This is a genomic window from Streptococcus sp. 2022WUSS037, assembly GCF_044427225.1.
Lineage (GTDB): Bacteria > Bacillota > Bacilli > Lactobacillales > Streptococcaceae > Streptococcus.
The window spans coordinates 210,222-267,892 of sequence record NZ_JAOTGJ010000001.1; the positions used below are offsets into that span (position 1 = coordinate 210,222).

General features: G+C 42.2%; 50 protein-coding genes, 1 tRNA gene, 1 other RNA gene and 2 pseudogenes (1 of these 54 only partly in view). 14 read left to right on the top strand and 40 right to left on the bottom strand.

The genetic code is table 11. The annotated features are described in order from the left end of the window. From ODU55_RS01010 to ODU55_RS01020, 3 genes and pseudogenes are all read left to right on the top strand, one after another. Nucleotides 1-176, top strand: a pseudogene (locus ODU55_RS01010) (replication-associated recombination protein A); the annotation flags it as partial. A 71-nt stretch (nt 177-247) separates the two neighbouring features. Further along, nucleotides 248-441: non-coding RNA, 6S RNA (ssrS, locus tag ODU55_RS01015), on the top strand. Nucleotides 442-448: 7 nt separating this feature from the next. Continuing rightward, a tRNA-Lys gene (locus ODU55_RS01020) sits at nt 449-521 on the top strand. A gap of 327 nt (nt 522-848) precedes the next feature. Here ODU55_RS01020 and ODU55_RS01025 read toward each other — a convergent pair. From ODU55_RS01025 to argR, 13 genes are all read right to left on the bottom strand, one after another. After that, nucleotides 849-1,772 (bottom strand): hypothetical protein, encoded by a 924-nt coding sequence (locus ODU55_RS01025; protein ID WP_398581585.1) that lies wholly within the window; start codon nt 1,770-1,772, stop codon nt 849-851. A gap of 149 nt (nt 1,773-1,921) precedes the next feature. After that, entirely contained in the window at nt 1,922-3,154 is a 1,233-nt protein-coding gene (locus ODU55_RS01030; protein ID WP_398581586.1) for a hypothetical protein, read from the bottom strand. Nucleotides 3,155-3,156: 2 nt separating this feature from the next. After that, on the bottom strand, nt 3,157-4,059 hold the full coding sequence (locus ODU55_RS01035; RefSeq protein WP_398581587.1) for an ABC transporter ATP-binding protein: 903 nt from the start codon (nt 4,057-4,059) through the stop codon (nt 3,157-3,159). A gap of 166 nt (nt 4,060-4,225) precedes the next feature. After that, nucleotides 4,226-4,798 carry an anaerobic ribonucleoside-triphosphate reductase activating protein gene (nrdG, locus tag ODU55_RS01040; protein ID WP_398581588.1) on the bottom strand — a complete coding sequence of 191 codons (573 nt, stop codon included), beginning with the start codon at nt 4,796-4,798 and terminating at the stop codon, nt 4,226-4,228. A 15-nt stretch (nt 4,799-4,813) separates the two neighbouring features. After that, on the bottom strand, nt 4,814-5,305 hold the full coding sequence (locus ODU55_RS01045; protein ID WP_398581589.1) for a GNAT family N-acetyltransferase: 492 nt from the start codon (nt 5,303-5,305) through the stop codon (nt 4,814-4,816). 21 nt (nt 5,306-5,326) lie between these two features. Next, nucleotides 5,327-5,461 carry a hypothetical protein gene (locus ODU55_RS01050; protein WP_014638808.1) on the bottom strand — a complete coding sequence of 45 codons (135 nt, stop codon included), beginning with the start codon at nt 5,459-5,461 and terminating at the stop codon, nt 5,327-5,329. A 102-nt stretch (nt 5,462-5,563) separates the two neighbouring features. After that, nucleotides 5,564-7,735 carry an anaerobic ribonucleoside-triphosphate reductase gene (nrdD, locus tag ODU55_RS01055; RefSeq protein WP_398581590.1) on the bottom strand — a complete coding sequence of 724 codons (2,172 nt, stop codon included), beginning with the start codon at nt 7,733-7,735 and terminating at the stop codon, nt 5,564-5,566. Between the two features lie 143 nt (nt 7,736-7,878). Continuing rightward, a complete protein-coding gene (locus ODU55_RS01060; RefSeq protein WP_029188822.1) occupies nt 7,879-8,052 on the bottom strand; it encodes a hypothetical protein in 174 nt (57 codons plus the stop codon). A 33-nt stretch (nt 8,053-8,085) separates the two neighbouring features. Further along, nucleotides 8,086-8,526 carry a DUF3021 domain-containing protein gene (locus ODU55_RS01065; protein ID WP_398581591.1) on the bottom strand — a complete coding sequence of 147 codons (441 nt, stop codon included), beginning with the start codon at nt 8,524-8,526 and terminating at the stop codon, nt 8,086-8,088. Further along, nucleotides 8,523-8,966, bottom strand: a complete 444-nt coding sequence (locus ODU55_RS01070) for a LytTR family DNA-binding domain-containing protein (protein ID WP_398581592.1) — start codon at nt 8,964-8,966, stop codon at nt 8,523-8,525. Before ODU55_RS01070 ends, ODU55_RS01065 begins: the two co-directional genes overlap by 4 nt. A gap of 173 nt (nt 8,967-9,139) precedes the next feature. Next, a complete protein-coding gene (locus ODU55_RS01075) occupies nt 9,140-9,535 on the bottom strand; it encodes a hypothetical protein (protein ID WP_222309200.1) in 396 nt (131 codons plus the stop codon). A gap of 143 nt (nt 9,536-9,678) precedes the next feature. Further along, nucleotides 9,679-12,219 (bottom strand): DNA mismatch repair protein MutS, encoded by a 2,541-nt coding sequence (gene mutS / locus ODU55_RS01080; RefSeq protein WP_398581593.1) that lies wholly within the window; start codon nt 12,217-12,219, stop codon nt 9,679-9,681. Between the two features lie 14 nt (nt 12,220-12,233). Further along, a complete protein-coding gene (argR, locus tag ODU55_RS01085; protein ID WP_029186008.1) occupies nt 12,234-12,674 on the bottom strand; it encodes an arginine repressor in 441 nt (146 codons plus the stop codon). A 106-nt stretch (nt 12,675-12,780) separates the two neighbouring features. Between argR and argS the strand changes: the two genes are divergently transcribed. Together argS and ODU55_RS01095 are read left to right on the top strand one after the other, a co-directional pair. Next, a complete protein-coding gene (gene argS / locus ODU55_RS01090) occupies nt 12,781-14,469 on the top strand; it encodes an arginine--tRNA ligase (RefSeq protein WP_398581594.1) in 1,689 nt (562 codons plus the stop codon). A gap of 508 nt (nt 14,470-14,977) precedes the next feature. Continuing rightward, entirely contained in the window at nt 14,978-16,387 is a 1,410-nt protein-coding gene (locus ODU55_RS01095) for an SH3 domain-containing protein (RefSeq protein WP_398581595.1), read from the top strand. Between the two features lie 48 nt (nt 16,388-16,435). Here the strand turns inward: ODU55_RS01095 and ODU55_RS01100 are convergent, their stop codons facing one another. Next, nucleotides 16,436-16,957, bottom strand: coding sequence for an MFS transporter (locus ODU55_RS01100; protein WP_398581596.1), 522 nt, complete (start codon nt 16,955-16,957; stop codon nt 16,436-16,438). A 127-nt stretch (nt 16,958-17,084) separates the two neighbouring features. On the opposite strand from ODU55_RS01100, the gene ODU55_RS01105 reads away from it, so the two are divergent. Further along, a complete protein-coding gene (locus tag ODU55_RS01105) occupies nt 17,085-17,279 on the top strand; it encodes a hypothetical protein (protein ID WP_100881828.1) in 195 nt (64 codons plus the stop codon). Between the two features lie 39 nt (nt 17,280-17,318). On the opposite strand, the gene ODU55_RS01110 is transcribed toward ODU55_RS01105, so the two are convergent. From ODU55_RS01110 to malQ, 6 genes are all read right to left on the bottom strand, one after another. After that, nucleotides 17,319-17,618 (bottom strand): hypothetical protein, encoded by a 300-nt coding sequence (locus tag ODU55_RS01110; RefSeq protein WP_398581597.1) that lies wholly within the window; start codon nt 17,616-17,618, stop codon nt 17,319-17,321. After that, the gene (locus tag ODU55_RS01115; RefSeq protein WP_024376021.1) at nt 17,611-18,252 is read right to left on the bottom strand and encodes an ABC transporter ATP-binding protein; all 642 of its coding nucleotides are present in this window, start codon (nt 18,250-18,252) and stop codon (nt 17,611-17,613) included. The genes ODU55_RS01110 and ODU55_RS01115 overlap by 8 nt, the downstream gene beginning before the upstream one ends. A 1-nt stretch (nt 18,253) precedes the next feature. Beyond that, nucleotides 18,254-20,284 carry a bacteriocin-associated integral membrane family protein gene (locus ODU55_RS01120; protein ID WP_398581598.1) on the bottom strand — a complete coding sequence of 677 codons (2,031 nt, stop codon included), beginning with the start codon at nt 20,282-20,284 and terminating at the stop codon, nt 18,254-18,256. 60 nt (nt 20,285-20,344) lie between these two features. Then, nucleotides 20,345-20,638 carry a lactococcin 972 family bacteriocin gene (locus ODU55_RS01125; protein WP_105114197.1) on the bottom strand — a complete coding sequence of 98 codons (294 nt, stop codon included), beginning with the start codon at nt 20,636-20,638 and terminating at the stop codon, nt 20,345-20,347. A gap of 548 nt (nt 20,639-21,186) precedes the next feature. Then, nucleotides 21,187-22,098 (bottom strand): helix-turn-helix domain-containing protein, encoded by a 912-nt coding sequence (locus tag ODU55_RS01130; RefSeq protein WP_398581599.1) that lies wholly within the window; start codon nt 22,096-22,098, stop codon nt 21,187-21,189. An 80-nt stretch (nt 22,099-22,178) separates the two neighbouring features. Further along, a complete protein-coding gene (gene malQ, locus ODU55_RS01135) occupies nt 22,179-23,717 on the bottom strand; it encodes a 4-alpha-glucanotransferase (protein ID WP_398581600.1) in 1,539 nt (512 codons plus the stop codon). 302 nt (nt 23,718-24,019) lie between these two features. Here malQ and ODU55_RS01140 point away from each other — a divergent pair, with 302 nt between their 5' ends. The 6 genes from ODU55_RS01140 to pulA all read left to right on the top strand — a co-directional run bounded on the left by ODU55_RS01140 (nt 24,020) and on the right by pulA (nt 31,435). Then, a complete protein-coding gene (locus ODU55_RS01140) occupies nt 24,020-25,279 on the top strand; it encodes an extracellular solute-binding protein (protein WP_398581601.1) in 1,260 nt (419 codons plus the stop codon). A gap of 106 nt (nt 25,280-25,385) precedes the next feature. Further along, a complete protein-coding gene (locus ODU55_RS01145) occupies nt 25,386-26,681 on the top strand; it encodes a sugar ABC transporter permease (protein ID WP_024376014.1) in 1,296 nt (431 codons plus the stop codon). 1 nt (nt 26,682) lies between these two features. Continuing rightward, nucleotides 26,683-27,525 (top strand): sugar ABC transporter permease, encoded by an 843-nt coding sequence (locus ODU55_RS01150; RefSeq protein ID WP_024407722.1) that lies wholly within the window; start codon nt 26,683-26,685, stop codon nt 27,523-27,525. A 131-nt stretch (nt 27,526-27,656) separates the two neighbouring features. Further along, nucleotides 27,657-28,367, top strand: coding sequence for an integral membrane protein (locus tag ODU55_RS01155; protein WP_015445375.1), 711 nt, complete (start codon nt 27,657-27,659; stop codon nt 28,365-28,367). A gap of 9 nt (nt 28,368-28,376) precedes the next feature. Next, nucleotides 28,377-29,360 carry a LacI family DNA-binding transcriptional regulator gene (locus ODU55_RS01160; protein WP_398581602.1) on the top strand — a complete coding sequence of 328 codons (984 nt, stop codon included), beginning with the start codon at nt 28,377-28,379 and terminating at the stop codon, nt 29,358-29,360. A 23-nt stretch (nt 29,361-29,383) separates the two neighbouring features. Further along, nucleotides 29,384-31,435: a type I pullulanase gene (pulA, locus tag ODU55_RS01165; protein ID WP_398581603.1), complete on the top strand. Its 2,052-nt coding sequence runs from the start codon at nt 29,384-29,386 to the stop codon at nt 31,433-31,435. Nucleotides 31,436-31,586: 151 nt separating this feature from the next. On the opposite strand, the gene nrdI is transcribed toward pulA, so the two are convergent. The 9 genes and pseudogenes from nrdI to ODU55_RS01210 all read right to left on the bottom strand — a co-directional run bounded on the left by nrdI (nt 31,587) and on the right by ODU55_RS01210 (nt 43,607). Next, complete coding sequence (nrdI, locus tag ODU55_RS01170) at nt 31,587-32,039, bottom strand: class Ib ribonucleoside-diphosphate reductase assembly flavoprotein NrdI (protein ID WP_029996979.1); 453 nt, start codon at nt 32,037-32,039, stop codon at nt 31,587-31,589. Nucleotides 32,040-32,115: 76 nt separating this feature from the next. Then, on the bottom strand, nt 32,116-33,054 hold the full coding sequence (locus ODU55_RS01175) for a YitT family protein (protein ID WP_398581604.1): 939 nt from the start codon (nt 33,052-33,054) through the stop codon (nt 32,116-32,118). Next, nucleotides 33,041-34,792: an aspartate--tRNA ligase gene (gene aspS / locus ODU55_RS01180; protein ID WP_398581605.1), complete on the bottom strand. Its 1,752-nt coding sequence runs from the start codon at nt 34,790-34,792 to the stop codon at nt 33,041-33,043. Before aspS ends, ODU55_RS01175 begins: the two co-directional genes overlap by 14 nt. Before the next feature lie 232 nt (nt 34,793-35,024). Beyond that, nucleotides 35,025-35,399 (bottom strand): annotated as a pseudogene (locus ODU55_RS01185) (GNAT family N-acetyltransferase); the annotation flags it as partial. A gap of 192 nt (nt 35,400-35,591) precedes the next feature. Then, nucleotides 35,592-36,503, bottom strand: coding sequence for an aldo/keto reductase family oxidoreductase (locus ODU55_RS01190; RefSeq protein ID WP_398581606.1), 912 nt, complete (start codon nt 36,501-36,503; stop codon nt 35,592-35,594). Between the two features lie 67 nt (nt 36,504-36,570). Beyond that, nucleotides 36,571-37,584, bottom strand: a complete 1,014-nt coding sequence (locus tag ODU55_RS01195; RefSeq protein WP_398581607.1) for a glycosyltransferase family 2 protein — start codon at nt 37,582-37,584, stop codon at nt 36,571-36,573. Nucleotides 37,585-37,628: 44 nt separating this feature from the next. Beyond that, entirely contained in the window at nt 37,629-40,028 is a 2,400-nt protein-coding gene (locus ODU55_RS01200; RefSeq protein WP_398581634.1) for a glycoside hydrolase family 3 C-terminal domain-containing protein, read from the bottom strand. Nucleotides 40,029-40,177: 149 nt separating this feature from the next. Next, a complete protein-coding gene (locus ODU55_RS01205; RefSeq protein WP_024404308.1) occupies nt 40,178-40,657 on the bottom strand; it encodes a GtrA family protein in 480 nt (159 codons plus the stop codon). A 37-nt stretch (nt 40,658-40,694) separates the two neighbouring features. Next, nucleotides 40,695-43,607: a glycoside hydrolase family 3 C-terminal domain-containing protein gene (locus ODU55_RS01210; protein ID WP_398581608.1), complete on the bottom strand. Its 2,913-nt coding sequence runs from the start codon at nt 43,605-43,607 to the stop codon at nt 40,695-40,697. Nucleotides 43,608-43,847: 240 nt separating this feature from the next. On the opposite strand from ODU55_RS01210, the gene ODU55_RS01215 reads away from it, so the two are divergent. Together ODU55_RS01215 and ODU55_RS01220 are read left to right on the top strand one after the other, a co-directional pair. Beyond that, nucleotides 43,848-44,561 (top strand): LytR/AlgR family response regulator transcription factor, encoded by a 714-nt coding sequence (locus tag ODU55_RS01215; RefSeq protein WP_398581609.1) that lies wholly within the window; start codon nt 43,848-43,850, stop codon nt 44,559-44,561. Next, nucleotides 44,558-45,865, top strand: a complete 1,308-nt coding sequence (locus tag ODU55_RS01220; RefSeq protein ID WP_398581610.1) for a GHKL domain-containing protein — start codon at nt 44,558-44,560, stop codon at nt 45,863-45,865. Before ODU55_RS01215 ends, ODU55_RS01220 begins: the two co-directional genes overlap by 4 nt. 179 nt (nt 45,866-46,044) lie before the next feature. On the opposite strand, the gene ODU55_RS01225 is transcribed toward ODU55_RS01220, so the two are convergent. The 11 genes from ODU55_RS01225 to mnmG all read right to left on the bottom strand — a co-directional run. Further along, entirely contained in the window at nt 46,045-47,391 is a 1,347-nt protein-coding gene (locus ODU55_RS01225) for a metallophosphoesterase (protein WP_398581611.1), read from the bottom strand. 82 nt (nt 47,392-47,473) lie between these two features. Continuing rightward, nucleotides 47,474-48,988: a flavocytochrome c gene (locus ODU55_RS01230; RefSeq protein ID WP_398581612.1), complete on the bottom strand. Its 1,515-nt coding sequence runs from the start codon at nt 48,986-48,988 to the stop codon at nt 47,474-47,476. A gap of 134 nt (nt 48,989-49,122) precedes the next feature. Beyond that, nucleotides 49,123-49,572 (bottom strand): thioredoxin, encoded by a 450-nt coding sequence (locus tag ODU55_RS01235; RefSeq protein ID WP_398581613.1) that lies wholly within the window; start codon nt 49,570-49,572, stop codon nt 49,123-49,125. A gap of 65 nt (nt 49,573-49,637) precedes the next feature. Then, nucleotides 49,638-50,249: a 30S ribosomal protein S4 gene (rpsD, locus tag ODU55_RS01240; protein ID WP_002938227.1), complete on the bottom strand. Its 612-nt coding sequence runs from the start codon at nt 50,247-50,249 to the stop codon at nt 49,638-49,640. A gap of 311 nt (nt 50,250-50,560) precedes the next feature. Further along, nucleotides 50,561-51,124: a TlpA family protein disulfide reductase gene (locus tag ODU55_RS01245; protein WP_398581614.1), complete on the bottom strand. Its 564-nt coding sequence runs from the start codon at nt 51,122-51,124 to the stop codon at nt 50,561-50,563. An 18-nt stretch (nt 51,125-51,142) separates the two neighbouring features. Further along, complete coding sequence (locus tag ODU55_RS01250) at nt 51,143-51,838, bottom strand: cytochrome c biogenesis CcdA family protein (protein ID WP_398581615.1); 696 nt, start codon at nt 51,836-51,838, stop codon at nt 51,143-51,145. A gap of 139 nt (nt 51,839-51,977) precedes the next feature. Beyond that, nucleotides 51,978-52,229 carry a Veg family protein gene (locus ODU55_RS01255; RefSeq protein WP_002938218.1) on the bottom strand — a complete coding sequence of 84 codons (252 nt, stop codon included), beginning with the start codon at nt 52,227-52,229 and terminating at the stop codon, nt 51,978-51,980. Between the two features lie 3 nt (nt 52,230-52,232). Beyond that, entirely contained in the window at nt 52,233-53,588 is a 1,356-nt protein-coding gene (dnaB, locus tag ODU55_RS01260) for a replicative DNA helicase (protein WP_029998154.1), read from the bottom strand. Nucleotides 53,589-53,622: 34 nt separating this feature from the next. Beyond that, the gene (rplI, locus tag ODU55_RS01265; RefSeq protein WP_398581616.1) at nt 53,623-54,075 is read right to left on the bottom strand and encodes a 50S ribosomal protein L9; all 453 of its coding nucleotides are present in this window, start codon (nt 54,073-54,075) and stop codon (nt 53,623-53,625) included. Nucleotides 54,076-54,085: 10 nt separating this feature from the next. Further along, nucleotides 54,086-56,047 carry a DHH family phosphoesterase gene (locus tag ODU55_RS01270; RefSeq protein WP_024407743.1) on the bottom strand — a complete coding sequence of 654 codons (1,962 nt, stop codon included), beginning with the start codon at nt 56,045-56,047 and terminating at the stop codon, nt 54,086-54,088. 106 nt (nt 56,048-56,153) lie between these two features. Continuing rightward, nucleotides 56,154-57,671: the 3' portion of a tRNA uridine-5-carboxymethylaminomethyl(34) synthesis enzyme MnmG gene (gene mnmG / locus ODU55_RS01275; RefSeq protein WP_105142877.1), read on the bottom strand. The gene runs 399 nt beyond the window's last position; 1,518 of the gene's 1,917 nt are visible here — the last part of the coding sequence; the start codon falls outside the window, past its right edge — the gene reads right to left on this strand; its stop codon occupies nt 56,154-56,156.

A 57,671-nucleotide genomic window follows, 5' to 3' on the forward strand; every position in this document is an offset into this window, starting at 1 on the left:
TTGGCTACCAGTATCCGCATGCCTATCCTGAAAAATGGGTGGACCAACAATACCTGCCCGATAAGTTACTGAATGCGGACTACTTCACCGCCAACGACACCGGCAAATACGAGCGTGCCTTGGGCATGACCCAAGAAAAAATCAGGCATCTAAAACAAAACAAGAAAAAAAGTTGATAACGTTTTCATTTTTTGCCGATTTTCTCTTGATTTTTTTAAAAAATGTGGTAATATTAAATCATAAATAAGAACTGCTGTGGTATACGAATTCATACCTATGTGTTGACCGACTATTTTTGTATTACTAGGGAGACAAAGATCTTTTGGCAGTATGCAGGCTGGTACACCCAGAAGCAACTAAGTCAAAAACACGTCACCCACCTGCTTCTAGCGTGCGGGATCAATACAATCTTTGAATAACCGGTACCAATACAGCATTTTTATTTTGCCCTTCCTTAGCTCAGCTGGCAGAGCAGCGGACTCTTAATCCGTGGGTCGTAGGTTCGATCCCTACAGGGAGGATTGGTTGATATGAGGAAAGTCTTGATTTATCAAGGCTTTTTCTCGTTTTTTGAGTGAATTTGATCTACTTTTGTTCTACATTTGGTCAAAAAATACCAGCTGCCCAGGCAAAGAGGACAACTGGTTATTATTGTTTGCTTTTAACTCCAACTATCTGGGAGATCGCTGGAGGTTAGAAACAGTGCAGTCAAAGTACTCCCGCTAGAATAGCCTAGACGCTATATCGTCATTTAGTTTTTCTTTTATTACTTCGTTAACTCGCCTTGCCTAACTCCAGTTATGCCTGCGGCTCGTTGCCTAGTACTAAAAGTAAACTAAAAGACTATACTAGTTTGGAAAGAAGAATGACCTAACCGACAAATATTCTCTCCCTATAAGCAAAACAAGAGTCGTTATCAAAAGAATTACAAGGCTTAGCCACATATTTGTATCCGACTGTAAAATCGGCAAGGGAAACATGTGGAACAAGGGTGACCAAAAGTGTTTATTCCATATGGACAGTAGTGAAATAGCATAAATTAGAATGGTAGTCACCGTACTATCTTTCATCCACCCGATTAAATAATCTTGTAAAATATAAATCAATAAACAAGATAGAAATAGAAATAAGAGATAGGTGATAGAAAGTTCAGCCATGGACAATAATACTTGTCCTTCGGTCCTCATTTGATAGACGGGATAGGTAAACAGATTGGTCTTAGCTATGAAAATGGAGTACAGCCCAGCATACAAAAAAATTAAGGATGTCGGAAATAGATAAAACAATACGATTGTGTAGGGGAGTTCTATAAGAACTTCTCTTTTTCTCGTGACAGGAAGAATTTCCAACAAAGTATAATGAGCATATTTTCTCTGAAAATAGGAGCCAGTCAATAAAGTAAAAATCAGCAGACTGCCCCCATAACCCAAAAAGATCAAGAGTTTTTCAAAGAAGGGACCATAGAGTTTATAAATTGTATAATCTTGATGACGCTTAACAAGAAATTGCACCACCATAAATTCTTGCTCTACATATTTCTTATCTGGCAAATATTCTTGATAATATTCTGGAAATAGTTGTTCATACTCCTCCAGTAATGTCAGGCGCTCTTCAAAGATTGGGACTAATTTTTCAACCGAATCATTTGAAACATATACCATATCTTCTTGAGCATAATTTTGAAAAATACGGTTGGTTTGTTCTCTTATTTCTTCCTTTCTTTCAGCAGTCAGCTCCGTGTCGCTTTTATAAATGGTCACTAAACTATCCATTACTTTGAATTGGCGATCAACTAAGTCTCGAGGACTTGGACTTGGGAAAAAAAGACTATAGCCTACAAATAGCAAAAATAAGAAGCCGATTGATAACATTGCCTTTAAAATAAAATTTTTTGAACACAAGAAATTCCAATCTATCTTTGTTATCCCCATATTCTCCCTCTTTCCTGTCGAAACCTTTCCCTTACAAGAACACTAAGATACATCATTGTAAATAGAACTAGCGTCCAAAGAGATAGAACAATCCATCCTTTTTCAACCGAAAAATCTCCTCTATAGAAAAAATAATCTTTCACACCATGTAAGATTGGACCAAAACTAATGTAATAACTAGGGAGAAGATCTTGCCCCCAAAAGTTTATCTGCAAAAAACGCAAAAGTGGTTCTAAAAATAGGACAAGTCCACTTAGACAGACCGTCAGGGGCTTGTTGGAGAAAATCTTATTGCAAGAAGCCAAACATGTAATCAGAAAAAAATTGATTAAAAGGAAAAATAGAACTGCTTTTCCATAAAACTCCATTGAAGAAATCTGCACTTCTTCTTGCCCCACGAAGGTCAAAATGCCCAGCGTCCAATCGCCAGCTCCAAACCTGCTACTGATAGCAAAAAGTATGATGGCTAGCAAGAAGATTTCAAAACCGCTGATCAGCAACCAGTAACTAATGATTTTATCCAATAAATACTTCAAGTGACTAATCGGTTTTACTTCCAAGAGGCTCTCATGTTGCTTATCATCTAAAAAAATGGAACTTGAAAACAAAAGTGTCAGCAGGAAAAATAGGGGCAGATACAAAACCTCAGGGCCTGCGTGACCCAACCAGCGATAAAATTGCCCTCTGGCAGTAATACCAACAAGTTCATTGATTGTAACCTCCTTGGTAGAAGCTAGCATTCCTTCGAAAATGGCCACTCTTTGCCTAGCAAAATTGATGTTTAAAGTAGCTCGTTTAATATCATCAAAGGCCATATTTGTTCCATAATGAAGTGCAGGAAATTGACTTTCCGTTATATTGTAGCCTCTCACCTTCTGGAGGGAGAAAAGTAATTTCCAGCTATTGACTGCTTCTTGTAGATAACTGACATACTGTCCCTTTGCAAAATACTCTGCCTTTTGTACCACCATACTATCTAACTGGAATTCTCTTGCATGTTTTTCTTGCAAGGACGCATCATAGGTCGTTTTCATCCACTCTATATCTTCTTGCGCATATTCACTCTGTCTAGCTACATCTTCAGCATACTGAATCGACTGATGTTCCAAAGAGCTAAAAAGGAACAAAATCAACATTGGCAAGCAGAGAAGCATTCCGATAGCCTGCATCTTCAATAAACGATTGTTGATGATGAGCAGGAATTGTGTTTTCAAAGTCCGCACCACTAGTCTCCCTCCTCCTCGGTCCCATATAATTCCTTATATATGAGATAACTACCTTTTCGACCGACCTTTATCTCTCTCACATCATCTAGGTTGCGACTTGCCCAATCCAAAAAATCAGAAAGACTTTCCCCCAGCTCATCCAGTTGAATAGTGGCTTGACATTCCTCATTATTCACACAAGTAAAGTGTGGCTTTAAGGCTAAAAATTCCTGCACTGCATTTTTAGATGAAAAGGAAAGCAATACGGTTTCCAAAGCCTGCTCCTGGGGGTGGTAGACAACTGAAAAATGACCATCCTTGATAAAGTAAATACTGTCAGCAATACTGTCTAAATTATCTAACAAGTGAGAAGCAATAAGCATGGTCTTTCCCTGGGCCCGCAAGTCTTTCAATAAACTTGAAATCATTTCTACATTGTCTGGGTCCAAACCATTCATGACTTCATCTAAGAGCATGTAGCTAGCCTGAGTCACTACTACCAAAGCAAAACACAAGCGCTGACGCATTCCCAATGAATAGGTCCCAACTTTTTTATGAATATAGGTCCCCATATTTAAGACCGTCACTATTTCTTGTGGATAAGTGACATCTACTCCCCACATGGCAGCGTAAAATTCCAAGTGCTGTAAGCCAGTCAGTTCGTCGTACAAATCTGCCTGGTCAGGCATTTTTACAATTTGTTGACGCATATATTGCTTGTCCTTTTGATAGCTCTTTCCATGATAGTTCACCTCTATCCCTGATCCAGTAATATGCCCAGAAATAATTCGAACCAAGGTTGACTTCCCTGTCCCGTTAGGTGCAACTAGACCGATGATTTTCGAGGACGGGACTTCCATATGAATATCTTTGAAAATGAGCTTTTTACCGTAAGAAAACTGGTCAATTTTCACCACTAACATAGATTGCCTCACTTTCTCAATACAATATATTTTGAATATTATTATAATCTTTTTTTGCAAGAAGGCAAGTAAAAAGAGGCAACTGCCTCCCTAGAACTATGCTTTTATTTACCTTAATTTTGCTACTCACTCCAAGTATCTGGGAAATAAATGAAATGAATACCCATCATTTCTCCAACCTCTCCCAAATAACTACCTGTCCTTGTTTGAGCGACCTCTGCACATCAATGATGCGTTGGTTGGAAGAGCCTCTAAATTGCAACATGAGGTTGCGTTTGTTTTTGTCATAGCGGCCGTCTACGAGAATGTCCAAATGGTTGAGCAGTTCTAGCTTGTCTGGCGTTTCCTGCATCAATTCTTCCCATGTGTAACCTGTCCAGGACCAAATGTCCTTGTCTGGCAATTCCTCCCGAACTCGCTTGACGAGTGGGAGGACCGTACCTGTATTAAGAAAGGGCTCGCCACCCAAGAGGGTCAGGCCCTGTACATAGGGCTGGGCCAAGTCTGCTAAGATGCGGTCTTCCAGCTCCTTGGTGTAGGGAATGCCGGCCTTGAAGGACCAGGTGGCCACGTTGTAGCAACCAGGACAGTGAAAGAGGCAGCCGCTGACATAGAGGGAGCACCGCACGCCTTCGCCGTCCACAAAATTAAAGGCCTTGTAGTCCATAATCCGTCCCTGACTGAGTTCCTCACTCTTCCACTCGCCTGGTTTGGGATTGTTCCAGGTCTGCTCCGTCATAGCTGCCTCCTTCTCTTAGCCAATCCAGTAACGTTCTACTCCTTCGCGGACGTCTTCTAGGCTACCGCCACAAGCCACAATCGTGCGGCGACTGGCTTGATTGTCTGTCGAGCAAGTCACAAGGACTTTAGAAATGTTTTTGGTTGCAGCTTCCTGCAAACCAAGTCGCAGTTGTTCCTTGGCATAGCCCTTGCCACGCTCGGACGGTCGAATGGAATAGCCAATATGACCGCCTTTATTGAGCAGGAAATCGTTGAGACGTAGGCGTAGACTGAGAAAACCAAGGGCTCGACCTGTTTGGTCAAACGACACATATTGAATGGAAGGGACAAAACCGTCTGGCAGGTTTAGGCCTGCTTCATAATCTTGGTTTCGCAAAATCCAGTCCGCAAAATCCACATCTTTGGAAATAAAGCCTCCGTCCATAGCAGAGCCTGCTGCTTCAAACTCGGCCAACATATCCAAAATCGTTTCCTTATCCGCCACAGTTGGTCTTCTTAGTTCCATACTCTCGTCTCTCAATCCATACTATTTTTTCTTATTCTTTGCTTGCTTGAGCAATTCCTGCACACGCGCCTTCTTGTCCTGTTTCACATTGGAATTCTTCTCATGATAACGTGCCACCAAGGCCTTGCCCTTGTCGTCTAATTGGTATTTTCCCATTGTTTTCTCCTTTTGAAAAATAGCAGAGCTATTAAGTGTTTCCCCCTATTATAACAAACTTCCGTAGTTCCTCAAAACCACGGAAGCCTTCATGTCCATTCTTTATAAACTAGACCCATTCATGTGTTTGACACGCGCCGAAATCTCCTTGTGGCGACCCTTGACCATGGGTCTGGCTTGCGGATTGCCTAGGTAACCACAGGTCCGCTTGACAACGTCAACTGTTTTGGGGTCGCTATTGCTACAGTTTGGGCACTTGAAACCACGCTCCGTAGGCTCAAAATCACCCTCAAAATCACAGGCGTAGCAATGGTCAATCGGAGTATTGGTCCCCAAATAGCCCACACGGTCATAGGCATAGTCCCAAACAGCCTCCAAGGCCTTTGGATTTTGTTGCAAGACAGGATATTCACAGTAGTGGATAAAGCCACCGCTAGCACCTGCCTCCACATAGACCTTTTCAAAGTCCAGTTTTTCAAAAGGAGTCGGATTTTTCCGTACATCGTAGTGGAAGGAATTAGTGTAATACTGCTTGTCGGTGATGTTTTCAACCAGACCAAACTTCTCCGTATCCAAGCGGCAGAAACGATCCGTCAGGCTTTCAGATGGTGTCGAATAAACTGAGAAATGATAACCATATTCATCCGACCAATCTTCAACCAAGGCTTTCATTTTCTTGATAATATCCACCGTGAAATCTTTTGCCTCTGGGTTGGTCTCCCATTCGCCACCGTAAAATACTGTTGCGACTTCATACAAACCAATGTACCCCAAAGATACGGTTGCTCGACGATTTTTAAAGACTTCATCTACTGCGTCTGTCTTAGCCAAGCGTTTGCCGAATGCCCCATACTGATAGAGAATTGGAGCATTGGCCGGGGTTGCCTCCTTCACTCGTTCCACACGATAGACCAGAGCATCCTTGGCAATGGCCATGCGTTCTGCAAAGATTTCCCAAAACTTATCCTTATCTCCTGCAGACTCCATGGCAATCCGTGGCAAATTGACGGTTACGACACCTAGGTTCATCCGCCCAGATGTCACATCCTGGCCATTTTCATCCTTCCAACCTTGTAGGAAAGAACGGCAGCCCATTGGCACCTTGAAGGAACCTGTCAACTCAACAATCTTGTCATAAGAAAGCATATCTGGATACATACGCTTGGTTGCACATTCAATCGCCAATTGCTTGATGTCATAGTTTGGAGAATCTGGCTCCAAGTTCAAGCCACGCTTAACTGTGAAAATCAGCTTTGGAAAAATAGCTGTCCGACCTTCCCGTCCCAGACCCTTGATACGAATGTTGAGAATGGCCTTTTGAATTTCCCGTTCAAACCAGGAAGTTCCCAAACCAAAGCCCAGCGAAGTAAACGGCGTTTGCCCGTTGGACGTAAAGAGGGTGTTGATTTCATACTCCAAAGACTGCATAGCGTCATAAATGTCTTTTTGCGTTTTAGCACGCGCATATTCTTCTTGCTTGTCTGCTAACACCCAATCCTTGGCGTCTTTCAAATGCTTTTGGTAGTTAAGTTCCGCATAGGGCGCCAAAACTTCATCGATACGGTCAGCTGAGCAACCACCATATTGACTAGAAGCCACATTAGCAATGATTTGTGAAATCTGAGCCGTAGCTGTTTGAATTGATTTTGGACTTTCTACATCGGCATTTCCTATCTTGAAGCCCTGTGCCAACATCCCTTTGAAATCAATCAAACAACAGTTGGTCATAGGAGTATAAGGACTGTAATCTAAGTCGTGGTAATGAATGTCACCTTTTTGGTGGGCATTGGCCACATGAGCTGGCAATAATTTGAGACCGATAGACTTTCCGACAATACCTGCTGTCAGGTCCCGTTGCGTATTGAACACATCCGCGTCCTTATTGGCATTTTCATTGACCACAGACTGGTCCTTGCTCAACAGCTTATGAATTTCAAAATTAATATCGGTAGCCTGATGACGGCGAAAATCACGGCGTGTTCGGTATTGAATATAAAGCTCCGCCAAGTCATATAAATGAGCCTTTAACAATTCCTGTTCAACGACCGTTTGAATTTCGTAAATTTGAACATCTTTCTCAAATCGGCGACCAATTTCAGCCAAAACAGCTTCTAATACAATTTTTAAACCTGCCTCTGAAACAGGATGTTCTAATTCTTGGTTTGCCCGCCGAAGAGCAGAAAAAATCTTATCCTGGTCAAAGGATACTGTCCGTCCATCACGTTTCAAAACCAATAATTCTATACTCGGTAAGACATTTTCTTGCACATTCATCTGACAAACCTCCAAAATTCTTCACTTCTATTAGTGTAGCACTTCACAAAACAAAAATCAATATCTTGTGTAAAAAAATATAAAAATTTAAAATTTACACTAGATATAGTTTTTATTTCTGAAAAGCAAATGAAAACAAGAGCCTATTCTGACTCTTGTTTTCTAGTCCATAAGAAGTACAAATTGATGACACAGGCCACTAAAATCACAGCAGGCCAAAGCAAGTTGATGACAGGAATTCTGCCAACATTCACCGCAAGAAAGAGGATATTCCACACCACTCCCAAGCTATAAACAATCGTCAAAATAATTTTCATAAAACACTCCAACAAAATGATAGTGCTATTATACTACAAACGACCATTGATGTCCTTTATCTGCCGCTCCATTTTCCGATAATTTAGGAAAAAGAGAGAAGCGTAAATCAAGACAAAGATAAACCAGAAAAAGAGAAGAGCCCCAAGTTTCACGGGAAACCAACCAGCCAAAATACCCAGCGGTGTGAAGCCTAAAGCTGTGATGCAAAAATGCGTTGCTATCATTCGTAGAAGGCTCCAGTCCTGTTCAAAAATCGTGTCTGCCAGCTGGAATAAGATACCGATTGCCGCCCAAATAACTACACAAATCATCATGACGGTTACTTGATTAAAGTTGCTCAGGTAGTAAGCCCCCATGGGTGAAAAGGGATTGAGAGGGAGATAGATTCCTTGCCCGAAAACAGCTGATGCGATAATGGAGACAATAGTTCCGATGGCAATGCCTAAACTGGCTGATAAGATGTATTTTTTCATAGTCCTAACCTTTCTTTGATAACTTTTAGATAGCGACGGGAGGAGTAGGTGACCGACCCATTCTTCATGACCAGTTTGACCAGACCGTTGGCGGTTAGCTTGAGGTGGTCCAGTTGCTTGATGTGAATGATTTCCGACTGGGAGATTTGTAAGAAGTTTGCCGGCAAGTCCTCCTTAACCTGATACAAGCGTAGGTTGGAAGTATAGGTAGTTTCTACTGTTTCCACCTGTAAAACCTTATCTTCCAAGTAGAGTCTGACAATCTCATCATGTTCAACAAGATAAACCTGTTCCCCTTTTTTGACAGTTAGACTGGATCTCTGCTTATCCAAGTTTTGAATATAGGATACCAGATGACTAACCTGCTCTGACATAGCTTGAGCTTCAATAGTTACTAAGTCTTCTACAATGTCTGGTGAAATAGCTAGTTTTACTTTCATATGCTCTCCTTTCTCTTTCTGCCCTTATTAAACACCATTTCTCGAGTGGTTTCAAGGGCTTTTGGCTATGTGGTTGTTTTCCAGCACTAAACGCCAAAAAAGCCAGAACAGCTGTCCTGACTTAGTCTTTTATACCAACTTTTTTATGTGAGGAACCAAAAACCTCTGGGGCTTTACTCTTCAAACTCATCTAGCCCATCGAAAGCTCCGCTTACCTTCAACTGCTCCAAATCTTCTAAGGACAGACTGGCATCCGCCCTATCCACTGCCCGTGTAACTTCTTCATGGTAGCGACGAGCCATCTTCTCAATAAAATCACGAGGATAAGAGTAACGATTGGTCGCAACCCACTCTTCCAACCAAGCCGTTAGTTCCTCAAGAGACTTATCCTGTTTAAAGAGAAAATACTGCATGAGTTCGCTAGCCTGTTCATCATCCAAACCCAGATGATACACATACCAGCTAATCGGGGCAAATTGCGGATTTTGCCTTTCTAGTTCAGCATATATATCCAAAACCAATTGTTCCAATTGAAACAGTTTCGCACGCACGTCCTGATGATTTTGCATAGCCAGTCATATCCCATTCTTTACTTTTTTCTTTCATCAGTATAGCCTATGCACATCAAAAAAACAAGATTTTTACAAAAAAGGATTCAAACGTTCGTTCTTTGCTCAAAAAAGCCAGAACGTTTGTCCTGACTTTCATTTTCTTATAATTTTTTCTTCAACTCCGCCACTGCCATCATGACTTCCATAGGAGTCATATTGTAGATGTCCAGTTTTGCCAGTTCATCGAGGACTGGGTGAGAAGGCGTGTCTGCGAAGAGGTCGATTTGTCCAGACGGCTCTTCTACGACTGACGGAGCTGGGTGAGTTGGTGCAGTAGGGGCTTGGTTTTCAAGCGTCTGCAAAATCCTATCCGCCCGCTGCAATAGCTCCTCTGGCATTCCCGCAATCTTAGCCACATGAATCCCATAGGACTTGTCAGCTGGGCCTTGTGCAATCTTGTGGAGGAAGGTGACTTGGCCGTCCTTCTCCAAGGTTGATACATGGACATTCTCTAAGTGTTCCAAGGTCTGGCTAAGGTCTGTCAACTCATGGTAGTGGGTAGCAAAGAGAGTCTTGGCACCAATCTTGTCGTGGATGTACTCGATGATAGACTGGGCCAGGGCCATACCGTCATAGGTGGCTGTTCCCCGTCCCAACTCATCAAAGAGGATGAGCGACCGATCTGTCGCCAGACGGACTGCCTTATTGGCCTCCATCATCTCGACCATGAAGGTCGATTGACCACTAACCAGGTCATCTGCCGCCCCAATACGGGTGAAAATAGCATCGAAAATCGGCAATTCAGCCTGATCCGCAGGCACATAGGAACCCATCTGCGCCATGATGACGATAACCGCCAACTGCCGCATATAGGTAGACTTACCACTCATGTTTGGACCTGTAATCAGTTGCATATGCGTATCAGTATCCAAATGAATAGAGTTGGGAATGTAGGTCTGCTTGCCCATGACCTTCTCCACCACCGCATGACGACCACGGTCAATGGTCAATTCTCTTTGATCTGTAAAGCATGGACAAACCAAATGTTGCTGCTCCGCCACAACTGCAAAAGCCTGCAAAACATCGATGGTTGCAATGGTCCGAGCCAACTTCTGCAAGCGACCGATATACTTCTCAACCTCTTGGCGAATCCGCATGAAAATCTCGTACTCCAAATTAGCAGACTTATCACGCGCCTCCAACATCTGCCCTTCGATCTTAGCCAACTCTTCCGTTCCATAGCGTTCTGAATTTTTCAAAGTCGCCTTACGGAAGAAATGACTAGGTACATTGCCCAGATTGGAATTGGTCACATGGAAATAGTAACCGTCTTTTTTATTGTAATCAATCTTAAGATTGTTGATACCAGACGCTTCACGCTCCTTGGCCTCAATCTCTGCAATCCAACCCGCTCCCTCACGCATGACCAGACGATACTGATCCAGCGTTTCATCAAAGCCCGTACGGATAATATTTCCATCTGTGATGGTCCCTTGGGCTTCTGGGTCAATAGCAGAGCTGATGAGAGCGTGCAGTTCTGGAATTGGGTCCAATCCAGCTACCAGATTGCCTAGAGCAGGCTCATTGATTTGTAGCAAGATATTCTTGATTGCTGGGATATTTCCCAGAGTCTGGGAGAGCTGCAAGAGATCCTTGGGCATGGTTTTTCCAAAAGACACCCGGCTGGCCAAGCGTTCGATGTCATAGACACCTTTTAAAGCCTCGACCAAGTCACTCCGTTCAAAGAAGTAATCCAGAAAAACCTGAACGACAGCCTGACGATTCTCAATCCGCTTAAGGTCAATCAAGGGACGATCAATCCATGTCCGCAATAGGCGCATACCCATGGCTGTCTTAGTTTCGTCTAGCAACCAGTACAGACTACCATGCTTCTTGCCTGTCCGACCGTTTTCAAGCAGGTCCAGACTGGACTTGGTTGCATAGTCCATTTGCAGATAGTCCTTGATTTCATAGTGGACCACCTTTTGCAAGTGGCTCAGATCTCGCATCTGAGTCCGATGTAGGTAGCTGAGGAGTTTACCTGCCGCAGCCTTTTCCAAGTCTGTCAAGGAGTTATCAATCAATTGGACATCCTCTGTCACCTCATCCTCAAAAGAGAGCAGGAGGTTCATCTGGTTCGAAAAGACCTGCTCTTCTTCCTCAGATAAAGCATAGCCTATGACCAATTCACGCGCCCGTAAATTACGAATTTCACCACAAAGACTAGTAAAATCATCCAAACTAGTCACAAAAAACTGACCTGTTGACACATCCATATAAGAAAGTGCGAACTGCACTCCCTGACGGTCAATCGCAACCAAATAGTTACTGTCTGCTCCCATTTTGGACGAGTCTGTTACCGTACCAGGAGTAATGACCTGTACTACTTCCCGCTTGACCACGCCGACTGCCTGCTTAGGATCTTCCATCTGCTCGGCAATTGCGACCTTGTGCCCCAATTCAACAAGTGTGTCGATATACTGTTGTGCCGCGTGATACGGTACCCCCGCCATAGGAATCGGATTTTCCGCATTCTTATTACGACTGGTCAAGGACAATTCCAAAATCTGCGCAGCTTCGACCGCATCTTCATAAAATAATTCGTAAAAGTCACCCATGCGAAACAGCAAAAAAGCATCTGGATAGTTTGCTTTGATATCCAGATACTGCTGCATGCCTGGAGAAATTTTATCTGTTGCCATTCTTTCTCTCAATTCTAATTCAAGTAATAATTTATTTCAGCCTCAACCTGTTTGGCAGCCTCCTCGTCTCGACAAATGACCAACAAGGTATCTGCACCTGCCAAGGTTCCTAAAATCGACTTTGGCTTTTCAGCATCGATAATATTGGCCATCAAAGCAGCTTCCCCAAGGTCCGAATGAAGAACTAGGATAAAACTAGCTCTGTCGACTTTATATGCATATTGTGCCAATAATTGGATAAAGTTAACTCCGTCTTCCTCCACTGCCAAAGAATAAAAGGAATGCCCATTTTCATGAATTTTTATCACGCCTAATTCACGCAAGTCCCGTGACAATGTGGTCTGGGTCACCACTACTCCTTGAGCCTCCAATGCCTGCTGAATATCTGTTTGACGTCCAATCTTTTCCTGACGAATCATGGCCCGAATCAAATCATGTCGTCCTGTTTTATTCATCATTTTACCTCAGAATGTATATTTATAGAAATATTATAACACTTTTCCCCGCTATTAGCCTAGAAATGTGATAAAATAGAATCAATAACGTTGGAGGAAATCCTATATGAATCAAAAACAAATGATTGCAGAAAAATTGGCTGCCATCCTTCCGAGTTTGGAAGTGGAAGCTATCTACAATCTGCTAGAAAAACCAAAATCATCAGAAATGGGCGATATTGCCTTCCCTGCCTTCTCTTTGGCAAAAGTAGAACGCAAGGCTCCACAGGCTATCGCAGCAGACATCGTTGAAAAATTGGATACGACTGGTTTTGAAAAAGTCGTTGCAACGGGTCCTTATGTCAACTTCTTCTTGGACAAGGCTGCTATCTCCCACCAAGTTTTAACAGATGTTATTACTGAAAAAGACCAATACGGTAAACTCAACATCGGTCAAGGACGCAACGTAACCATCGATATGTCTAGTCCAAACATTGCTAAACCATTCTCAGTTGGCCATTTGCGCTCAACCGTTATCGGTGATGCCCTTGCTAACATCCACGAAAAGCTTGGCTACAATCCAATCCGTATCAACCACTTGGGTGACTGGGGTAAACAGTTCGGTATGTTGATTGTTGCCTATAAACTTTGGGGGGACAAGGCTGCGGTCGAAGCAGACCCAATTTCAGAACTCCTCAAACTCTATGTGCGTATCAACGCTGAGGCGGAAGAAAAGCCTGAGTTGGACGAAGAAGCACGTCAATGGTTCAAAAAATTGGAAGATGGCGATCCAGAAGCTCACGAGCTATGGCAATGGTTCCGTGATGAAAGCTTGGTTGAATTCAATCGCATCTACGATAAGCTGGATGTAACCTTCGACAGCTATAACGGCGAAGCTTTCTACAACGATAAGATGGACGAAGGCATCCAAATCTTAGAAGAAAAAGGACTTCTCCAAGAGTCGAAAGGGGCCAAAATCGTTGACCTCGAAAGCTACAATCTTCCACCAGCCCTCATCATGAAAACAGACGGTGCAACACTTTACATCACACGTGACATGGCAACAGCTATGTACCGCAAACGCACCTACGACTTTGTGAAAAGCATCTATGTCGTTGGTCAGGAGCAAATCAACCACTTCAAACAGCTCAAGGCTGTCTTGAAAGAAATGGATTTCGACTGGAGCGACGATATGACCCATATCACCTTCGGTCTGGTTACCAAGGACAAGAAAAAGCTATCCACTCGTAAAGGAAATATCATCCTACTCGAGCCAACTCTAGACGAAGCTATTTCACGCGCCCTTACTCAAATCGAAGCCAAAAACCCTGACCTTGAAAACAAGGAAGAAGTAGCACACGCAGTTGGTGTCGGCGCTGTTAAGTTCTACGACCTCAAAACCGACCGTGACAATGGTTACGACTTCGACTTGGAAGCTATGGTTTCCTTCGAAGGTGAAACAGGTCCTTATGTACAATACGCATACGCCCGCATCCAGTCTATCCTGCGCAAAGCCAATTTTGTACCAAGCGCAGAAAATGACTACAAACTAGCTGACGCAGAAAGCTGGGAAATCATCAAACACATCCAAAACTTCTCAAACGTTGTAGAACGTGCTGGTGACAAATTTGACCCATCTCTCATCGCTAAATATGCTATTAACCTGGCACAAGCCTTCAACAAGTACTACGCACACACGCGTATCTTGGATGAAAGCCCAGAGCGTGACAGCCGTTTGGCTCTTGCCTACACAACTGGTGTCGTCCTCAAAGAAGCTCTACGTCTTCTCGGCGTAAAAGCACCAGAAAAAATGTAATTACATCCTATCCTCAATCTTACTGGTTGAGGATTTTTCGTTGCCAGCAACCAATAAATTTCAGTAAACGACTAAAAAATTTCAAAAATTGTCAGACAAGTGCGAATAGATTTAGCGAGGGGGAATAAGAACCTGTATTCACAGTTCAGTGCTTCCATTTAATACTCATTTAAAATCAAAAATAGCCACCTACCACTCACAGTGGATATGGAGCGTTTCGATTTTGTTATTTTTTTAGAAGAAAACAGCTACTTGAAATCCACAATCCTCAACTCAAACTTATAAATTAAGGTTTCACATGTTATAAGTAGCTTAGACTTGCTATTTTTGATTTTTATTGAGTATAAAGCTAGTTTTTCAGCTACTCATCATTCGTTTTTTTCAAAATACAGTCAGTATTCTCTCAAAAACTTCCTTGATGAGCGAAAAATGGTCTCTTATCTAAAAGTACTTTACTAGTGAATACAGGTTCTAAGACCTCTACAAAATATTTTTTAAAGGAGTCTGAATGACACAAAGAACACTGACAACAAATCAACCACGTTTTTCTATCCGCACCTATTCACTCGGCGCCGCCTCTGTTTTACTTGCCTACGCCTGTCTGACAGCTGGCCCAGTGGCTACTGCCAATACAGGAACAGAAACAAGTACAAACGCAGGCGTAGCTACCGTCCAGACCACAACAAGCAGTTCTACTGGACAGGGAGAACGTCAAGTCAGTCAAACAGAAATAAATCCATCTGAAACAAAGCAAACAAGTACCAACACCATTACCAGTCCTATCAGCCCTGAACAGAACGGACAAATCTCCCCAGAAAAGATTGAAACAGGAACTCCTTCCTCATCAAGCCAGCAAGCACAGATGACCATTCCTCAAATCAGTCAAACCACCCCAGCAAGCTCCCAACAGACCCCACCTGCTTCACAGGAAAGCCATAACCAAGCCAGACAGACAAACAGGAACCCGCAACAGACAGACCGAACAACTTCAACCAGCTCTGCCATTTCTAAAAAAATAACCAACCAAGCTCGTACCGCTAGCACGCGTTCTAGCTCCACAAGTGCCTTGGGAGATGACTACCCATACACAGCCATTGATGCCATTGACCCCTGGAGGCTCTACACCCGTCAATGTACTTCATTTGTAGCCTTTCGCCTCAGTAAGGTCAACGGCTTTGAAATTCCACCAGCTTATGGCAATGCGAATGTCTGGGGAACTAGAGCTCGCCAGGAAGGATATCGTGTCGACATGAATCCGGCAGCCGGTGCTGTAGCCTGGTGGACCTCTCCCATGCACGTTGCTTGGGTAACTAGCATTCAGGGAGATATGGTCGAAATTGAAGAATACAACTACGGTACACGCTATACTTACAATCGACGGCTTATCCATAAGAACTCTGTCAGTGGCTACATTCATTTCAAAGACCTATCTAGCTCGTCCATTACCCAAACAAAGCCAACCACTTCTAATTCCTCTAGCTTAGCTTCAAGCGGAACTTATACCTTCACTCAACAAGCACCTATTAAAAATGAAGCCAAACAATCCAGCCCGACTATCGATTACTACTACTCTGGAGAGACAGTTCGTTATGATAAAGTACTGACAGCAGATGGATATCAGTGGATTAGCTATCTTAGTTATTCAGGGGCTCGTCGTTATATTCCTATCAAGCAAATAACAACAACTCAAGTAGCACAGCCATCTACTCAAGCTAGCAATCAGCTTCCTGCATCAGGTACTTACACCTTCCGTAGTAGAGCTAGTATCCGTAATCAACCAAGCCTATCCTCTGCCGAGGTTGCTTACTATAACGCCGGCTCATCTGTCCGCTATGACCGCATTGTCACTGCCGAAGGCAAACAATGGCTCAGCTATATCAGCTATTCCGGTGTCCGTCGTTATATTGCAATTCCATAAGAAACAAAAACTGCACGGTTCATGCTAACCGTGCAGTTTTTTAGATGATTAAATATCTGTGGAATTAATAGCGGTACTTGGCTGTTCCTTTGGCTTACGTAAATGGAAGAACACCGTCACACCAAAGTAAATAGCAAATAAGACAATATTGATGATGTAGCCCCCTAACATAGTTGCTGCTGTCACATCACGAAAGGCTGCATCTGAGTAGAGTTGCGCAATCCCCTTACCTGCTAGGTAGTTATAGGTATTCAGCAGTAAGGTCGAAAATAGATAGCCAATGTAGAGATAGGAAGCCATCTCATTTTTCTTCATGAAGAGGAAAACAATGACCGCAATCAGCAGACCAAACATAGCTATAGCTGCTATCTTATGAATCATGCTGGTCTGGAAATTGGCTGTTTCGCGCGAAACAAGAATTAACTCTTCCACATCAACCCCAACAGCTCCCTGCGTGTATGTGCGAAGTTGCTCCTCGTTAAATGTCGAAACAAAGGCATTGAACAGCCTTAAAATACTGGCAATACTGGATAGTATCACAAAAATATACAGATGAATTGGTCTTTTCATATAAGCACCTCCTAATTTTAGTCTTATTCTACTCCAAAAACCATGCTTTGTCAATGTGATTTGTGAACAAGTTGAAAAATATATATTAAAATGCTATAATAAAGAAAAGTAGCAAGGAGGAAAAGTGATGAAACATTTCAAAAAATACTACTGGCTATACTTATATCTCTACCTACTCTTTTATCATTTTTTAAAATTACTCTTCCCTGACCTCACTTATATCCTAGCTGCTATCGGTTTTTGGAGCTTTGTTGCCGCTTTGCTCTATACCATCTACTACTGGATTAGCTACTGGCTCTATGTCCGTAAACAGAAGAAATAAGAAGAGTCTCCTCTAAGTTCAACCTAGAGGAGATAATTTTTATTTAGAGGCAATATTTTTGAAAAAGTCAAATTGGCGGTAGGTCAGATTTTCCGGTAAGGTCAAATCTACATCGTCTTCCACATCTGCCACAGTTAATTCGACATCCAAGGGCAAATCCTTCAGTCTATAACGTCTGATTACGTGCCCCTCTGCACTGACAAAGTCCAGCAAATACCCATTTACCCGAACTTGATACAACATTAAGTTATCCGTCAAATTTTCAATGACCAACATATCCATCTTTCTACGTCCAATCGTATAGTCTGGATTGCGATAATACCTAAATTTATTATCCATGTCCAATCTCCTTCATATCAATTACCACATCTGCCTTTTCCCAAATAGCAGGATTGTGGGTCGCAATGACAATCACACGCTTGTCATTTTTTAATTCTGTCAAGAGCTGCATGACCTCTTCAGAATTTTTGGGGTCAAGTGCGGCGGTTGGTTCATCCGCCAAAATCAGGGGAGGATTTTTTAAAATCAATTTGGCTAGGGCAACCCTCTGCGCCTCACCACCTGATAGAGTATAGACAGGTTTATTCATATCTAAATAGCCCAGATTGACCTGTTCCATAGCCACCAACTGCCTTTGCAGGCGCTCAGCTTTTGACAACTTCTGCCCAACAAATCCCAAGTCCAAATTCTCTCTGATGGACTGATTTTCCAACAAACCAAAATGTTGAAACAGATAGCCCATCTCCTGCCGAAAGAAAACCTGCGAAGATAAGGTGGACAAATCCTGTCCCTGATACATAATCCGCCCACCATCAGTAGCTTCCAGCTTGGCCAGCATATTCAACAAGGTCGTCTTGCCACTGCCGCTTTTACCAATCAAGGCATATATTTTCCCCTTTTCAAGCTTCATATTCAAATCAGAAAAAATCACCCGTTGTTCAAAACTCTTTTTCAATCCCTGAATCTCAATCATCTTATTGTCCTTTCAATACTGCGACATTGGCAGTCTGTTCTTTTTTATCTTGCAGTTTCAATATCACCATGGCATTGACAGCAAGCAAGCCCACTGCCAAACTGCTCATAACAAGATTACTTGTCAACCAAACTGATGCAAGTAAACCTACTACAAATACCCCCAGTTGTCCCAAGAGATAGTGTCCATGAAGCTCACGGAAGGTCATTCCTGCCAAGCGCTTGATAAAAATTTCTCGTCTGAATTGCTCAAAATAGAGCAAGTTCATGGCATCAAAGAGCAAAATGGCAGTTGCTAAAGTCAAGACTGTGCCAATGAGTAGCGAATAAAACTCTGTCCGCTTGGTGTTCAAGACACCCATAAAGGTCAAACGATGATTGACCAAATAAGACACCCAGTTATACACACCCTGCTCCTTCATGGCTTCAATCGTAGCCTGATAGTCCTTAAACTTCATCCCCACATCAATACTGGTTCCCCAGAACATATCTGAAATCGGTGTTGCACCAGTGGACTTCGGAGTTAAGACAACAATAATCGGATCTGTCAGATACTGAAGCTGGCTACGCTCACCGTCATTATAGAGGAAGCGCTGGTGACCGCTATCTGTATAGGTCAGACTGATTTTGGTATCAAATAACTGCTGGCTACCTGCTTCCAAGCTTTCACGAGAAAATCCTTCTAATTCTGCCTGAAACATCTCCTCTACTTGCTTTGCTTGATGTCGCAAGCTCTCTGGCAAAATCAAGCCATATTCCCCTAAAGTCAAGTGATTCATCTTCTCCAAGAATGCGGTATCCACTGCCACCTTCTGCTCGGTCAGATATGCTGGTGTTACATAGAGGACATTGCCACGAGGACTATAATCCGTCAGGCGATTGCCCTCTGGATCCACCTCGCTACCAAAGAGATACTGGTCTACATTGCTTTTCACAAATAGAGCCGACCCAGCTTCTAGCTGTCCCTTGGCAAACTCCCGCCACTTTTTATTCTGCTGGGCGACTTCCTCTTCAGACATCATAGCAGAGCTGTAACTAAAAACAGATTTGTAATAGTCATCTCTCAATGCCCATTCTTCCTGTGCCTGTTCCAGCAAGCGGATTTCCTGATAGCCCTGCAATAGACGACTAGAGCTAAAACCTACTACCAAAATAGCCAGCAGTTGCCCAACCATCATCATAGCCAACATCCGTTTGAGAGGAAGTTTTCCCTTGAGCAAATCAACCAAGCTATTGTGCCTCAAACCTAGTAAATACACCAGACTAAGTAGGACAGAAATACTAGCAAGAGCCAGTGCATAGAGGAAGAGACCCAGGAAGAAGACCTGCAAGATGGATAGTAAAAATCCAGCTTGAAGATAGAGGATAAGAAGTCCGATTATAGCCCCCACCAATGTAGCCATCACAATCTGACGGACATCCTCCCATAAAGGTCGAGCCACCACCTGTAAGAAACCTTGGCCAGAAATCAGACGTATACCTGCAAATCGTAAAGTCTTGATCCGATAGATTAAGGTGAGAGCCATGAAGGTCAAGAGAAAGACAAAGAAACTCAGTATGGCCACTTCTGAAACGACCGTGGACAGGAAGATGCTAAAAAGAGAATAGCCATGATGGACCATGCCACTGTAACCCAGTGATTCCAAACTTTCTTTCAAGACTTGGTTGTCCAAATCTCCTGAAACAATCAGATAAGAACTAACCAAGTCGCTGGTTTCAGCACTTTCCTTGGAGGAAACGGTCAAACCTTCTGGAACCTGTCCGCTACCATAGATAGCGTAGGTAAAACTGGTTTCCCCAGAAGCATTAGGCTCGACAATCCGTCTAGCAATCACACTCTTATGCTCATCTGCCAAGTCGGTCAAAACCTCTGTCACCTGGTCACGGTTGGCTGTCTGTCTATTGGTATCTTTCCCGATGACATCCACTGCCTGATAAGAACCAAACTCTACAAGACTAACCTGACCAGCCAAAGAAATACCCAGGTAAATCGCTACCAATACGGTCGATACTAGAATAAATAAACGTTTCATCGTCTCCTCCAAAGAATTGCTTGGAAACTACAGAAAGTAGTCCCAAGCAAATGTACTGTGTTAATAGTTGTAATAGAAAGCTGCTTGCTCTCCACGTTTTGTACTAATCCATGCACGAGAGGTCTGTCCTGCCTGTGCATACCCTTTACTTGAGGCTCCAGTCCATCTACTTACAACTGTTGAACTATGGTAGCGACTGCTGTGATAATAGTTTGAATAGGCGCCACCATTTGCTGCTCCGTACGTCCAAACTCCTCCACCAGGATACTGTACAGCCGCTGAAGCTACTGCTGTTCCGCCAATTGTTGCTGCAAGTCCTGCAATGAGTGCAAATTTTTTAAGTGTCTTTTTCATTTTAATTTTCTCCTTTTGTTTCTGTCTTATTGTTTATTTTTTAGGTCTAACTTCCTATCACAGAATATACACCTTTTCAAAAATACATCCTATATCCTATCTTCTCTTTATCCACCAACCTGAAATATCCAAAAGATTGAAATATCCAAACATACTTTCTTAACTCCTTTTAAATTTATTTACATGATTAGTATACCTACTTTCTCGAAAATCACCAATGACAGCAATGTCAAAACTGACTTATCTCAGTTATATTAGCAATTATAGAGTATATTTAAGGGTCAGCAAATGACATTTTTGTCACATTTACATATATACCTCTCGTATTTGTTCCTAGTCCAATTGATACCTGGTTGTTAAAATCTCCTCATCTCTTTACATCACAGATTATAAAACATATTCTTACAATCACCAATGACGACAATGTCATCGAAAATAATCTATAAAGCGTAAAAAGGCATTCAAGAGATCAAAAAAGACCTAAAAGACGAACAATCTCATCTTTTAGGTCTTTCAGCGATGACATTTATGTCACCGATAAATTATAGTTACAAATATTTTTTCAAATCTTTCTGCCACTCCTCTGCTAATTTCTGTGCCAGATAGTCATTTCCAATGACCTGAGCAAACAATTTGGCTGACTGGTAAACTTTTTCAGCTTTTTCATAATTCCCCTCCAATTTCAAAGCCGTTTTCCATTCCAGCATAAACAAGAGAGGTTTCTTTTGATAATCTTGCGTCTCTTCCATTATTCCACGAAGACAATCAATATAGATAGGGGCATCGTCATAATATTCTACCAGTTCAAAGCAGGCTAGACCTGAGATAATCGCATCTCTTAAATAAAAAGTATCTTCTAATCGAACAAATGTCTGACTGCTGGCTAGTTTTTTCATTAAAAACGAGATAGATTCAAAGTTATTTTGAACTCTACTAACTGTATTCTCTCCTATTGTTTGCTGGACAAAAAAGAGCCGAATAAGAATCAAGTCATTGACATCACACACTTCTTTATTCATAAGAAGTGGCATTGTTTCTGCCAATAAACCTACTGCATAATCTGGTTGATTGGTCCGCACCATATCAACCATAGCCTGCATAGCTTCACAAATTCTTTGCTCAGATTTTGGGAGTTCTTCAAAATAGGTATCATATATGGTTTCGATATACCCTTCCTGTTTATCCAACACCTCCACTTTATTATATATCGGCTCCCGCAGCAACTTGTACTTGAGTTCCAGATAGCCTTGTGGCAGTTCCTTATAGTCTGGCATCAGGCTATAGGCTGGAATGCCTAAACGCTGGGCAATGTACTCTAACTTGGGAATAGAGGGCTGCGATTGACCACTTTCTATCCGAGCTAATTGCCGTACTGTCAACTCGGTTTCATCTCCGCAAAAATCTGGGCGGCTCAGCCCCTTTTCTAGCCTCAGTTGCTCGATTTTTTGTCCTAAATCCATACTAGTCCCCCTACTTCACCTATTCATCCTTACCCAAACAGTATACCATATCTTGCAAGCCTTTACAAAAAACCACCAGCCTAGGCTGATGGTTCTGTCATTTCTTGTTCTTTTGCTTTTATAATAGCATTCTCACGGCGATAGGTCACTGTCAAATCAAGCAATTCTACCTCAATTGCAGGGGTGAGCTGGTCAGCAGTCATCCGCCAGGTCCAGTTGCCACCAAGGGTATTTGGCAGATTCATACGAGCGGATCCATCCAGACCAAGCAAGTCCTGCATAGTAGCTACAGCCATAAAGGCAGGTGAGCCGAACAGCAAGCGGAACATAGCATGGCTAACCGTTTCATCATCACGACGATTGCTGTACTTGTCTAAGAATGCACGGGATTCTTCCGTCGTTTCCTTTTCATACCAACCAAGAATCGTATCATTGTCATGCGTACCAGTATAAGCTACGACATTATTGCGGTGATTGTGCGGCATCTCAATACTGTCACCTTCAGGGTCAAAGGCAAATTGCAAGACTTTCATACCAGGGAAGCCAGTTGTTTCACGCAGTTGAATCACCTTGTCTGTCACAGTTCCCAAATCTTCTGCGATGATATTTAAATCACCCAAGTGATACTTGATGGTTTCAAAGAGTTCAAAACCTGGTGCTTCTACACGGTAGCCGTTAACTGCCGTTTCTTCCCCTGCTGGAATTTCCCAGAAGGAAGCAAAGCCGATAAAGTGGTCAATCCGTACCATATCATAAATCTTGAAGGATTCACGCAAGCGAGCCACCCACCAAGTAAAGCCATCGTATTTCATCGCTTCCCAGTCATAGATTGGATTGCCCCAGAGCTGACCAATTTCTGAAAAGGCATCAGGTGGACAGCCTGCAACCACACTTGGCTTGCCTTCTTCATCCGTTTTAAAGAAATGAGGGTTGGCCCACATATCAGCAGAATCAGCCGCGATATAAATCGGCATATCCCCAACAAACTCAACACCTTTGGCATTGGCATAAGCCTTTAAAGCCTTCCATTGTGAAAAGAATAAATATTGTGTAATGCGGTGATAATCAATTCGATCTGCCAACAAGTGACGATAATATTCCAAGGTATAGTGGTAACGTAAGCGCGCCCCTTGATCTTCCCACTCTGTCCAAGGTTTGAGATCAAAATGCTCTTTTATAGCCATATACTCCGCAAAGGTATGAATCCAAAAGTCATTCTCCCCTAAGAACATCCAATAATCTTCCGGCAAGCCTTGTGCCTTCATGTTGGCAACTGCCTTCTCCAGTAATGGACGGCGAGCATAAAAAATGGCTGCGTAATCTACCTCTGTAGGATTCTGCCCAAAGTCAACACCGTGTAAATCCTCTGCTGCCAGCCAGCCTTTATCGATCAATATATCGAAATCAATAAAATGAGTATTCCCTGCAAAAGCTGAAAATGACTGGTAAGGAGAATCTCCATAACTGGTTGTTCCCAAAGGTAAGATTTGCCAATAGCGCTGCTTAGTTCTTACCAAAAAATCAACAAATTCATAGGCCGATTGTCCCATGGAACCAATTCCATATTTTCCTGGTAATGATGAAATGTGCATCAGCACACCACTCTGTCTTACTTTCATAAGCTCTCCTATCTAATCCGCTTACACGACGCAAACGTTTTCTCTTTTTTCATTATATACTGAAAACGGTAACAAATCAAGGGATTTTCCTTTAATTCTGTTCGTTCCTATACCATTCCATATTTCTCTTCATTATATATACAAAAAAATTCTTATGTTTTTTAAAACTCAAAAAAAATTTTAAATTTTTTTATAAAAACGCTTGCAAACGGATTCAATCTGGTGTATAATGAAGTCAACTTAGGAAAACGTTTGCGCAAAGCAGACGTCACACAAAACTATTTATCTTCGGAGGGAAGAAAATGAAACACAATCTCCTTAAGAGCGCTGCTCTTCTTGCTGCATCAACTGCTGTTTTAGTTGCTTGCTCAAACTCAAGTTCATCAACAGAGGCATCTAAGTCTGCTGAAGGTAGCAAAGAATTGACTGTCTACGTTGACCAAGGTTATGAATCTTATATCAACGACGTCAAAGCTGACTTCGAAAAAGAAAATGGTGTGACTGTTACAGTTAAAACTGGTGATGCTTTGACTGGTTTGGATAACTTGTCATTGGACAACCAATCTGGTTCAGCTCCAGACGTTATGATGGCACCATACGACCGTGTAGGTAGCCTTGGTTCTGAAGGCCAATTATCTGAATTGACACTTGCAGATGATAGCAAAGCAGATGACACAACAACTGCTCTTGTAACAAACGGTGGTAAAGTTTACGGTTCACCAGCAGTTATCGAAACACTTGTTCTTTACTACAACAAAGACTTGTTGACTGAAGCTCCTAAGACATTTGCAGAACTTGAAACACTTGCTAAAGATAGCAAATACGCCTTCGAAGGAGAAGCTGGTAAAACAACTGCCTTCCTTGCTGACTGGACAAACTTCTACTACACTTACGGACTTCTAGCTGGTTACGGTGGCTACGTATTTGGTGAAAACGGTACTGATCCAAAAGACATCGGACTTGCTAATGAAGGTGCCATCAAAGCGATTGAATACGCTAAAACTTGGTATGAAAAATGGCCTCAAGGTCTTCAAGACGGTACTGCTGCAAACAACTTGATTAACACTCAATTTACAGATGGTAAAGCAGCTGCTATTATCGAAGGACCTTGGAAAGCAGCTTCATATAAAGAAGCTGGCGTAAACTATGGTGTAGCAACAATCCCAACTCTTGTAAACGGTAAAAACTACTCAGCATTCGGTGGTGGTAAAGCGTGGGTTGTTCCTACAGGCGCTAAAAACCAAGAAATGGCTCAAAAATTTGTTGACTTCTTGACTGCTACAGACCAACAAAAAGCACTTTACGACGCTACAAACGAAGTTCCAGCTAACACTGACGCTCGTGAATATGCTGTAAGCAAAAACGACGAATTGACAACTGCAGTTATCAACCAGTTCGCTTCAGCTCAACCAATGCCAAACATCTCAGAAATGGGTTCAGTTTGGACACCAGCTGGTAACATGCTCTTCGAAGCTGCAAGTGGTGCAAAAGACGCTAAAACTGCTGCAACAGACGCTGTGAAAGCTATTGCAGACGAAATTGCTCAAAAACACAGCAACTAGTCAAGTTTAAAGTTGGACTGGGAGTTCCTCCCAGTCTACTTTATTACTTAACGATAAACTGAATAGATAGAATCGACCATCTATTCAGAAACTATATAAGGAGACTATGACTATGAAACAAAATCCAGGTAAGGCACTCCTTTTGTCCCTGATCCCTGGTCTCGGACAAATCTACAATAAACAAAAAGCCAAAGGATACATCTTTTTGGGTGTTACCCTTGCCTTCCTTGTTTATTTTATTGCAATTGCAGCTGGTGAATTAGGCAACTTGATTACCCTCGGTAGTGTTCGTGGACAAGATAATTCACTATTCATGCTGATTCGCGGTTCTTTCCATTTGATTATCACGGTTGTCTATCTCGCTTTCTATGCACTCAACCTAAAAGATGCACGTGATACTGCGAAACGATGGAATTCAGGGATGCCAGTAGCTACCACATTAAAAGAAATGGTAAAAGGTATCTATGAGAATGGTTTCCCATATCTCTTGATTATCCCATCATATATTGCGATGACCTTTGCTATCATCTTCCCAGTTGTCGTTACATTGTTTATCGCCTTTACAAACTACGACTTCAAACACCTGCCACCAGGTGCCTTGTTGGATTGGATTGGTATTACCAACTTTACAAACATCTGGAAACTAAGCACATTCCGTACCGCATTTGGTTCTGTACTTGGCTGGACAATTATCTGGGCACTCTGTGCTTCAACAGCTCAAATTGTTATCGGTATCTTGACAGCCATCATCGCAAATCAACCATTCATCAAAGGAAAACGTATCTTCGGTGTTATCTTCTTGCTCCCATGGGCTGTTCCTGCCTTCGTAACTATCTTGACTTTTAGTAACATGTTCAACGATAGTGTCGGCGCTATTAACACACAGGTATTGCCATTCCTGAGCAAATTCCTACCATTCATCGATAATTTCCTTATCCCTTGGAAGACCGACCCATTCTGGACTAAAGTTGCTCTCATTATGATGCAGGCTTGGCTTGGTTTCCCTTATATCTATGTTTTGACCTTGGGTATTTTACAATCCATTCCAAACGACTTGTACGAAGCTGCTTACATTGATGGTGCAAGTGCCATTCAAAAATTCCGTAACATCACCCTTCCGATGATTTTAGCAGTAGCAGCTCCAACACTAATCAGTCAATACACCTTCAACTTCAACAACTTCTCTATCATCTACCTCTTCAACAATGGTGGTCCTGGTAGCGTCGGTGGTGGAGCAGGTTCAACTGACATCTTGATTTCATGGATTTATAAATTAACCACAGGTACATCACCTCAATACTCAATGGCGGCAGCAGTTACATTGATTATCTCAATGATTGTCATCAGTATTTCCATGATTGCCTTCAAAAAACTAAATGCTTTTGAAATGGAGGATGTATAAGATGAAATTATCTGTAAAATTTAGACGTAGAATCAATCAGACCTTAACCTATCTCTATCTGATTGTTCTGTCTGTTATCATCATCTATCCTCTCTTGATTACAATCATGTCCGCCTTCAAGTCTGGTAACGTGGTTGCCTTCAAATTGGATAGCAATATCAACTTTACACTAGACAATTTCAGCAAGCTCTTTAGCGAGACTCTATACGGAACCTGGTACCTCAATACGCTTATCATTGCTCTCTTGACAATGGTTATTCAAACAAGTATAGTGGTACTAGCGGGTTACGCTTATAGTCGCTATAACTTCATCGCTCGTAAGCAGAGTTTGGTCTTCTTCTTGATTATCCAAATGGTACCAACCATGGCTGCTCTTACCGCCTTCTTCGTTATGGCCCTCATGCTCAATGCGCTCAACCAAAGCTGGTTCCTCATCTTCCTTTATGTCGGTGGTGGTATCCCAATGAACGCTTGGCTCATGAAAGGCTACTTCGATACGGTGCCAATCTCACTTGATGAATCTGCAAAACTAGACGGCGCTGGTCACTTCAGACGTTTCTGGCAAATCGTCCTCCCACTCGTTCGTCCAATGATTGCTGTACAAGCGCTCTGGGCCTTCATGGGACCTTTTGGAGATTACATCCTATCCAAATTCTTGCTTCGTGAAAAAGAATTCTATACTGTAGCTGTCGGCCTTCAAACCTTCATCAGTGATGTGAAAAATATGAAGATTGCCTACTTTGCGGCAGGTGCTATTCTTATTGCCCTCCCTATCAGTATCCTATTCTTCTTCCTACAAAAGAACTTTGTATCTGGTTTAACAAGCGGTGGCGACAAGGGATAACCCTGTCCCACCTTTTCCCTTTTTAGGGGAAACATTGATATTTATGAAAGGTCCAACGAATGCTCCCATATCCTTTTTCCTATTTTTCTAGTATCTTCTCTCCAAGAAATATGTTTGCCAATCGTAGACTAATGAACCTTTGGCAACGGTTGTTTACAACGCTTTTTTTAGTGGCGCTCTTGCTCATTCCGAGCTCCCTACAGACTGTCAATCTCGAAACCTATCCTTTAGAAAATTTCGTAGAAGGTATCTATGCACCTCTGACAGATCAGGTCGTAGATGACCTCCGTCAACATGCAGTCATTGAAAACAACCACCTAACCTATACTGGAAATACTAACTGGGAGCAAGTGACATTTGGTGATACCGTTAGCTCTAGTTCTGACTTTACTTATCAATTCGCCAATCAGTCTCTGACTATTCGTAAAGGAAGTGATATTCTAAGCGAATTGACTTATGAAGGTTTGAATACTGACGATTTTGCTAGTAAGGAGACCTTGACTGCAACCATCTCTAAAAAATGGTATCAAGCCAACCGAGCAGCTGTCGGACTGTCCATCACTCTTATTTCGACCTTTATTTTAACAACAAACCTACTCTTCATCCTACTAGGAGCCAGCTTCTTCCTCTTTTTGACTAAAAAGTCTCGTTTCTTCCATTTTGAAACGTTTGCAGAGTGCTATAATTTTGCTCTCAACTGTCTGGGCCTGCCTACTCTTATAGCCTGTCTAATTGGACTATTTGGTCAACCTGTGACTACCCTTCTAACCATACAAAATATCCTATTTGTGCTATGCTTGTTATGGGTATTTTTCAAAACAAAATTCAGAGATGAAATCTAGGAGGTCTATATGCGTGCAACCATCAAAGATGTGGCTAAATTAGCTGGTGTCTCGCCATCTACAGTTACTCGTGTCATTCAAAATAGCTCTGCCATTAGCCAAAAAACGAAAGACTTGGTGCGGAAAGCCATGGCGGATCTCAACTACCATCCAAACCTCAACGCTCGAAGCCTAGTTTCTAGCTACACCCAGGTTATCGGCTTGGTTTTGCCAGATGATTCCGATGTCTTCTACCAAAACCCCTTCTTCCCAACAGCCCTGCGTGGCATTTCACAGGTGGCTGCAGACCACAATTACGCCCTTCAAATCTCTACGGGTAAAAATGAAGAGCAACGTCTTGAAGCTATTTCTCAAATGGTTTACGGGAAACGAGTAGACGGGCTGATTTTCCTTTATTCTAAGCCAGATGATCCGCTGGTCCAGCTAGCCATTCAGCATAAATTTCCCTTCCTCATTCTTGGAAAGGCAGATTCCCCGTTTATCTCCCTAGTCGATAACGATAATATCCAAGCTGGATTTGAAGCGACCAATTACTTTGTCAATAAAGGCTACAAGAATATCGCCTTCGTCGCTGGTAACAAGGAGCTGGTCGTGTCCCAAGACCGCTATGCTGGCTATAAAAATGCCTTGAAATCACACAATATCCCTCTAGATGAAAACAAGGTCAAGTTTGTATCAGGTTTCCTTTTGGAAGATAGTGCCTATAAAATCTCCAAGAAATTACTCAAACAGGATATAGACGCAATCGTCACAACCGATACCATGGTCGCGGAAGGGATTGTCAAATACCTCAACGAAGCCGGTACCAAACTCCCCATCATATCCTTTGACTCTGTCAAACCAAAATTGGACATTGAAGCCTATGTTGATGTCCACGCCATTAAACTTGGACGTGTGGCCTTCAATACCCTCCACCAAATCATCAACGACAATAAGGAAGACAAACAGGTCTGCTACCGCCGTGTCATTCCACATACTATTACCGAACTCTAACCTAGAAAGGAGCCGTTTGGCTCATGGCATTACGACAATTTCAAGCATTTCTAGATGATGTAGCCACTATTCGCCTCGTCATGGAAAAACGATTTGATACTGAGCATATGAGTTTCTCTCTCGAATCATCCGACGCTACATCTCAACTCTTTATTCATTCCTGTCTAGAGGTAGATAATCTTGTTCTATATTATTTAACTAGTCTCCATGCCCTCAATTTGGATAAAGACTACACCATTTACGACCAAGATCGCAACAAAACCGAGTTAGGCTATGGGCATATCGTTCGCTCTGCTATTTTCGAACAAAATTATACCTATAACGGCCGAGACTTGGGTGCAACCTATAGTCCTCAGTCCACTAGCTTCAAGCTTTGGGCTCCTATCTCCAAGCAAGTCTTTCTAGTCCTAGAGGGCAACCCTCATGCAATGACCAAGGGTTCTAATGGTGTCTGGCAGGTCACAGTAGAGGGTGATTTAGACAGTCAAAGCTACCACTATCTCCACAAAGTCAATGGTGAATGGATTGCTGTTCACGACCCATATGCCCTTTCTTCTAAGGCAAACTCTGGCGATAGCTACGTCATCAACCCAAATAAACTCCACAAGGTTCGTCGTGCCAAGACTCAACGCCCTATCTCTCAGGCTATTGTCTATGAAATGAGCGTCCGTGATTTCTCTTGGCAGACAGAAGCCGGCTTTAAACACCGTAGCCAATTCCTCGGTCTGACAGAATCTCCTGTCTTAGACGGTATGCAGCTTGGCATGGACTATGTCAAAAACTTGGGCGTAACCCATATTCAACTCTTACCAGTGTATGATTTTGGCAGTGTGGATGAAAACAAACCTCAGGCTGTTTACAACTGGGGGTACGACCCTATGCAGTACAATCTGCCTGAAGGATCCTTCTCCAGCCTGCCAAATGACCCCTACGCCCGCATCCTAGAACTCCAAGAGGCCATTCAAGCCTATCACGATGCAGATATTTCGGTCAATATGGATGTTGTTTACAACCATGTGTATCACGCTGAAAAATACGCATTCGAACTCATCGTGCCTGGTTATTTCTACCGTTACAACGAGCATGGTATGCGGACTGACGGTACCTTCTGTGGCAACGATGTCGCTAGTGAACGCAGCATGGTCCGCAACTACATCAAGCATTCCCTCCGCCAATGGCTAGAAATCTATGGTTTTGATGGATTCCGTTTTGACTTGATGGGTATCTTGGATAGTGAAACCATCAATCAAATCCAAGCAGAATTGGCTGCCATCCACCCAAATGCCTATCTCTATGGCGAAGGATGGAAGATGGCAACTGGCTTAGAATATGAAAAACTGGCCCACCAGTACAACGCAGATCAACTCCCTGAAGTGAGCTTCTTCAACGATGACTACCGTGATACCTTCAAAAAGCTCTTACTCAACCCACATCGTTTGGTTGACAAGCAACTACACGAAAAAGTGCAGCATCTTTTGACAGGTAGCCGCTATAGCCACTTCATCAAACCACAGCAGTCACTCAACTATATCGAGTGCCATGATAATGCGACAGCCTTTGATTACTTCCATATTGAAAATCCAGAATGGACACCGCAACAACAAAAGCGTGCTGCAAGTTTTGGACTACAGTTGATCCTTATTTCTCAAGGTATGGCCTTTATCCATAGTGGACAAGAATTCTTCCGTACCAAAGATGAGATTGACAATACCTACAATATTCCTGACCGAATCAATCGCTTGGATTGGACACGAGCTGTACACTATAAAGAACATATCGAATTTATCCAAGAATTGATTGCCTTCCGTAAAAACAATCCAATTCTCAGCCAAGATAGCTATGAAACCATTCAAGAAACCTGTGATTTCTACTGGTTGACCGAATATGTTCTCCGCTATCAAGTGACAAGTGAAGAAAAGACCATTCAATTTATCATCAACTTTGCGGATAGCGACTTTACCTATGAACGTGAAAAAAATAAGACAGTTCTCTACAACTATCCTCCAGTCGAAGAGCGTGATCAGCAAGAAATCACGATTGCAGGACAGAGTATTTGCATTTTAGAAGACAAATAGGACTTTAGACCGATGAAACACGATATAGTCTGAGGTATACTATAGTCAATCCTAAATATTTTTCATAATCTCCTTAAAACTCACTGGTCACGCTGGTGAGTTTTTTTGTGTGACAAAAAAACAACCCAGCATAAAGCTGAGTTGAGGCTCTTTACATCAATTCCATTATCTTCCGACCAATGCGTTCAATGTCATTCTGCATTCCTCTGAGTTCAAAGGTGTCTATAACAGGAAAATTAAATCGCTCAGCATATTGCTTGGCAGTCAGGCAATATTGGTTGTTGAAATTCCGGTTGCCTGAGCCAACGACACCCAGACAGAGCTCTGCATTGGTACCCAAAGCGATAAAATCTCCAAGAGGATTGGTCAGAATTTCCACATCTCCGTTGTCCACTCCATTTCCACCTTCTAAGTAGGTTGGTAAAAAGGCGACAAAGGGTGCATCTAGCTGGTAAAAGGAAATGTCCTGCTTGACCAAATCTTTAACATGGACCAGTTCAATCTCCCAGTCAGTTTGAAATTGAAAAAAAGACTTTAGGCGTTTCACAAAACTCTCTGTATTGCCACTCAAACTGATATAAACCAAATATATTTTCTTCTTCATACATTTCCTCATTATAATAAAAACACTACATGTAGACTGTAAATACTATTTTACTCCTACATGTAGTGTTTGTCAATCAGTCACTTTCCACAAACCGTCCAATAATATTGACATTGTCTGCTACTGAAACAAAGGCTTGTGGGTCCGCTTTTTTCATAATATGCTTGAACTCACTGAATTCAGCTCGCGTGATGATGGTAATTAAAACCGTCTTTTGCTCATGGTTATAAGCACCCTCAGCACCGTTGATAATGGTCACACCGCGATTGAGCTTTTTATGGATTTTTTTGATAACTCGTTCAGGATAATTGGTAATAATCATGGCCTGCATCCGTTTTTGTTTCACGAAAATCGCATCTGTCATGCGGCTGGAGATAAACAGCGCAACCATTGAATACAGGGCATATTGCCAGCCAAAGGTCATCCCTGCAATCAACATAATCATAATGTTGACAATCAAGGAAATGGAGCCAACTTGACGTCCCGTCTTCTTGCGAATAATAATAGAGACAATATCAGTACCACCACTGGATACATTGTTCCTAAGCGCAAAGCCAATCCCAGTTCCCAGCATGAGACCACCGAAAATAGCATTGACTAACGGATCCGTCGTCAGGGTAACTGGCGGCATAAATTGGATAAAGAAAGAACTGAAGGATACCGTAATAAAGGTAAAGATAGTAAATTTATAACCAATTTTATACCAGGCTAAGATAAGCAAGGGGATGTTCAGACCGTAGTAGACCACCGCAATCGGTACATTCCAACCAGCGTAAGAAGCTGCCAGAGCAGAAACAATTTGTGCAAGACCAGTAACTCCAGACGAATAGACATTCCCTGGTCTAAAGAAAAAATTGACTGCAATACTAGATAGGAGTCCATAAATAATGGACCCCGATATCCGTTCAGCATATTTTTCCCGAGAAATTCCCAAAATGACCGACCAAAACTTATTCTTTCTGGCCTTTCTTAAAAAGCGTACACGCTGTTTTCTGAAAAATTTATTCATTTTCAAGTGTAATGTCTAAAGCCAATTCCTCTAATTGAGCTGATGCAACCGTACTTGGCGCCTGTGTCATTGGATCAGATGCCTTGTTATTCTTCGGAAAGGCGATAACTTCACGAATGTTATCCTCACCAGCCAATAACATGACAAAGCGGTCCAAACCGATAGCCAATCCACCATGTGGTGGGAAGCCGTAGTCCATAGCTTCTAGCAAGAAACCAAACTGCTCATGGGCATCCTCAGCAGAGAAGCCAAGCGCTTTGAACATCCGTTCTTGCATCTCTTTCTGGTTGATACGCAAACTACCGCCACCTAGTTCATAGCCATTCAAAACGATATCGTAGGCAACTGCACGCACCTGCGCCAAATCACCATCCAAATGATGAGCTGTTTCTTCCGTCGGCAAGGTGAATGGGTGGTGGGCACTCATGTAGCGACCTTCTTCTTCAGACCACTCAAACATCGGCCAGTCTACAATCCAGAGGAAGTTGAATTTGCTTTCATCAATCAAGCCTTGCTCTTTTGCCAAGCGGTTCCGTAAAGCTCCCAGGGTATTATTGGCTACTTCCAATTCATCTGCTACAAAGAGAACCAAGTCCTTGTCTTCAAGTTGTAAACTTGCTGTCAAGTTTTTTGTAATACCAGTCAAGAACTTAGCAACTGGGCCTGCTAATTCTCCCTTGTCTACTTTAACCCAAGCTAATCCCTTGGCACCAAATTGTTTAGCGTATTCTGTTAATTTATCAATATCTTTACGTGAGTAGCTATCCGCCGCACCCTTGACCACAATAGCCTTTACAACAGGTGCTTCTGAGAAGACTTTGAAGTCAACTTCCTTGACAGTATCTGTCAAGTCTTGCAAGAGCATGTCAAAACGAGTATCTGGCTTGTCTGAACCATAGAAATTCATCGCATTGTCATAGGACATACGAGGGAATGGCAAGGTTACATCGATTCCTTTGGTATCTTTCAAGACCTTAGCAATCAAGCCTTCTACGATGTCTTGGATTTCAACTTCATTCAAGAATGAGGTTTCCAAGTCCACCTGTGTAAACTCAGGTTGACGATCCCCACGCAAATCTTCATCACGGAAACACTTAACGATTTGGTAATAACGGTCGAAACCAGCATTCATTAAAAGCTGCTTAGTAATCTGTGGACTTTGTGGCAAAGCATAGAAATGACCTTTGGACACACGAGATGGTACCAAGTAGTCGCGCGCACCTTCTGGTGTTGACTTGGTCAACATTGGTGTTTCCACATCGATAAATTCCAAGTCATCCAGATAATTGCGAATGCTGTGGGTTACCGCTGCACGTAATTTGAAGTTGTTGAGCATTTCTGGACGGCGAAGATCCAAATAACGGTAACGAAGACGAGTGTCATCGCTGGCTTCAATGCCATCCTTGATTTCAAATGGAGTTGTCTTAGCTGTGTTCAACACTGTCAAGCTGGTTACTTGCAGTTCAACAGCTCCTGTCGGGATATTGTCGTTAGCTTGCTCACGCTCAACAACCGTTCCTGTTACTTCGATAACGAATTCAGAGCGAAGACTCTCAGCTTTTGCCATCACTTCAGCCTCAACTGACTCAGGGTTAATCACCAATTGCATAATGCCTTCACGGTCACGCAAGTCAATGAAAATCAGGCCACCTAAGTCACGACGGCGGCCAACCCAACCTTTCAAAGTAATTTCCTGTCCGACATGTTCCTTACGAACACGTCCAGCGTACATAGAACGTTTCATTTTCTTCCTCTTTTACTGATTTTATACCTATTCATTCTACCATAAAATGGCTGATTTTTGGGGGAAATTGCCGAGAAAAATCTAAGAACCTGTATTCACCGTCTAGCACTCCTATCTAAGACTAGCTATTCAGCTACTCAGCCTTAGTTTTTTCAAAAATACAGTCCGTATTCCTTCAAAAAACTATCTCTTATATGACATTACTTGTGAGTACAGGCTTAAAAAACCAGCCTTAAACGACTGGTTTAGTATAAAGCATATCTAAATGAGGGATATCGTCCTCTAAATAGACTTCTGAAACTGGCTCAAAACCTAACGAACTATAGAACTTTTCTAAATGGGCTTGGGCACCAATTTTAATCTGTCTTTCTTTCCATTCGTTTGTAATAAAGTGAATTGCCTGCTCCATCATTGGGCGACCTAAGCCTTTGCCACGATGACTTGACTTGATGACCACACGTCCGATGGAAACTTCGTCATAACTTAGACCAGCTGGCAAGATTCTCAAGTAAGCCACTAACTCTCCTTCATCAGTTCCCAAAAGATGAAGACAGTTTGGATCCTTACCGTCAACTTCAGGATAGGGACAGGCCTGTTCAAGTACAAATTAAGTCTTTTAGTTTACTTTTAGTACGAGTCAACGAGCTGCAAGCTGTACTAAAGTACGGTAAAGCGAGTTAACGAAGTAATAAAAGAAAAACTAAATGACTGATACATCGGTTCTCAGTGTCAAGATACTGTAAAGCTCCTGTAAACTTAGTTGGTCAAATGCTTTTATTTCCCACTGCATAGCTTCCTCCTAGGGCAAGATGTTGCCTGCACTTTTATATATTTCGTACCATTCTGGTCGAGTCAAGGTAATCTGACTAGCTTGTGCAATCTTGGTCAAACGTTCTGGATTCATGGACCCAACTATGGTTTGAATCTTAGCTGGATGTCTCAAAATCCAAGCTACGACAATGGTTTCATGTGAAACTTTGTACCGCTCTGCTATTTCCCCAATGGTCTGGTTTAAAAGAGCATAGTCAGGATGGTTGGCAAAAATACCTCGTTGCAAATCAATCAAGAAAGGAGACCAGGCTTGGATAGTGATTTTTTTAAGTTGGCAATAGTCAATTAGCCCACCATCACGCATAGTCGCAGCATCATCTTTCATATTGACATGGAGTCCGGCGTCAATCAAAGGCGTGTGAGCAGGAGATAACTGCAATTGATTAACTGCGAGCGGTTGATCAAGATAGGATTGCAATAACTCCATTTGGTAAATGTTTTGGTTGCTGACGCCAAAATGATGAACCTTCCCTGCTTTTTTCAAGAGATAAAAGGCCTCTGCCACTTCCTCTGCTTCCATCAGAGCATCTGGACGGTGAAGAGCCAAAACATCCAGATAATCTGTATCTAAACGCTTGAGAATGCCGTCCACAGACTCCAAAATATAGTCCTTTGAGAAATCAAAATATCCCTTACGAATGCCACATTTGGACTGGAGAATCATGTCCTCACGTTTCAAACCTGCTAATTTTGCTCCTTGAGCAAAGCGAATTTCTGACTCACCACCACCATAAATATCTGCATGGTCGAAAAAGTTAATTCCCTGTCCAACGACTGTATCTAACACATTAGCAGTTTCCTGCTCTGTCAGACTAGCCATTCGCATACAGCCTAAAGCAATTCGAGAAACCTGTAAACCTGTCTGTCCTAATTCTTGCATATGTCTTCTCCTTGTAAGCGTTTTTCTTCTATTCATTATAACAGCAAAACTCAGCCGAAACTGAGTTTTAGTTAAAACCATAAATTCTTTTCGCGATTTTATAGACGGCATTGGAAATTTTTCGGCCTGGATAACCGTATAAGTTAGTTAATTGCCCGAGTAACCCTTTACGAACGATTTTAAAGAGAGCTGGATTGTTATCACGAATATAGTGCCATAATTCCTGCTTTTTCATCATATGCTCAGCTGTTCCAGCACGATTGAGAAGGGCACAGGAGATAATGGTTGTAATCTCCACATGATTGAGCAAATAACTCCGTAAATCAGGATTGTCAATCGCCTCCAAGTCTAAATTATCTACCAAAATCCGATTGACTTTTAACTGCTGGTCAATGCGCTTAATCATGACGGATTCATTGACAGACTGGTCATTTCGCCCAATAAAGTAACGATAAAAATCTACTGGTAGATAGAACATGGTTTTGACTGCCTGCAAAGGAGTAAATACGAAAATATTATCCACATAGAAGGTATGCTCTGGTAGAACAAGACCAACCTCACGCAATAAATCTGTCCTGTAAATCAAGGAATGCATCATCATGTATTGACCCTTAGAAAAGGCACCTACATCTTCCCACCCGAAGATACGATTCTCAGGTAGAGTGGATTGATAAGACATAGATTTTTTACGAGATTGTCCCTCTTTTTCGTAAACAAAATTGGAAATGAAGGCATCAACAGGTGTATTTGCTTCTTCTAAAGCCTGCAAACTCTCTAGGATCTTCAAATAGGCCCTGGTATCGACCCAGTCATCTGAATCTACAACTTTAAAGTACTTCCCCTTGGCCTCACGTATCCCTGTATTAACAGCTCCGCCATGGCCCTTATTGTCCTGATAGATGGCACGTACATTTGAAAATTGATTCTCTAGTCCCTCTGCGATCTCCTGAGTCCGATCGGTCGAGCCGTCGTTAATAATCAGAATTTCAACCTTGTCACCACCCATTACAAGGGAATGAACACAGTAATGAAGGTAAGCCTCCGAATTATAACTCGGAATGGCAATGCTTAGTAAGGTCATCTTTCTCTCCGTTTGACACAATTTGTTACTATTTTATCACATTTTCAGGAAAGTTGCTTTTGATATTTTCTTTTTGCTTGATAGGCTCTCCATAGTTGACCTAAGCCCTTGAAAAAATGGCCATTGACAATGGTTAGAATCCCTTCCACCATCGGTAAATCGAGCATGTCACCTGTCATCTTTGCCATAGCCCTAAATGGCATATTATAAAGGAACAGCAGGTTCAAGTCAGGAGTCCCTTTCTGCTCTGCTTTTTTCAGTAAGCTAACCAATAGTTTATGCACGCCACGTGCCAACCTACTCTTCGCAAATTGGAGTTTCAAAACTGGATCGTTCAGGCTCAATTCTTGACCAATTTTCCAGGTTTCTTCTGGAACTGGACGTCCAAGCAATTGTGCAAAATCCTGTGATGAGACAGCCTGAACTTGGGCTGTCAGATAAGTCGGAAGCTGTTCTGAAGCAGGAAATTGGTCTACTGTACCATGTCGGGTAATCTCGCCAACTAAGCGAATATCCTGACTACTTGCACCTACATACAAGAGATAATTTCCAGCCTCTACTTCAAATTGGCCTGTCTCTTTATTAAAATAACGGAACGTATAGTCCTCAAAAGGAATAAAAATCTGTTTGGACTCGCCTGCTTTTATAAATACTTTTTTAAAGCCTTTTAATTCCTTTACAGGTCGGTAAATCTGACTATCTTCTTTACCTATGTATAGTTGGATGATCTCAGCCCCATCTACCATTCCTGTATTAGTGATTGTGACGGAAACTCCTGATTCAGACACTTCTAATTGACTGTAAGAAAAGTCTGTGTAGGACAATCCATAACCAAAGGGGTACTTGACAGCCTTGTCAACGCTTGTAAAGTAACGGTAGCCTACATAGAGAGCTTCCTTATAGAAGGCAAAATCTCCTTCAGCAGGGTAGTTCTCTGAAGACGGGACATCTGCTAACTCAACAGGATAGGTTTCGCTTAGTTTCCCTGACGGATTGACACGACCTATTAAGGTATCTAACATGGCTCTAGCACCAGCTTCTCCTGATAAATAGCCGTGAAGAACCGCATCTACATCCACATTCCAATTCATATCCACAACCGAACCAGCTGATAGGACAACAACGATTTTTTTACCTGTCCCTACCAAGGCATTCAGTAAGGATAACTGGTTTTTAGGGAGACTTAGATGATGACGATCCAAGCCCTCACTTTCACTCATTTCATCCAGCCCCATATAGTAAAGAACAAGCTCCGCTTGGTTTGCAAGATTGACAGCCTTGTCAACTAACTGCACATCCTCTTTATCTACACGTTGATAACCTTGTTCGTAACCAATGACATTTAATGGATAGTCCGCGATGCAATCCACTGTTTTATCTAATTGTCTTGTATTGATTAATGAAGAACCAGCTCCTTGATAGCGAGGATTTTGGGCAAATTCTCCGATGAGGGCTATTTTTATCTCGCTAGATAAGGGCAATATCTGATCTTTATTTTTTAATAATACAATGCTCTCAGCAGCAGCCTGACGGGCCAATTCATGTTGTGCAGAATAATCTACAGTTTGTCTTTCAGCATTGGCCAACTCCAAAACCACATCAAGTAGCTCATCCACGCGCTCATTCAATACCTGCTCGGACAGACGACCAGACTGAACAGCGTCAATGATTTCCTTTTGACCGACCTTTTTTGTACCTGGCATTTCCAAATGACTACCATTTTCAACACCGAGAACATGGTCATTGGAGCCTCCCCAATCCGATACGACAAAGCCAGTAAAGCCCCATTCATCACGGAGAATGTCACGCAAGAGGCGCTTGTCTTCATTAGCATAGATGCCGTTTATTTTGTTATAGGCAGACATGATTGCCTTTGGATTTCCTTCACGCACAGCAATCTCAAATCCTGTCAGATAGAGCTCTCTCAGCGTGCGCTCATCTACAATGGAGTCTGAAGCCATACGTCGCAATTCCTGACTGTTTACAGCTAAATGCTTAGGCGTTGCCGCAACACCTTGCGACTGCATTCCCCGAATCATTGCGGCCGCCAGTTTTCCCGCCTGATAAGGATCTTCTGAATAATACTCAAAGTTTCGACCACATAAGGGACTGCGCTTGATATTAAGCCCCGGACCCAAAATGACATTGACACCCAAGCTGTTTGCTTCTGCGCCGAGACCTTGTCCGACACGTTCAACTAGATCCACATCCCAAGAATTTGCCAAGGTAGCAGCTGTTGGGAAACAAGTTGCAGGGACAGAGGCATTCAGCCCTAAGTGATCACCTTCACCTTCTTGCTTGCGAATTCCATGTGGCCCATCAGACAAAAAGATAGATGGAATTCCTTTTTCAGGGTAATCCTTGGTTTCCCAAACAGATTTTCCTGACATGAGAGCTGCTTTTTCTTCCAATGTTAAACGATTAATAATCTCCTGATGCTTCATCATCTTTTCCTCATTCTATTTCTTTATCATTATCATATCAGACTAACGGGACAATTAAAACGCTTTCTTCATAATCTGTACGATTTTAGGCATAATCTGCTATAAAAAATCTCCCCAGAAAATACTAGGGAGATTGTGTTCATCACTTCTTATTTCATGATTACAAACTTCATCATTGGATAGTTGACAGCCACTTGAACGAAAATATTGACCCAATTGGCTGCTGTCTGTGCCCAACCCAAACTCAAGCCCCATGATGTAAAAAGCTGAGTAGTGTAAGGTGGTAGCACAATGGACAAAATTCCTGCAACTAGAACAGTTAAGATATACCAATGAAGGGTCTTGGAAATATCATTTTCTGCTCCAAAGACCAACTTCCTTTGGACGATATAGTTGACAATCTGTGCCGCTACATAGGCCAATAGGAAGGAGAGAAAGCCGTTTAAACCGCCATTTTCTACGGCATAATGGAAGATGAACCAGTGAAATGGCTGATTTGACAAGGCTGTAAAGAGGAAATTTGTTGACAACCAAAGAACACAGAAATTTGTAATGGTCGCTATGTTTGATAACACATTAAACTTGATAAATTCCCACAAGTCTGGGTGTTTGGCAATCCATTCTTTCATACGGTCTCCTATGCAAGACAAGGGGGATGCCCCCTTGTTATGCTGCGTTTTTTTCTTCTTTTTTCTTACCTGTCAACTTGACAAGACCGAAACCTGTCAAGCCGATGAGGGCAATATTGCTTGCTACCAATACAACAATCCACCATTTAGTTTTTGGTTTGTAGATGTCAAAGGCTGCAGAATGAGCAACGGTGTACAAGATATTTTTGCTTGCCTGACGAAGTGCTGCAACCCCTTCTTCAGTCCCAGTTGAAGTGGCTGTTGGAAGATCACCCATAGGTGTCAACATGAGGTCGCCACCGTTGCGGATAGCTTGGTCTGGACTCATATAGTCTTGACCGTCAAAGTCTGTGATGACCATTCCCTTGAAGCCCCACTCGTCACGAAGGACAGTATTCAAGAGGTCGCTGTTACCACCAGCCCAAAGGGTACCGATACGGTTAAAGGATGACATAATAGCAGTCGCTCCACCTTCTTTGACAGGAATTTCAAAGGCTTTCAGATAGATTTCACGCATGGCTTGTTCGTTAGACCAAGTCGCCACACCTTCACGGTTATCTTCTTGGTCATTGAGGGCAAAGTGTTTGGTAAAGGTATAGACACCATTTTCAAGAGCTTTTGCTACCAGTGAGCTTGCCATTTTACCTGAAATTAGTGGGTCTTCTGAATAGTACTCGAAGTTACGACCTGAGAATGGTGAACGGTGGATGTTCACAGCTGGTGCATACAGACCAACGATACCGTGTGCCAATGCCTCTTTGGCAAAAGCATCGCCCATTTCTTCAGCCAAGTCGGTATTCCACGTAGAAGCAACAACGACTTCTGAGTTATATTGAACGCCTTTGATACCTTGGAAGATACCGTTGATACCGGCAGGGCCGTCCAAGTCAACAACAGCTGGTTTATCAATTGATTTGACTGCTCCTGTTGCATAACCTCCATAACCAATCAAATTGACCATTTCATCAACAGACATTTGAGCAACGAGTTGTTCCCAACGCTCGTCATCATAATCTGCACCAATCAAATCAACCAAACGAAGTCCGTTATCTTCTGTTTTCACCGTATCAATCGGTGTTTCTGAAGATTCGTCAATACGGAAGTTTGAATTATTGATTTCTGTAGCAATTTGCTTGCTAGCTTCTTTGTCTTTTGTACGTTCAGTTGGCAAAGTACCTGCCCAATCCGCACGGGTTACATACTTGACATCACCAACAGCGTATTCAAAGGCATTAGTTACCTCAGCTTTATCAGATGAACGTTGCGTCAAGACTTCCTTGCTGTCAACTGCATAGGTTTCTGAATCCAATACATCATGAGCATTATTCATGAGTTTGATTTGGTAGTCGCCTTTCTCTAAAACGTAGGCTTTTTCAGTCTTTTCATCGTAAGATGCCATGTCATCACGGTCGAAGGAAATTGTCATTTCTTCACTTTGTCCTGGTTCAAGTACATCTGTCTTGTCAAATCCAGCCAAGACAACATGAGATTTTTCAATACCTCCTTCGGTATATGGAGCAGTGTAATAAACTTGTGCAACTTCTTTACCAGCTACATCACCAGTGTTGGTTACCTTGACATTGACCTCAATCTTATCACCATTCTCTTTCATACTGGTGATTTCTTGGTCAAATGTTGTATAGCTCAAACCGTAGCCAAATGGATATTGCACAGTTGCATCGTAGGCTGCCTCATCTACTTGACCAGTCGCATTGTCAACAAAGCGGGTTTCATAGTAACGATAGCCTAGATAGATACCTTCTTGGTAGTTGACAAATTTGTAGTTAAAGGTCTGAGGTTCTTTTGCTCCCCATGGAGTTTTCTCATAAGTAATATTGGTATAAGAGAAGTCCCCTGTATTCCAGTAGGTCGGGTTGGTTTCCAAGTCATAGGCATAGGTATCGACCAAGCGACCAGACGGGTTGACATCTCCTGCCAAGATATTAGCTACACCGTTCAAACCAGTTGAACCAGGTCCGCCAATCCAGAGAGCCGCATCGACACCTGCCTCTTCCAAGAAACCAAGTTCCATCGCATTTGAAGAGTTGACCAAGACAACAACCTTGTCAAAGTTTTCGGTTACAGTTTTCAACATAGCTTTTTCAACTTCTTGAAGTTCAAGATAGTGCTTGTCCTTGTCTCCTTGTTGGTATTCTGCCATATTTTGTGGAAGGTCTGCCCCCTCACCTCCGTTACGAGAAATAACTACTAAAGCTGTGTCTGAGAAATTCTTCGCATTTGTTAGCAATTCATCTGTGTATTTGTCTTGAGTTGGCTCATAGATATTGTAATCTCCACCATTGAGAGAGAAGATGTTGGTACCTTCTTTTTCTGGGAGGTTTTCTGTATAGAAATCGGTCAATTCACTGTTGACTTCAAAACCAGCATTTTCAAGACCTTGTTGCAGATTGACGTTTTTGGACTCATCTGCAGCACCTGAACCAGATCCTCCGTAAGTAATGGCTACAGAAGAAATACCAAAGACATTGACCTTAGATGATTTTTCAAGCGGTAGGGTCTGATTTTTGTTTTCAAGCAAGACAGTGCCTTCTTCTTGAATAGTTGTTACCAAAGATTTAGAAACCTCTTCTGCCTCAGCTATTTTTGTCTCATCTGCATAAGACGGCGCAAAATAGGTGTCAATTACATTGACAAACATATTGACAGCATAGTTGGCACCAATGATTATTACACCTAATAATGCCAAAAGTGAAGTAAAGATCTTTGATTTTTTGGAAACAAATGCCTTATTCTTCATACCTTTGTAAATATAGTATGCGAATAAAGCTACGACTGCTAAACTAGCACATATTAAAACAATCTTTGCAATCCCTGCTGCATCCCATGCTTGATAGGAACTAGCATAATCTTCCGCCGCAAATGCCGTTACTCCGACATTTCCCATGAGAGTAACTAAACTTGCTAAACCAAGTTTTTTCCAAGCCTTCATAAGACTTCCTCCTAAACGTTTCGGCTTTCATGTAAGCCTTTTCTTTTTCTTGAATCCACTATATCAATTAACATACTTAATGAAAACCCTTTCTTCATAATCTGTCATTTAACCTTCATAATTTGTAATTTGAGAAAAATAATCCTACTCTTGCTATTTTATCATTTGATTTTTCTAAAATATAGCTAACAATTTCATTTTAATTCTGATATACTGATAGAAAATAAAAGGGAGTACTTTATGAAAATCGCGATTGTAGAAGATCAAAAAATCGAGCAAGAAAGATTGTCCAACTACATCAAAACCTACTGCCAAAAAGCTGGGATTGCAGTGGAAATCAGCTGTTTTAATGACGGTCTCCATATCACTAGTGACTATCAAAAACAATTTGACCTGATTTACCTAGATGTCGAGATGGAGATTATGGACGGGATGACCACCGCTCAAAAGATTCGATCTGTGGATAAAGATGTTCTCATCGTCTTTGTGACCAATCATTCCCATGTCGCTATTCAGGGTTATTCTGTTGAGGCCATTGATTTTCTTCTCAAACCACTGAGCTCCTTTGTCTTTGAGGAACATTTTAAAAAAATTCTTAGAAAATTACCCGATAGCCAAGAGAAACAAAGTTTGTATATAAAAAGCAAGCAGTCCACTGTAAAACTCTATCAAGAAGATATTGTTTACCTAGAAAGTCAAGGACATCAGGTCCACATCTACACAGTTGACGGTGGCCTAACGATTACCCATAATAGTCTCAAGAATCTCGAAGCCATGTTAGACAGTAAATTGTTTGTACGAGCCCACTCAGCCTATATCATCAATCTATCCCACGTTCAAAAAGTGGAAGGAAGCCTTGTTTACGTCACAAATACAGCCTTGCCGATTAGCCGCCCAAGGAAAAAAGAATTTATGAAAGCTCTAACCAACTTCATCGGAGATAGCCTACTATGATCAACTTCCCTGATATTCCGCGTTTCTATACTGCTCTAACAGAAAGCTTGGCCTGCCTACTGGTCTGTTCCTCACTTGTTTTGTCTGAAAAATGGTCACGCAAACAGTTCCGTATCCTCCTGATTTTCCTCATACAAATCTTACTTCAACTTGTGGCTGGCAAACTTCCTTTACTTTTTTGGACTGTGGGAATGGGCATCAATATCGCTTGGATGTTTGTTTCCATTCGATTGCTTGGAGTTATCCACAAGAGGACTAGACTCTATTTGACAGCAAAAGCCTTTATTATTGCCGAATTAGTAGCCTCTATTACTTGGCATCTCTACTGTTTGACGATTTATCAACAACCTGTGGATAACTTGTGGACACAAGGGGTATTTTTGTTGATAACTTCTCTGCTGTCTTACTGGCTCATCTACCTACAAGATCGAAAAGTTCGCTTAGAAGAATTGGATAAATTCATTGAGCAGCGAGATGTGACGGTAGCCGTCTTTACAACCTTATCTATCTTTGTTCTCAGTAATATTGGCTTCATCCTCTCAGGCACGCGCCAATTTCAAGACTCGACCAGCATTTTCATTCTTCGGACAACCGTCAATCTCTCTGGTCTTCTGCTCCTATTCACCCAAGAATCTCAACAATACGATCGCTATTTACGGCAGGAATTGACATCTATCAATAATATGTTTCAACTTCAATACAAGCAATACCAAGCCTATCGTGAAAACAGTGAGATTCTTGACCGTAAGGTCCATGATTTAAAGCATCAACTGGCCATCATTCAGCAAGAATCGGATAAAACAAAAAAGGAGCAATACCTGGAGGAAATGAGCGAGGTGATCCAGACCCTTGACGCCAAGATTGAAACAGGAAATCCCGTTCTAGATACCATTCTCAGCCAAAAAAATTATTACTGTTTGCAAAATGGAATCAACTTTACCTGTATTGTTCAGGGAGAACCCCTCCATTTTATGGATGTAATGGATATTTCAGCTCTGTTTGGAAATGCCATTGACAATGCCATCGAGGCTGTTGAAAAAATAGATAACCCTGAACAACGCTTGATTACTTTAAAGGTTGCCAGCCATCAGCAATTTCTCATCATTCGATTAGACAACTACGATACTTCTTCACTAGACTTATCCACAGGACAACTCCCTGAAACTTCAAAAACAAATAAGGACTACCATGGATTCGGTCTTAAGAGTATGGAGTATGTTGCCAATAAATACGATGGCAGTCTCACACTTAGCAAGGAAGATAATTGGGTGCAACTAAAAATCATCCTCCCCTTACAAGCATAGAGGGAGTGGGAAAGAATTCGACTAGTCAAAAAAGAGTTCGTCTTCCCACCCCCGCACAGTTGATTAGGTCAGATTTGGAGTGTGAAACACGAACAAATCTGCCAATCAACCACTGCGCTGAGATGTTGACACGAACTCTGAGAAGCGAGACTGGGCTTGCCCAGCCTTCTTTCTATTCATCATTTAGAAACCGTCACTTGCTCCACATCTCGACCTTGACTCCGTTTTATAATCACATCAAGATAATCAGCCAAGAAACTTCTCGGTGATGCCGCTTGCAAGGTCTGATAGGCTTGGCTAGGAAATACCATCTCTTCAAGCCAAGTCTGGTCCAATTTTTCTCCTGAAAAATAAGCACGATTGGCTGGTATGATAAATTGTGAAATTGCATCTGCCGTCTCGCCATCATACCACCGTTCATCGTTCAACACATTGTGAACCATGATGTCGCTGGTATTGTCAAAGACGATTTGTAAGTAGCTTAGGTGATTCTGCAAATTTGGATTACTAGGTTGGTGCTTTTCTGTCCACGAAGCCATATCAAGTTGAGTTTTTTGATAGCGAATGCTTGTATCATCAAGGCTCAGTTGGCCGATAACAGCTGGGTAAATAGAAAATGCTCCATTGACCACCTCAGAATAGCTGACTTGCCCCAAGTCTTCTTCAACAATATTCTGAGAATGAGTGTGTCCCGAAAAACCAAATTGAATGCCATATTGATTGAACAAGGTCTTCAAATCGGCAGCATTATCCAAAGTATAGCCTTTTGAGAGCATGGCATGCTGTTGCAAGACATTGTGATGGACAACAGGTATCAAGCTCACTCCAGCTTCCTTGGCTGCCTGAAGCTGTACATCTATCCAATCCAAGGTCTCTTTTTTGATACGTCCATTGGTTGGAGGAGCTCCTTTACCGTAGCCGTCAGAGTAGATGTTACTGTCTATCATCAGAAACCAAGCATTGGAAAATGGCTTGGCCAGATAGCTCAATGAGGCTTGATCACGACTGCTGGCTTGTTGATAGCCATGATTGTCAAATATATCTGAAAATTGCTGAGCGGTGACCTGATCCGTCACTATCTGCTGATCTCCCTTAAAGGCCCTAGCCCAGCCACTGGCAATATCATGGTTGCCAGGAATGACCAAAACCTCCGTTCCTTTTTCTTCAATCTGGGTAAAATACTGCGCCAATTCAACCATGCTCTGCTTTTCACCATTGAGAGTCAAATCCCCACTGACTAGTAATAAGGACGGTTGCTCACGCTCAACCTGCTCAACCAAGGCCTCCATCCGCTCTTTTCCATAACGTAAATCCTTGCCAGCAGCTGTTTTTTCGATATAGGAAAAAGCCTCTCCATCATCAAATAAATCCTGTGACAAATAATGCAAATCTGTGATAATCCAAATTTTATCTTGGTCTCTTAATGCAGCCTCGACATAGGATTGCTGATGCTGGCAAGCAATAGCAGACCAAATCAAAACAATGGCTGCAATAGCTCCTAGCAATAATACTATCTTCTTCTTCATACCTTAAAAGTATATCATCTTAGATGAATGGCTACAAGAAAAGGGGGTGACAGTTAATCTGTCTCCTCCCTTTATTCATTGATTATTTTTTTGCAAATCCAGCTGCTTGTTCACCAGCCTGACGACCAAATACGATGATGTCTGCTACAGCATTACCACCAATACGGTTTTGACCATGAACACCACCAGTTACTTCACCAGCAGCATAAAGACCAGAGATTGCTGAACCATCTGTCTTCAATACTTGAGTATTGGTATTGATTTTCACACCACCCATCGTATGGTGGATACCTGGAGCAACCTTAATCGCATGATAAGAACCTGTATCCAAAGCATGATCCATACCAGATGTACGACCAAATGCCGCATCATTTTTATCCGCTACAGCCTTGTTCCAAGTATCAAGTGTTGTTTGAAGTGTATCCGCAGGTAGGTCAATTTCTTTAGCCAAATCTGCAAGTGTAGCACCCGTTTTTACAAGACCTTTTTCTTCGTATTGAGCAATCGCCTTCACACGATCTTTCAAGGCATCATCAAAGATAACATAAGCATAGTTTGGCTCCAAGCTATTGATAGCCGCAGAAACTTTATCACGAGTTTCCAACTCATTAACAAAGCGCTCCCCTTTAGAATTGACAAGGATAGCACCTTCACCACGAACCGCTTCTGTAATCAAGTAAGAGGTTTCTTGCTCAACAGTTGGGTGAATTTGGATTTGTTCCATATCAACAGTTGCTGCACCTTCTGATTCAGCAAGCGCAATACCGTCACCTGTTGAGCCAGGTTGGTTAGTTGTTACATAGCCTTCAAGGGCAGGATTGAATTTTGCAACCATTTCCAAGTCTGATCCAAAACCACCCGTAGCCAACACAACAGCTTTTGCTGAAATTTTCTTCGTTTCTCCAGCAATTTCTACCTCAACACCTGTTACTGCACCATCTTTGTCTTGCAGTTTTGTCACATCTGCATTTACAAAAATTGGTACTTCACGTTCAACAAGATTGTGGTAAAGACCATTTACTAAGTAGCCACCAACAGCTGAACCATCTGCTGGACGGTGGGTACGTTTCTCACTCATACCACCAGTTGTAGTTAGATTGCTAAGAGTGATCCCCATTCCATCCAACCAGTCAATTGCACTAGCAGAGTGATCTACAAGATAACGAAGCAATTCAGGATCATTTGTTCCTTTACCACCTTTAAGGGTTTCTTCGTAGAATTTATCGTTTGTATCAGCAATACCTTCCGCTTCTTGGAATTTAGTCTGTGAAGCATTCATACCAGCTGATGATTTAGCCGTATTACCACCGATAACAGGCATTTTCTCCAAGAGAGCAACACTAGCACCAGCATCTTTAGCTGAAATAGCTGCAGACATCCCTGCACCACCAGAACCAACTACGATAACATCATAGCTATCTTTCAACTCAGATGGATCTGTATATTCTTTCACAGATGCACCTGAAACAGCCTCTTCTGAAGAAGACGTAGTAGACGATGAAGAAGTTGCTGTTTTGTCAGACTTACCCCCACACGCTACTAAAAACACCACAGCAAGTAGACTCATTAGTAAGCCTAACCAAGCTTTCTTTTTCATGATAAACCTCCAAATTTTATCTGATATTAGTATTATACAAGATTGTGAAATGTTTTTCAATCTGTTTTGAAATATTTTTCACAAACATGAACAAAAAAATGTATGATTCAAACATCACACATTTTTACGGCTATTTACTGATTTTGCAGAGCTAAAAAGCTCGCTATTTCGGATATTGTTGCTTGGCTCCCTTTTCGGAGTATTCCAGATAATTTACCCGATTTATAATAGGTTAAGCTAGGAACCGTAGCAAGACCTTGACTCTGTCGAAATTGTTGTATTTTTCCATTCGAATCAGACTCGCTATCTAAATAGTAGATAGTCGCATGTGATTGCTCTACTACCTCTGTTAATTTAGGAACAAAATCGCGACAATAAGGGCATGTCTCACGACCTATGTATAATATAAATTCTTCCTCGTTTTGGATTTTTTGCTCCACTTCATCTATCGAAATAGCCTGATAACTCTTTACAGCCTTCACGTAGTCTGATTCATTCGGTGCAGCCGCTGATTGAGATAGAAAGAATGCCCCACCTACGACCAAAATAGTCAATACCACTAGCAAAGAATACTTACGCCACATAATCTCTCCTCAAATACAGACAAAAAGCCCTTGTAAATAGGGCTTTTAAAATATCGATACAAATCTTAGAGCATTTTGTTGTAGAATTCTACGACAAGAGCTTCGTTGATTTCTGGGTTGATTTCGTCGCGTTCTGGCAAGCGAGTCAATGAACCTTCAAGCTTTTCAGCATCGAATGATACGAAAGCTGGACGGCCAAGAGTTGCTTCAACAGCTTCAAGGATAGCTGGAACTTTGATTGACTTCTCACGAACTGAGATAACTTGACCAACTTCAACGCGGTATGAAGGAATATCAACGCGTTTGCCGTCAACAAGGATATGACCGTGGTTTACGAATTGACGTGCTTGACGACGAGTAGTTGCCAAACCAAGACGGTAAACGACGTTATCCAAACGACGCTCCAAAAGAAGCATGAAGTTGAAACCAAGAGTACCTTGTTTGATTTTAGTAGCTTGTACGAACAAGTTACGGAATTGTTTCTCACCCAAACCGTAAGAGAAACGCAATTTTTGTTTCTCAGCCAATTGCAAACCGTATTCTGACAATTTAGAACGGTTGTTTGGTCCGTGTTGACCTGGTACGTAGTTACGACGTGCCAATTCTTTACCTGTACCTGTCAATGACAAGCCAAGACGACGAGCTTGTTTCCAAGATGGTCCTGTATAACGTGACATTTGTTATGTCCTCCTAAAAATAAAAATTTCCGTCATTTCGTTTCTCTTTTATTACGTCGTTAAGTCGGTTTGGCATACCTCAGTATAGCCTGCACCTCCTTGCCTAGTACTAAAAGGAAACAAAAAAGACTTATTTGTAGGAAATAACGTTTTAAGCAAACCTGATTCGTGCAGGAGACCTTCATCGAAACAGCAACGATTACTCTTCTTGCTGACCTTCTGTTGACGAGCTTCATTTTGCCCTGCTGTTATTTCGCACAAAGATTAGTATAGCACAAAAAAAAGGCTCTGTAAAGCCTTTTTCATCCTTCTTATTGCATTTCTTCCAATAATTCGACCAATTTTTCCTTCTGCACCTGTCCTGCAAAGGAAACCTTGAGGGTTCCATCACTATTGATGAGGATATGGGTCGGAAATGCAGCAATGCCAAACTGTGTCATCGCCTGATCTTTGGTATCAAACAAGACAGGATAGGTCGCACCTAGCTCACTAGCCTTCTCTAAAATCTCAGCCTTGCTCACATCCTCAGGCTTGGTATTCTCAAACTCAGCATCCTCAGGTGACGTAATCGACAAAAAGACAAAATCTTCCTTATCCTTATACTCTTGATAAACCTCCTCCAATTCTGGGATTTCTCTTTGACAAGGACCACACCAGGTCGCCCAAACATTGATATAAATCTTCTTCCCCTTGTAATCTGCCAGATTGACATCATTTCCATCCTTATCCTTTAGGGAAAAATCTAGCGTGACAGGTTGATTGGCCTGCAAAGTTGAGTCCGTAGAAGACGGACTTACCAATGGTAACAAGGAACAAGCCGTCAACACAAAACAGGAAGCAAGTAAGCAAGCGACAATAGATAGCAACTTTTTCATAAACAAATCCTTTCTACCCTACTGGAAAAAACGAACAAGATGCTGGAAGAAACCTGTTAAAATACTCAAGCCAATCAAGAGCAATAGATAACCTGAAATACGCTTGGTCCAAGCCAAATAGTGCCGATTGTTCTTGAAGAAAGCCAACATTTTCTGAGAAAAAAAGGCAACCAAAATAAAGGGAAGAATAAAACCAAGACAATAAACCAACAGCAAGATACCGCTCAACCAGCCCTCCTGACTGCTAGCATAGATAAAGACAGAAGCCAGAATCGGACCGATACAAGGTGTCCATGAAAAGCTAAAGGTAAAGCCCATCAAAAAAGCTAAAAATGGAGTGACCTGTTTCCCCGCTTGATAGACCTTGTTTTTCGCAGAAAATTCACGCTCCAACATGGGAATATTGAACCAGCCCAACTGCAAAATCCCCATGAGAATAATCAGCAGACCACTGATGATTTGCAAGACTTGAGCATTGGCTTGTAAGACCCTACTCAGCAAACTAGAGGCAAAGCCTAATAAGAAGAAGGTCACAGCAATCCCAACCACAAAACTCAGCGTATTAACCAGGACATTCCTCTCCCCCTCTTTCCCTTCAGCTCCACCTGCCAACAAACCAATATAGATAGGGAGAATTGGCAGAACACAGGGAGAAAGAAAAGACAGAAGCCCCTCAGCAAACAGAGCCAAAAATGTAAACCATTGCAAGTCCATACAAACTCCTTTCTATCTCGCACACAAATGTTGTTGAAAACGCTTTTATGTACTAATATTGTAACACACTGCTTTATCTTAGTCAATATATAGTTTGGTTAAAACATACAAAAAAGCCTGCAAATACAGGCTCCCATTCCTAATCCAAATAATGAATCAAAATCTTTTCTGTCAAAATGTCTGAGTAAGTATAAGATTCCACAAAGGTATTGTTTGGATCTTCAAATTCAACGATAAAGAGAGACTGATAAACCTCCACAATACGCCCCTGCTTATTCTTCTCACGCTTACGACCATTTTCAAGGGTCAATTCAACAATTTGTCCCTCATGGTCTTTAATATCTTGTTTGATTTGCTTCATTTTAGCAACATCTGTAAATGCATCACTCATTCTCTATCCATCCTCTCTCTTGGAAATACTTGCAAATTTATTGTATTCTTTTTGGAACATGAGTTCCACGGTACCACGCGCACCGGAACGGTTTTTCTCGATGATGACTTCAACCGTATTGTTCGGAATGCCACCGTCTTCCTGCTCACCGCGCTCATAGTAATCATCACGATACAAGAAGGCAACGATATCCGCATCCTGCTCGATAGACCCAGACTCACGAATATCGGACAAGACGGGACGCTTGTCCTGACGTTGTTCCACACCACGCGACAACTGACTAAGCGCGATAACTGGCACTTTCAATTCCTTAGCCAAAATCTTCAACTGACGGGAGATCTCCGAAACCTCTTGTTGCCGGTTTTCACGACCTGTTCCTGTAATCAACTGAAGATAGTCAATCAAAATCAAGCCCAGATTTCCAGTCTCCTGAGCCAACTTGCGTGACCGCGAACGGATTTCTGTAATCTTGATACCAGGTGTATCATCAATGTAGATGCTTGCCCGAGCCAAATTAGCCTGAGCCACCATGTACTTGTTCCACTCTTCCTGTGTCAAATGACCCGTACGAATAGAACGCGAGTTAATGACCCCCTCAGAAGCGAGCATACGGTCAACCAAGCTCTCTGCACCCATCTCTAAAGAAAAGATGGCAACGGTCAAACCCAGTTTTGTACCAATATTTTGTGCAATATTGAGGGCAAAAGCTGTCTTACCAACCGCAGGACGAGCCGCAAGAATAATCAACTCTTCCTCATGCAGACCCGTTGTCATGGCATCAAGGGCAGGATAACCTGTCGCAATACCAGTAATATCCGAGGTCTGCTTGGCACGTGTCTCAAGGTTATCAAAGTTGATATTCAAGACATCATCAATCCGCTTGAAACCACTTCGACTGGCTCCCTCACTGACATCAATCAAGGCTTTTTCAGCATTGGCAATAATGTCATCTGAACCATCCGCACCCTCGTATGCCTGATTGACAGCATCTGTCAAACGAGCAATCAGTTTACGAAGATTGGATTTTTCCGCGACAATCTTGGCATAGAATTCCGCATTGGCTGCCGTCGGTACGGAACTAATGATTTCCGCCAAGTAAGCCAAACCACCGATATTTTCCAAATCACCATGGTTGACCAGATAGTTCCGCATGGTGGTCGCATCAATTGCTTCATTCTTATCAGAAAGGGCAATCATTGCCTTGAAAATCAGCTTATGGGCATGCTTGAAAAAATCCTCTGCCTCAATGTATTCACGAACAAAGACCAACTTGCCTTCATCCAGGAAAATTGCACCCAAGACCGATTGTTCAGCCAGAATATCCTGGGGCTGCACCCGCAATTCATCTAACTCTGCCAAGATTTCACCTCCTCACTGATGGTATTGATATAAATTAAGCCTCTTTAATGCTCAAGTTGATAACGCCTGTCACATCTTGATAGATTTTAACTGGAACATCAATCAAGCCAAGGGCACGAATTGGGTGGTCTAATTGAATATGGCGTTTGTCAATCTTGATACCAAATTGTTTTTCTAATTCCTCAGCAATCTTCTTGCTGGTAATAGAACCAAAGGTACGACCATCTGGACCAACTTTTTCAAAAAATTTCACTAATGTAGCTTCTTCTGCCAACTTAGCCTTGATAGCCTCTGCTTCGGCAACCATTTCTGCGTGTGCCTTGGCTTTAGACTTTTCTTGACCACGAAGGGCACTGATTGCTTGGTTTGTAGCTTCCTTAGCCAAATTTTTCTTAATCAAGAAGTTTTGGGCATAACCTGTTGGAACTTCCTTAATCTCACCCTTTTTACCTTGACCTTTAACATCTGCTAAAAAGATTACTTTCATATCTGTTCTCCTAATTTCCATTTATTTCTTCGCGGATTTTATCCGTCAACTTTTCACATACTTCTGCGATTGTCTGGTCATATACCTGAGCGGCAGCTAGGTTAAAGTGGCCACCTCCACCCATTTCTTCCATGATGCGTTGAACATTGATCTTACTATGACTCCTTGCAGAAATAGATACATACCCTTTGGTATTTCTTGTTATAACAAATACCGCCTCAATTCCTGCCATGTCCAATATTGTATTGGCAGCCTTGCTCGGAATAATATTATCGTATTCTTTAGTATCATCTGCACACGCAATAACAACATTGGACTCAATTCTCTGCCCACTTAAAATCAGTTCATTGATTTGACGATATTCCTCAAAATCTGTCGCAGCAATCTGCTGAATTTCCAAGCTATCGCTACCACGAGTCCGCAAGTAACTAGCCACATCAAAAGTACGACTGGTCACACGAGAGGTGAAATTTTTTGTATCAAGCATAATCCCAGCCATCAATAAACTAGATTGAATGCGATTAAGCTTATGGTGTTTGTCATTCTGGAATTGAATTAATTCCGTTACTAACTCACTCGCAGAACTAGCACCACTCTCTATATAAGTCAAAACTGCATTATTTGGGAAATCTGTATCGCGACGATGATGATCAACCACCACAACCTGGGTAAATTGTTCATAGAAATCCTTATCCAAAGTCAAGCCAATCTTTGAATGATCTACCATGATTAACAACGACTGGAAAGTGACCATCTTCATGGCTTCCTCAACCGTTAGCAAATTAGAACAATTTTCATCACTCAACTTCTTGATAGCACGTGCAATATCTGGTGCCATTTCATCTGGATTATACACCGTATAGGCATTGTTCATAATATTTTGAGCAAAGTACTGCATACCGACCGCGGATCCAAGCGCGTCCATATCTAAATTACGATGTCCCACCACAAAAACAGCATCAACCGATTTGAGTTTATCTGATACAGCAGTCATCATAGCACGAGTCCGCGTACGTGTTCGTTTAACGGAAGAAGCTGAGCCACCGCCAAAGAAAAGTGGCTGTTTACTCTCATCATTTTCCTTGACCACAACCTGGTCTCCACCACGAACCTCAGCCATATTGAGATTTTGGAGCGCAACCTGTCCGATTTGGTGATGATTTTCATTACCATACGCCAATCCCATACTCAAAGTCAAACCTAAATCTAACTTTTTAGCCTCCTCGCGGAACTTATCAATAACTGAAAACTTATTCTCTATCAATTTTTCCAACACAGCATAATCTGTAAAGAAATAGAATCGATCCATTGTGCCGCGTCGGTAGTAGATACCGTAATCATGGCAAAATTCCGAAACAAATTGAGCCAAGAAGGAATTGACTTGGCTAATTTGAGAATCAGTTACAGCATCCTCAAGCTCATCATAGTTATCAACTGAAATAATCCCTATAACAGGACGGCTTCCGATCAAACTATTTGTCGCCGAATACTCTGTTGACGCATCAAAAAAGTAAAATAACCCTTGATCAAAATCAACGTTAACAGCATATCTCTTGCCTGAAAAGTTCGCATAAATTCGCTCCTCATCCAGACCAACGTCAATAATTTCACGTAGTTTTTTTTGATCAAACTCACCATTTTCTTGAGCAAAAATCAGCTCAGCAAAAGGATTAAACCATTCTACCTGATTACTATCTGGTCGAACTTTGATAACTCCCACTGGCATTTTATCCAAGAGCATCATCAAACCAGAATTAGCCTGATTATTGAGATATTCAATCTGTTCTAGCTCACTAAATTCATAAGAATGTTTTTGATAAATAAACAGCGCAATCAACACCAATAGGCTGATGAGTAGCGCAAAAACTGTACTGGCACCAATTGGAAAAAGTCGGTGGACAAGAGCCACCAACCCAAATAAAATGACACCTATCATGACAAAGTGAATTGTCGAAAATCGAAATCTTTTCATCACTAACCTCTGCCTGCCATTCTACCATAAATTCAGTAAAAAAGCTACTTTTCACATGATTTTAAAGTAGTTGACATATAGCTGACATACAGCGAAAAGAACAGCCTTAGTGACTGTCCTTTGATTTGTTTTTAGAAATGGAACGACTGCGTCCTTCCAAGTAAACCATAAGAATGGATATATCCGCTGGATTGACACCGGAAATCCGACTAGCCTGACCAATGGTTTCTGGTGAAATCAGCTTGAATTTCTGACGAGCCTCGGTCGCAATAGAGTCAATATCATCCCAGTCAATATCGGCCGGAATGCGTTTTTCTTCCATGCGTTTCATCTTCTCCACCTGATCCAAGGCCTTGGCAATGTAGCCCTCGTACTTGACCTCTGTTTCAATCAATTCAATGGTCTTAGCATCCAAGTCCTCTGCCGCAGGACCGATAAAGGCTACCGCATCTGCATAAGTCACATCTGGACGACGCATGAATTCCTTGGCGGTAAGGGCATCCGTCAGAGGCTTGAAGCCCATGGCAACGACTTTTTCGTTGGTTTCCTTGATTGGCTTGAGTTTGATAGACTCCAAGCGTTTCATTTCATTGTCAAACTGGTTTTTATGGATTTGGAAGACCTGCCAGCGTTCATCATCTACCAAGCCAACCTGACGACCGATTTCCGTCAAACGCATATCGGCATTGTCATGACGCAGAATCAAGCGGTATTCTGCCCGACTGGTCAAGAGTCGGTAAGGCTCCACCGTTCCCTTGGTCACTAGGTCATCAATCATGACACCAATGTAGCCGTCGCTTCGTTTCAAAATCAACTCAGGCTTACCCTGTACCTTAAGAGCGGCATTGATCCCAGCGATAATTCCCTGACCTGCCGCTTCTTCATAACCCGATGTCCCGTTGGTCTGACCTGCTGTAAAGAGCCCAGAAATCTTCTTGGTTTCAAGCGTCGCCCGCAACTGATGAGGCATAACCATATCGTACTCAATGGCATAGCCAGTCCGCATCATCTGAGCATTTTCCAAGCCTTTAATGGAGTGGATCAAGTCCTGCTGCACATCTTCTGGCAGACTGGTTGACAGCCCTTGAACATAGATTTCATCGGTATTGCGACCTTCTGGCTCTAGGAAAAGCTGGTGGCGTTCCTTGTCGGCAAAACGAACAATCTTGTCCTCAATAGACGGACAATAACGGGGACCAATCCCTTTGACAATCCCTGAAAACATAGGTGCCCGATGAAGATTACTATTGATAATCTCATGGCTGGTCGCGTTAGTATAGGTCAACCAGCAAGGAATTTGGTCCTGCAAATAGTCCTCATCCTTGGACAAGAATGAAAAGTGATTTGGCTTTTCATCGCCTGGCTGAATCTCAGTTTCTTCGTAGTTAATAGTGCGAGCATTGACACGCGGTGGCGTCCCTGTCTTGAAACGACCGATTTCAAGGCCCAATTCTTTCAGATTATCCGCCAGCGTGATAGAAGCTAGGCTATTGTTAGGACCTGACGAATACTTGAGGTCACCGATGATAATCTCACCACGCAAGGCTGTACCTGTCGTCACCACAACTGCCTTGGCTGAGAATTTCTGGTTGGTAGCCGTGCGGACACCGATAACCTTGCCATC

Bases quoted from the DNA above. Each gene is read 5' to 3' on its own strand.
- ODU55_RS01025 (WP_398581585.1), bottom strand. From the start codon at position 1,772: ATGGATAGTTTAGTGACCATTTATAAAAGCGACACGGAGCTGACTGCT.
- ODU55_RS01035 (WP_398581587.1), bottom strand. From the start codon at position 4,059: ATGTTAGTGGTGAAAATTGACCAGTTTTCTTACGGTAAAAAGCTCATT.
- nrdG (WP_398581588.1), bottom strand. From the start codon at position 4,798: ATGACGGAGCAGACCTGGAACAATCCCAAACCAGGCGAGTGGAAGAGT.
- ODU55_RS01045 (WP_398581589.1), bottom strand. From the start codon at position 5,305: ATGGAACTAAGAAGACCAACTGTGGCGGATAAGGAAACGATTTTGGAT.
- ODU55_RS01050 (WP_014638808.1), bottom strand. From the start codon at position 5,461: ATGGGAAAATACCAATTAGACGACAAGGGCAAGGCCTTGGTGGCACGT.
- nrdD (WP_398581590.1), bottom strand. From the start codon at position 7,735: ATGAATGTGCAAGAAAATGTCTTACCGAGTATAGAATTATTGGTTTTG.
- ODU55_RS01060 (WP_029188822.1), bottom strand. From the start codon at position 8,052: ATGAAAATTATTTTGACGATTGTTTATAGCTTGGGAGTGGTGTGGAAT.
- ODU55_RS01065 (WP_398581591.1), bottom strand. From the start codon at position 8,526: ATGAAAAAATACATCTTATCAGCCAGTTTAGGCATTGCCATCGGAACT.
- ODU55_RS01070 (WP_398581592.1), bottom strand. From the start codon at position 8,966: ATGAAAGTAAAACTAGCTATTTCACCAGACATTGTAGAAGACTTAGTA.
- ODU55_RS01075 (WP_222309200.1), bottom strand. From the start codon at position 9,535: ATGCAAAATCATCAGGACGTGCGTGCGAAACTGTTTCAATTGGAACAA.
- mutS (WP_398581593.1), bottom strand. From the start codon at position 12,219: ATGGCAACAGATAAAATTTCTCCAGGCATGCAGCAGTATCTGGATATC.
- argR (WP_029186008.1), bottom strand. From the start codon at position 12,674: ATGAATAAAACAGGACGACATGATTTGATTCGGGCCATGATTCGTCAG.
- argS (WP_398581594.1), top strand. From the start codon at position 12,781: ATGAATCAAAAACAAATGATTGCAGAAAAATTGGCTGCCATCCTTCCG.
- ODU55_RS01095 (WP_398581595.1), top strand. From the start codon at position 14,978: ATGACACAAAGAACACTGACAACAAATCAACCACGTTTTTCTATCCGC.
- ODU55_RS01100 (WP_398581596.1), bottom strand. From the start codon at position 16,957: ATGAAAAGACCAATTCATCTGTATATTTTTGTGATACTATCCAGTATT.
- ODU55_RS01105 (WP_100881828.1), top strand. From the start codon at position 17,085: ATGAAACATTTCAAAAAATACTACTGGCTATACTTATATCTCTACCTA.
- ODU55_RS01110 (WP_398581597.1), bottom strand. From the start codon at position 17,618: ATGGATAATAAATTTAGGTATTATCGCAATCCAGACTATACGATTGGA.
- ODU55_RS01115 (WP_024376021.1), bottom strand. From the start codon at position 18,252: ATGATTGAGATTCAGGGATTGAAAAAGAGTTTTGAACAACGGGTGATT.
- ODU55_RS01120 (WP_398581598.1), bottom strand. From the start codon at position 20,284: ATGAAACGTTTATTTATTCTAGTATCGACCGTATTGGTAGCGATTTAC.
- ODU55_RS01125 (WP_105114197.1), bottom strand. From the start codon at position 20,638: ATGAAAAAGACACTTAAAAAATTTGCACTCATTGCAGGACTTGCAGCA.
- ODU55_RS01130 (WP_398581599.1), bottom strand. From the start codon at position 22,098: ATGGATTTAGGACAAAAAATCGAGCAACTGAGGCTAGAAAAGGGGCTG.
- malQ (WP_398581600.1), bottom strand. From the start codon at position 23,717: ATGAAAGTAAGACAGAGTGGTGTGCTGATGCACATTTCATCATTACCA.
- ODU55_RS01140 (WP_398581601.1), top strand. From the start codon at position 24,020: ATGAAACACAATCTCCTTAAGAGCGCTGCTCTTCTTGCTGCATCAACT.
- ODU55_RS01145 (WP_024376014.1), top strand. From the start codon at position 25,386: ATGACTATGAAACAAAATCCAGGTAAGGCACTCCTTTTGTCCCTGATC.
- ODU55_RS01150 (WP_024407722.1), top strand. From the start codon at position 26,683: ATGAAATTATCTGTAAAATTTAGACGTAGAATCAATCAGACCTTAACC.
- ODU55_RS01155 (WP_015445375.1), top strand. From the start codon at position 27,657: ATGAACCTTTGGCAACGGTTGTTTACAACGCTTTTTTTAGTGGCGCTC.
- ODU55_RS01160 (WP_398581602.1), top strand. From the start codon at position 28,377: ATGCGTGCAACCATCAAAGATGTGGCTAAATTAGCTGGTGTCTCGCCA.
- pulA (WP_398581603.1), top strand. From the start codon at position 29,384: ATGGCATTACGACAATTTCAAGCATTTCTAGATGATGTAGCCACTATT.
- nrdI (WP_029996979.1), bottom strand. From the start codon at position 32,039: ATGAAGAAGAAAATATATTTGGTTTATATCAGTTTGAGTGGCAATACA.
- aspS (WP_398581605.1), bottom strand. From the start codon at position 34,792: ATGAAACGTTCTATGTACGCTGGACGTGTTCGTAAGGAACATGTCGGA.
- ODU55_RS01190 (WP_398581606.1), bottom strand. From the start codon at position 36,503: ATGCAAGAATTAGGACAGACAGGTTTACAGGTTTCTCGAATTGCTTTA.
- ODU55_RS01195 (WP_398581607.1), bottom strand. From the start codon at position 37,584: ATGACCTTACTAAGCATTGCCATTCCGAGTTATAATTCGGAGGCTTAC.
- ODU55_RS01200 (WP_398581634.1), bottom strand. From the start codon at position 40,028: ATGAAGCATCAGGAGATTATTAATCGTTTAACATTGGAAGAAAAAGCA.
- ODU55_RS01205 (WP_024404308.1), bottom strand. From the start codon at position 40,657: ATGAAAGAATGGATTGCCAAACACCCAGACTTGTGGGAATTTATCAAG.
- ODU55_RS01210 (WP_398581608.1), bottom strand. From the start codon at position 43,607: ATGAAGGCTTGGAAAAAACTTGGTTTAGCAAGTTTAGTTACTCTCATG.
- ODU55_RS01215 (WP_398581609.1), top strand. From the start codon at position 43,848: ATGAAAATCGCGATTGTAGAAGATCAAAAAATCGAGCAAGAAAGATTG.
- ODU55_RS01220 (WP_398581610.1), top strand. From the start codon at position 44,558: ATGATCAACTTCCCTGATATTCCGCGTTTCTATACTGCTCTAACAGAA.
- ODU55_RS01225 (WP_398581611.1), bottom strand. From the start codon at position 47,391: ATGAAGAAGAAGATAGTATTATTGCTAGGAGCTATTGCAGCCATTGTT.
- ODU55_RS01230 (WP_398581612.1), bottom strand. From the start codon at position 48,988: ATGAAAAAGAAAGCTTGGTTAGGCTTACTAATGAGTCTACTTGCTGTG.
- ODU55_RS01235 (WP_398581613.1), bottom strand. From the start codon at position 49,572: ATGTGGCGTAAGTATTCTTTGCTAGTGGTATTGACTATTTTGGTCGTA.
- rpsD (WP_002938227.1), bottom strand. From the start codon at position 50,249: ATGTCACGTTATACAGGACCATCTTGGAAACAAGCTCGTCGTCTTGGC.
- ODU55_RS01245 (WP_398581614.1), bottom strand. From the start codon at position 51,124: ATGAAAAAGTTGCTATCTATTGTCGCTTGCTTACTTGCTTCCTGTTTT.
- ODU55_RS01250 (WP_398581615.1), bottom strand. From the start codon at position 51,838: ATGGACTTGCAATGGTTTACATTTTTGGCTCTGTTTGCTGAGGGGCTT.
- ODU55_RS01255 (WP_002938218.1), bottom strand. From the start codon at position 52,229: ATGAGTGATGCATTTACAGATGTTGCTAAAATGAAGCAAATCAAACAA.
- rplI (WP_398581616.1), bottom strand. From the start codon at position 54,075: ATGAAAGTAATCTTTTTAGCAGATGTTAAAGGTCAAGGTAAAAAGGGT.
- ODU55_RS01270 (WP_024407743.1), bottom strand. From the start codon at position 56,047: ATGAAAAGATTTCGATTTTCGACAATTCACTTTGTCATGATAGGTGTC.